Origin of the sequence: Microbacterium sp., assembly GCF_044508325.1 — a bacterium.
Taxonomy (GTDB): domain Bacteria; phylum Actinomycetota; class Actinomycetes; order Actinomycetales; family Microbacteriaceae; genus Microbacterium.
In genome coordinates this window covers 1-56,944 of record NZ_JBIQHX010000013.1, presented here as the reverse complement: position 1 = coordinate 56,944, position 56,944 = coordinate 1, and the positions used below count along the sequence as shown (strand labels likewise).

Below are 56,944 nucleotides of genomic sequence, written 5' to 3'. Positions count from 1 at the left end.
AGCCCTCGTCGAGGCGCTGCGCACCGTGCGGGCCCGGCGCGTGCTGGTCATCGCCGACCCGTCCGGCCCACGGATCATCCCGGTCGAGGGCTGACGCGAACGCGGGCACGACAACCTCGCATCAGAACCTTGTAGACTGTCGGAAGCTCTCCGCGAGGCGGCATCCAGGCCAACTCCCCCAGGACGGAAACGTAGCAAGGGTAACCGGGCTCTGCCGGGTTCGCGGAGAGTCTTTCTGTGCCGTCTGTGCGCTCCGGACCCGCCCTGTGCCGGTCCCGGCCCGCTCTATAGGCTGACTGCGTGGCGCAGAGCATCTACATCACCTCGGCGGAGGGCCACTCGGGCAAGTCCACGGTCGCTCTCGGGGTGCTCGACGCGCTGAGCCACGCGACGCCGAAGGTGGGCGTCTTCCGCGCCATCGCGCGCTCCACCGACGAGCCCGACTACATCCTCGAGATGCTGCTCGCCCATGACGGCGTCGACCTCGACTATGACGAGTGCATCGGCGTGAGCTACGACGACGTCCGCCACGACCCCGAGGCGGCCCTTTCCACCATCGTCGAGCGGTACAAGGCCGTCGAGGCGCAGTGCGACGCGGTCGTCATCATCGGCAGTGACTTCACCGACGTGGCCAGCCCCGCCGAGCTGGGCTACAACGCCCGGATCGCCGCCAACCTCGGCGCCCCGGTCCTCCTCGTGCTCGGCGGCCGCTCGCAGCAGGGCGGCGGTGAGCAGCTCGGCGCGACCACAGCCCGAACGCCCGAGGAGATGGGCCAGATCGCCGCACTCTCCCTTCTCGAGCTCGCGCACGCCCGCACCACCGTCTTCGCGATCATCGCGAACCGCGCCGACCCCGACGCCCTCGACGAGACCGTGGCGGCGATCCGAGCCGTGGTCGACGCCGCCCCGGCATCCATCCGCCCCGTCGGCCGGCGCATCCCGGTGTGGGCGCTGCCCGAGGACCGCTTCCTCGTGGCCCCATCCGTGCGCGACGTGCTGCGCGCGGTCGACGGCACGCTCATCGACGGCGACCCGCAGCTGCTCACCCGCGAGGTGCTGCGGGTGGTCATGTCGGGGATGTCGATGGTCAACGTGCTGCCCCGCCTGCATGAGAGCGCGATCCTCGTCGTCGCCGCCGACCGCACCGAGGTGCTGCTGGCTGCGCTGCTGGCGAACTCCTCGGGCACCTTCCCGTCGCTGTCGGGCATCATCCTCAACGGACCGTTCCCGCTGCCCGAGCCGATCAGGCGGCTCATGGACGGCCTGGGCTCGACGCTGCCGATCATCGCCACCGATCTCGGCACCTACGACACCGCGGTGCGGATCATGAACACGCGGGGCAGGTTGGCGGCCGACTCGCAGCACCGCTACGACACCGCGCTCGCGATCTTCGAGCAGCACGTGGACGTCGACGAGCTGACCGTGGCCGTGGGCGTCGCCCGCGCGAACGTCGTCACCCCGCTCATGTTCGAATACAGCCTCATCGAGCGGGCGCGCGCCGACCGCAGGCACATCGTGCTGCCCGAAGGCGGCGACGATCGCATCCTGCGGGCGGCCGCCACCGTGCTCGCCCGCGGGATCGCCGACCTCACGATCCTGGGCGAGGAGATCGAGGTGCGCAGCCGTGCGCTGGAGCTGGGCATCGACATCGCCGCAGCCTCGGTGCTCTCGCCGTTCGACGCCGTGCACGTGGACAGGTTCGCCCGCGAGTACGAGCGGCTGCGCGCGCACAAGGGGGTCACCTTCGCGCAGGCGGCCGACACGGTGACGGATGTCTCGTACTTCGGCACCCTGATGGTGCATATGGGCTATGCGGACGGCATGGTCTCGGGCGCGGCGCACACGACGGCGCACACGATCCGGCCCGCGTTCGAGATCATCAAGACCAGGCCCGGGGTCTCGGTGGTCTCGTCGGTGTTCCTCATGGCGCTCGCCGACCGGGTGCTCGTGTACGGCGACTGCGCCGTGATCCCCGACCCGACCGCTGAGCAGCTCGCCGACATCGCGATCTCGTCGGCGGGGACCGCGCGCCAGTTCGGCATCGACCCGCGCGTGGCCATGCTGTCGTACTCCACGGGGGAGTCGGGGACCGGGGCGGACGTCGAGAAGGTGCGGCGGGCGACCGCCCTCGTGCGCGAGCGCGCGCCGGAGCTGCCCGTCGAAGGGCCCATCCAGTACGACGCGGCCGCGGATGCCGCGGTCGCCGCGACCAAGATGCCGGACTCCGCGGTCGCGGGGCGGGCGACCGTGTTCGTCTTCCCCGACCTGAACACCGGCAACAACACGTACAAGGCCGTGCAGCGATCGGCCGGCGCCGTGGCCATCGGGCCGGTGCTGCAGGGCCTGAACAAGCCGATCAACGACCTCTCGCGCGGCGCGCTCGTCGACGACATCGTCAACACGATCGCGATCACCGCGATCCAGGCGCAGGAGCGGGCGACGGCATGACGGCCGTCCTGGTGATCAACAGCGGCTCGTCGTCGTTCAAGTACCAGCTCGTCGACGTGGAGTCGCAGGTGGCGCTGGCCAGTGGCCTCGTCGAGCGCATCGGGCAGCCCGTCGGCGCCGCGTCGCACACCGTGCTCCTCGGCGCCCGCGCAGGGATCGGCACATCGGGCGAGCCGCCGGCATCCGTCACGGCCCTGGACGCGACCTACCGCGAAGAGCTGCCCATCCCGGATCACACCGTCGGCTTCCAGGTCATGCTGGACGCGTTCGCCGCGCACGGACCGTCGCTCGACGACGACGCGCCGGTCGCCGTCGGACACCGCGTCGTGCACGGCGGCGCGCGCTTCTTCGAGCCGACGCTGATCACGCCCCCGGTCGAGGAGGCCATCGACGAGCTGTCGCAGCTGGCGCCCCTGCACAACCCCGGGGCGCTGCAGGGGATCAAAGCGGCCCGCACGGCCTTCCCCGAGCTGCCCCATGTCGCCGTCTTCGACACCGCCTTCCACCAGACCCTGCCGCCCGCGGCATACACGTACGCGATCGATCGCTCGCTCGCGGCACAGCAGCGGGTGCGCCGCTACGGCTTCCACGGCACCTCGCACAAGTTCGTCAGCGAAGCGGCCGCCGCCTTCCTCGGCCGGCCTCTGGCAGATCTCCGGCAGATCGTCTTCCATCTCGGCAACGGCGCCTCGGCGACGGCGATCGACGGCGGTCGCTCGGTCGAGACCTCGATGGGCATGACGCCGCTGGAGGGCCTGGTGATGGGCACGCGGTCCGGCGACATGGACCCGGCGGTGATCTTCCACCTGCACCGGCACGCCGGCATGTCGGCGCCTGAGATCGACGACATGCTCAATCGGCGCAGCGGGCTGCTCGGGCTGGCCGGGGTCTCCGACATGCGCGACGTGCTGGCCGGGGTCGCCGCCGGCGACCCCGCCGCCACGCTCGCGTTCGACGTCTACATCCACCGGCTGCGCATGTATGCGGGGGCGTACCTCGCGCAGCTGGGCGGCGCCGACGTCATCTCGTTCACGGCAGGCGTCGGCGAGAACTCGCCCCCTGTGCGCGCCGCCGCCCTCGCGACGCTCGGCTTCGCGGGGATCGAGGTCGACCCGGTGCGCAACGAGGCCCGCGAGCGGGGCATCCGGGTGATCTCGACGGATGCCTCGCGCATCACCGTCCTGGTGGTGCCCACCAACGAGGAGCTCGAGATCGCGGAGCAGACGCTGCACGCCGCCCAGGCGCTCTGAGCGGGCCTGTGCTCCCGCACCGGGCGGGCTACGCTTTCCTGGTGGCCGAATCACCCGACCTCACCACGTACGCCGGCGTCCTGTTCGACCTGGACGGGGTGCTCACCCCGACTGCAGACGTCCACATGCACGCCTGGCAGGCGATGTTCGACGAGCTGTTCGCGCAATGGAGCATCGAGCCCCCGTACACCGACCGCGACTACTTCGACCACGTGGACGGGAAGAAGCGCTACGACGGCGTCGCGAGCGTGCTGCACAGCCGCAGCGTCGAGGTGCCGTGGGGAGACCCGTCCGATCCGCCGTCGGCCGACACCGTCTGCGGGATCGGCAACCGCAAGAACCTCGTGTTCGCCCGACTGCTGCGGGAGGAGGGCGTCGAGCCCTATCCCGGCAGCCTGCGTCTGCTGGACGTGCTCCGCGACGCCGGAACCCCGGTCGCGGTGGTGTCGAGCTCCAAGAACGCCCGTGAGGTGCTGACGGCTGCCGGCATCCTCGACCGCTTCCCGGTGATCGTCGACGGCCTGGTCGCCGAGCGCGACCACCTCGCCTCCAAGCCCGCGCCCGACGTCTTCGCCGAGGCGATCGGGATGCTGGGGGTCCCCGCAGAGCGCACGGCCGCCGTCGAGGACGCGATCAGCGGCGTCGCGTCGGCCGCCGCCGCCGGCTGCGGGCTCGTGATCGGGGTCGACCGCGGAGTGGGCGCGGAGGACCTCGCCGCCGCCGGCGCCGACTTCGTCGTGAACGACCTCGAGGAGCTCGTGCCATGATCGACCGCGACCGCTACCCCGTCGATCCCTGGCGGCTCATCGAGACGCGCATCGACCTCGAGGACTCGGGCGTGACCGAGACCCTCTTCGCGATCGGCAACGGATACCTGGGCATGCGCGGCAACCACCCCGAGGGTCGGCACGCCGAGGAGCACGGCACCTTCGTCAACGGGTTCCACGAGACGTTCCCCATCCGCCACGCCGAGCAGGCGTACGGCTTCGCCGAGGTCGGTCAGACGATCATCAACGCCCCCGACGCCAAGGTGATGCGCGTTTACGTCGACGACGAGCCGCTGTCGCTGGACATCGCCGACATCCGCTCCTACGAGCGGGTGCTCGACCTGCGCACCGGCGTCCTCACCCGCCGGATCCTCTGGGTCACCCCGTCGGGCAAGGAGGTGGAGATCGACTTCCGCCGGATGGCCTCCTTCGAGGAGAAGCACCTCGCCGTGATGGTGCTGGATGTGACCGTGCGCAACGCCGACGCCCCGGTGACGATCGACTGCCAGCTGATCAACCGCCAGGACGGCGAGGACGTCTACGGCGGAACGCCCAAGGTCTCCAAGAACGCGGGCTTCGACCCCCGCAAGGCCGAGCCGATCCAGGAGCGGGTGCTGCAGCCCCAGGAGTACTGGCAGGACGGCCTGCGCTCGGCGCTGAGCTACCGGGCGACCTCGTCCGGGATGACGATCGCGGTCGTGGCCGACCACATCATCGAGACGCGCAACGAGTACTCGGCGCGCCGCCTCGTCGAGCCCGACATCGCCAAGAACGTCTTCCGCGTGCAGGCGAAGGCGGGCGTGCCCACGCGCGTGGTCAAGCTCGCCAGCTACCACACCTCACGCGGCGTGCCCGCCCGCGAGCTGGTCGACCGCTGCCGGCGCACCCTCGACCGCGCCGGCGCCGAGGGCGTGGACGAGCTGTTCGCGGTGCAGCGCCGCTGGCTGGACGGGTTCTGGGAGCGGTCCGACGTGCGCATCGCCGGCCACGACGACCTGCAGCAGGCCACCCGCTGGTGCCTGTTCCAGCTCGCGCAGGCCGCGGCCCGCGCCGACGGCCGGGGCGTGCCCGCCAAGGGCGTGACCGGATCCGGCTACAGCGGCCACTACTTCTGGGACACCGAGATCTACGTCATCCCGTTCCTGACCTACACGACTCCGCTGTGGGCGCGCAACGCGCTGCGCATGCGCGCCCTCATGCTGCCGGCCGCGCGCCACCGCGCCAACCAGCTCAACGAGGCCGGGGCGCTGTTCCCGTGGCGGACGATCAGCGGCGAGGAGGCGTCTGCGTACTACGCCGCCGGCACCGCGCAGTACCACATCAACGCCGACGTCTGCTACGCGCTGGGCACCTATGTCCGCGCCACCGGCGACCACGGGTTCCTCTACCACGAGGGCGTCGACATCGCCGTGGAGACGGCGCGGCTGTGGGCCACGCTGGGCTTCTGGCGCGAGGCCGACGGCGAGGAGGTGTTCCACATCCACGGCGTCACCGGCCCCGACGAGTACACCACCGTGGTCAACGACAACCTCTTCACGAACGTGATGGCGCGGTTCAACCTGAGGTTCGCCGCGCGCACCGTGCGCGAGATGGAGGAGATCGGCGGAGAGGTCTACCGGCGGATGATCGAGCGTCTGCAGCTCGAGCCGGACGAGCCGGATGCCTGGGAGCGCGCCGCCGACGCGATGCACATCCCCTACAGCGACGCCCTCGGCATCCACCCGCAGGACGCGATGTTCCTGGAGCGCGAGCTGTGGGACCTGGAGCACACGCCGCCCGAGCAGCGCCCGCTGCTGCTGCACTTCCACCCGCTGGTGATCTACCGCTTCCAGGTGCTCAAGCAGGCGGACGTGGTGCTGGCGCTTTTCCTGCAGGGCAACCACTTCACCGACGAGGAGAAGCTCGCCGACTTCGAGTACTACGACCCGCTGACCACCGGCGACTCGACCCTGTCGGCGGTGGTGCAGGCGATCCTCGCCGCCGAGGTCGGGTACCAGGAGCTGGCGCTGGAGTACTTCCGGGAGTCGCTGTTCGTCGACCTCGCAAACCTGCACCACAACACCGCGGACGGCGTGCACGTCGCCTCGGCGGGCGGTGTGTGGACGGCGCTCGTGTCGGGCTTCGGCGGCATGCGCGACCACTTCGGCGAACTGACCTTCGACCCCCGCCTGCCGGCCGGCTGGCCGTCGCTGGAGTACGTGCTGCACTGGCACGGCACCCGGCTGGAGGTGACCCTGACCCGCGACCGGCTGCGCGTGCGCGCGGGGGAGGGCGATCCGGTGGCCTTCGCTGTGCGCGGGTCGCGGTTCACCGTCGCCGGCGGCGAGGTGGTCGTGGTGCCGCTCGAGGGGCAGGGCCCGATCATCGCCGGCCGGCCGTCGCTGCGGCAGTTCGCCGATGCCCGTCGCGAGGACGGCACGCTGCTGTCGGCGTCGGTGCCGGCGCTGACCACGACGATCCCGGTGCTGGGCAGCGAGGCGGACGGGATCGAGGAGCCTTCCGGCATCGATGCATAGGCGGGTCCGCAGAGGCGGCGTGGATGTCCGGGCCACACCGTAGGCTGGACGGGTGACGACCGCCCTGTACCGCCGCTACCGCCCGGAGACGTTCGCGGAGATGATCGGGCAGGCCCAGGTCACCGAGCCCCTCATGACCGCTCTGCGCGGCGATCGGGTCGGCCACGCGTACCTGTTCTCCGGCCCGCGCGGCTGCGGGAAGACGACGTCGGCGCGGATCCTGGCGCGGTGCCTGAACTGTGCGCAGGGCCCCACCGACACCCCGTGCGGGACGTGCGACAGCTGCATCGAGCTCGGCCGCGGCGGCGGCGGATCGCTCGATGTCGTCGAGATCGACGCCGCCTCGCACAACGGCGTCGACGACGCCCGCGATCTGCGCGAGCGGGCGATCTTCGCGCCGGCGCGCGACCGCTACAAGATCTTCATCCTCGACGAGGCGCACATGGTCACCCAGCAGGGCTTCAACGCCCTGCTCAAGCTCGTCGAAGAGCCGCCGGACCATGTGAAGTTCATCTTCGCGACGACCGAGCCCGAGAAGGTGCTCGGCACCATCCGGTCGCGCACGCACCACTATCCGTTCCGCCTCGTGCCCCCGGCGGCGATGCTCGAGTACGTCGAGCGGCTGTGCGGGCAGGAGGGCGTGCAGGTCGAGACCGGGGTGCTTCCGCTCGTGGTGCGCGCCGGCGGCGGCTCACCGCGCGACACCCTCTCTCTTCTCGACCAGCTCATCGCAGGCTCCGATGCCTCCGCGGGCCCCGATCAGGCGCAGGTGAAGTACGAGATGGCGGTCGCGCTGCTCGGCTACACCCACGCGGCGCTGCTCGACGAGGTGGTCGACGCGCTGGCTGCGGCCGACGCCGCCTCCGCGTTCTCGGCCGTCGATCGGGTGGTGCAGAGCGGGCAGGACCCGCGGCGCTTCGTCGACGACCTGCTCGAGCGCCTGCGCGACCTCATCATCGTCGAGGCGACGGGTTCCGGCGCCGCGGCGGTGCTGCGGGGCGTCTCGGCGGAGGAGCTGGAGCGGATGTCGGCGCAGGCCGCCGCGTTCGGGCCCGGCCGGCTGTCGCGCACAGCCGATCTGGTGGTCGCCGCCCTCGACGAGATGACGGGAGCGACCTCGCCCCGCCTGCAGCTCGAGCTCATGGTGGCGCGGGTGCTCACCCACGCCGCCCCGGCCGCAGCCCCGCCTGCGGCCGGGCGAGCCCCCGAGCGGTCCGATCCTGCCGCCCCGGCGGCACCGGTGGGCGAACGAGGCGCCGAGAGCGCCGGGCCGGCTCGCGCCGAACCGGCACACGCCGAACCGGCACGCGCCGAGCCGAGCCCGCCGCCCGCTCCGGTGACCCTGGACTCCCTGCGCACCGCCTGGCCGAGCGTGATCGACCGGCTCGAGACCATCCGGCGCGCCTCCTGGATGGTCGCGCTGCAGACGCGTCCGCTCCAGCTCGAGAAGTCCGACGACGGGCACGTGCTCACCCTCGGGTTCCCGAGCGAGAAGGAGATCGAGAAGTTCAAGCCCAAGGCACTCGGGGGCACCGACGCGCATGTCGACGTGCGCCAGGCGATCAAGGACGTCGTCGGCATCACCGTGCGCTTCCTGCCCCGCGTGGACGCGTCCGCCACCGGTGGCGGCGAGGCATCGGGCGCAGCAGACGCGCCCCGCGGAGGGGGCGGGAGCGCCGAGGCGGCGTCCCCGCCGGACGAGGAGCCTTCCTCGCCGGTGCGCGCCGCGCCGCACGCCGCCGCGCCCGTCACCGACTGGGCCGTGGCACCGATCCCCGACGCGGGATCCGACCCCGTCGCACCGGTCGCACAGCTGGCCGTCGACGATGAGCCCGAAGACGCAGCGGCCGCCGGCATCCGCGTCGCCACCCTCGCCCCCGCCCGCGAAGGCGAGGTCGTCCCCGATGCCGACGACCTCCCCGACGACCCCGACGATGCCGACGTCGACGTGCTCGGACCTGCCGCAGCCGCGCCGCCGCCGCCGGCGACGACGCTGCGCGGCAGCCCCGGCGTCCAGCGCTACGGGGAAGCCGTGATCCGGCAGGTGCTGGGCGCCCGCTTCGTCCGTGAGGAGCCGTACGAGCCGCCCACGAGGTTCGTGTAGCCATGTACGACGGAATCGTCCAGGAGCTGATCGACGAGTTCGGGCGCCTTCCCGGCATCGGCCCGAAATCGGCGCAGCGCATCGCCTTCCACATCCTGCAGACCCCCGGCTTCGACGTCTCGCGGCTGGCGGAGCTGCTCGTCGAGGTGCGCGAGAAGGTGCGGTTCTGCGAGGTCTGCGGCAACGTGTCCGAGCAGGATCGCTGCGGGATCTGCCGCGACCCCCGCCGCGACCTGTCGCTCATCTGCGTCGTCGAGGACGCCAAGGACGTCGCGGCGATCGAACGCACCCGCGAGTTCCGCGGGCTGTACCACGTGCTCGGAGGAGCGATCAATCCGATCGCCGGCGTGGGCCCCGACGACCTGCGCATCACCCAGCTGGTGCAGCGGCTCGCCGACGGCTCGGTGCAGGAGGTCATCCTCGCCACCAACCCGAACCTCGAGGGCGAGGCGACGGCGACCTATCTGAGCCGCTTGCTGACCACCCTCGACGTCCGGGTCACCCGGCTCGCGTCGGGGCTTCCCGTGGGCGGCGACCTGGAGTACGCCGACGAGGTCACCCTCGGCCGCGCGTTCGAGGGCAGGAGGACGCTCTGAGCGCGACGGTGACCGCGAAGGGCTGGTGGCTGTTCGCGGCGATGGCCCTGCTGTGGGGCGTTCCCTACCTCTTCATCAAAGAGGCGGTCGACTCGTACTCGCCCGCCGCCATCGTGGCGGGGCGCACGCTGCTGGGCGCGCTGGTGCTGCTGCCCATCGCGCTGCATCGCAGGGCGCTGGGCCCAGCCCTGCGGGTCTGGCCCTGGGTGCTCGCCTTCGGCGCGGTGGAGATGGCGGGGCCCTTCTTCCTGCTCAGCCACGCCGAGCAGACCCTTCCCTCCGGCCTGACCGGGCTGCTGGTCGCCACGGTGCCCCTGTTCGCCGCGATCATCGGCGTCATCGGCGGCGACCGCGCCGTGCTCAAGCCGCTGCGGATCGCCGGGCTCGTGATCGGGTTCGCCGGGGTGACCGTGATCGTCGCGGGCCCGGGCCTTGCCGACGGCGACGGACTCGGGGCGCTGGTGGCCGTGGGGGAGGTGCTGCTCGTCGCGCTGCTGTACGCCACCGCGCCGTTCATCATCGCCACGAAGCTGCGCGACGTGCCTTCGCTCGGCACGATCACCCTGTCGCTGACCGCCGTGGGTCTGTTCTACCTCCCGATCGGACTGCTCACCCAGCACGAGGTCCCCACCCTGCGCAGCACCGTCTCCCTCGGCCTGCTGGGCATCGTGTGCACGGCCGTCGCGTTCATCGCGTTCTTCGCGCTGATCCGCGAGGTCGGTCCGGTGCGGGCGCCGCTTTTCACCTACGTCAACCCGGTGGTGGCGATCGCGCTCGGAATCCTCATCCTCGGTGAGCAGCTGACCGTCGGTCTGCTGATCGGCTTCCCGCTCGTCCTGCTTGGATGCTGGCTGGCGGCCACCGGCGGCCGGCTCACCGCACGGCCGGTCGATCTGCCGTCGGCGCCGCGCTGAGCCGCCCGGTCAGCGCAGGATCTCGACGAGGGCGATCCACGCCATCATCACGCCCACGATGACCGACAGGATCGCGCCGGCAGCGACCCAGGCCACTCCGGCGCCGCCGACGAGCACCAGCAGAACGCCGCCGACGGTGAAGACCGCCGGCGGAAGGGCGAGGTAGACGACGCGGGGAAGTGCCGGCATGCCCGGGCGAGCGTCGGCGCGCGCATCGCGGACCGCGAAGCCCCACAGCACCCAGACCACCGCCGCACCAGCGAGCACCTCCAGCCCGAGCGCCCACAGGGGCTGATGGGGGATGAGGATCAGGCAGCTGCTCGCCACCGCCAGCACCAGCGCGCCGATCGCACTGAGGCTGCGCGCCGCGACGGACGGCGCCTTCAGGATCCGGTCGATGTTCACCGACATCGCCACGATGATGAGGCCGGCGAGGGCGGCGGCGGCGCCGGCCATGGCGACGGCGAACTCCGACCAGCCCGGTTCGGCGCCATCCATGCGCGCCACTCTAGCCCGTCGTCACACGCACAGGAGTGTGCGCCGCGCTCTCTAAGATTGATCGATGGGCGCGGCATCCGCCCCATCGATGGAGGTTCCACCCGTGGCGCTGATCGTGCAGAAGTACGGCGGTTCGTCGGTCGCCGACGCCGAGGGGATCAAGCGTGTCGCCAAGCGCATCGTCGACACCCGCCGCGCCGGGCACGACGTCGTCGTCGCCGTCAGCGCGATGGGCGACACCACCGACGAGCTGCTCGACCTCGCCGCGCAGATCGCGCCGATCCCCGCGCCGCGCGAGCTCGACATCCTCCTGTCGGCGGGCGAGCGCATCTCCATGGCGCTGCTGGCCCTCGCGATCCACTCCATGGGCTACGAGGCGCGGTCCTACACGGGCCTGCAGGCCGGAATGGTCACCGACGATCGCCACGGCGCCGCGCGCATCGTCGGCGTGACGCCGGTGCGGGTGCGCGACGCGCTCGACGAGGGCGCGATCGTGATCGTCGCGGGATTCCAAGGGTTCAACCCCGACACGCAGGATGTGACGACCCTCGGTCGCGGCGGGTCCGACACGACGGCGGTGGCCCTGGCATCCGCCCTCGACGCCGACGTGTGCGAGATCTACAGCGACGTGGACGGCATCTTCACGGCCGACCCGCGCGTGGTCCCGCATGCGCGCAAGCTCGACGCCATCGGCAGCGAGGAGATGCTCGAGCTGGCGGCCAACGGCGCCAAGGTGCTGTACATCCGCGCCGTGGAGTTCGCGCGCCGCCACGGCGTGCTCATCCACGCGCGCTCCACGTTCTCGTCCGGACCCGGCACCTATGTGCTGAGCCCGGGCATGACCCTGCCCGACACAGAGGGGGAAGCCATGGAAGAGCCCATCGTCGCCGGAGTCGCGACCGATCTCGGCCAGGCGAAGATCACGATCATCGGCGTGCCCGACGTACCGGGCAAGGCCGCGGAGATCTTCAAGATCGTGGCGAAGTCGGGCGCGAACGTCGACATGATCGTGCAGAACGTGTCGGCGGCGGCCACCGGCCGCACCGACATCTCGTTCACCCTCCCCAAGGCGGACGCGACGGCCGCCCTGCGGGCGCTCGCAGCCGAGCAGGCCGAGGTCGGGTTCGAGAGCCTCGTCCACGACGACCAGATCGGCAAGCTGTCGGTGGTCGGCGCCGGCATGCGCACCCATTCCGGGGTGTCGGCGACGCTGTTCGAGGCGTTGTCGATCGCCGGCATCAACATCGAGATGATCTCGACCTCCGAGATCCGCATCTCCGTCGTGCTGCGCGGCGACGATCTGGCCACCGCGGCGCGGGTCGTGCATTCGGCCTACGGCCTCGACGGCGAGATCGAGGCCGTCGTGCACGCCGGCACCGGTCGCTGACCCGACGCCTGCCGGCGGGCGCCGCGCCGAAAACACGGCGGTTTACCGAGAGCAGGGGGATGAGGGCGAAATCGGCGGGTTCTGGGTCACATGTCCTGTCGTCGGGACGCGCGGTGGACGGCGCCGAGCCGGTGAGGGGCACGGCGGTCCGGGCGCGATCCATGCTCGGGCGCTCGCGGCATCCGGCCGCCGGTAGAATCGGAGATTCACCGACGCAAGGATCCGCATGACCCGCATCTCCGATTCAGGCCTCAACGTCGCCATCGTCGGCGCCACCGGACAGGTGGGCACCGTGATGCTGGAGATCCTCGCGCAGCGGTCGTTCCCGATCCGCGAGCTGCGGCTGCTCGCCACGGCGCGCTCGGCGGGCACCGCGGTGGAGTTCGGCGGCCGCACGATCGTCGTCGAAGACGTCGCCGCCGCCGACCCCGCCGGCATCGACATCGCCCTCTTCTCAGCCGGGGCGACCGGCAGCCGTGCGCACGCCCCGCGCTTCGCCGAAGCGGGCGCCGTGGTCATCGACAACTCCAGCGCGTGGCGCATGGACCCCGAGGTGCCCCTCGTGGTCAGCGAGGTCAATCCGCACGCCACCGTGAACCCGCCCAAGGGGATCATCGCCAACCCGAACTGCACAACGATGGCGGCGATGCCGGTCCTGAAGGCGCTCGACGCCGAAGCGGGCCTGGAGCGTCTCATCGTCAGCACGTACCAGGCCGTCAGCGGCTCGGGCCTTGCCGGCGCGCAGGAGCTGCTCGGCCAGGTCGAGGCGGTCGTCGCGCAGGAGGGCGCCATCGATCTCGTGCGCGACGGGGGAGCGGTGCAGTTCCCGCAGCCCGAGAAGTACATCGCCCCCATCGCGTTCGACGTCATCCCGTTCGCCGGGAACCTCGTCGACGACGGCGACAACGAGACCGACGAAGAGAAGAAGCTCCGCAACGAGAGTCGAAAGATCCTCGAACTGCCCGACCTGCGGGTCGCCGGGACGTGCGTGCGGGTGCCGGTGTTCACCGGCCACTCGCTGAGCATCAACGCGGAGTTCGCGCGCGACATCACGCCCGCCCGCGCACGCGAGGTCCTCGCCGAGGCTCCCGGCGTCGTGCTCGACGAGGTGCCCACCCCGCTGCAGGCCGCCGGCAAAGACCCGAGCTTCGTCGGCCGCATCCGCGCCGACCAGTCCGCGCCCGAGAACCGCGGGCTCGTGCTGTTCATCTCGAACGACAACCTGCGCAAGGGCGCGGCGCTCAACGCCGTGCAGATCGCCGAGCTCGTCGCCGCACGCCTGGGCGCCCAGGTCTAGGCGCGGCTCCGCAGCAGATCCAGGACACGTCCAGGAGGAGCAATGACCGGCAAGACCGAACTGCAGAATCCGGCCGCGAAGCTCGTGCTCGGCGTCGTGGGCATCATCCAGGTCGCGTTCGCGTTCCTCGCCTTCTGGGACCTCGCCCACCGCGACTCCGCGGAGGTCAAGGGTCCGAAGCCTGCGTGGATCCCCGTCATCCTCGTGAACTGGATCGGCCCGGCGACGTACTTCCTGTTCGGCATCCGTCGCTGACGGCAGGGCCTGCCCGGCCCGGGCACAGGGCACCCTCGCGCGCGGCCTAGAATCGAGGGGTGACTGCAACCGTCGACGTCGTGCTGATCGGCGGCGGCATCATGAGCGCGACCCTGGGAACCCTCCTCAAAGAGCTGCAGCCCGACTGGTCGATCGTCGCCTTCGAGCGCCTCAGCGATGTCGCCCAGGAGAGCTCCAACGCGTGGAACAATGCGGGCACGGGGCATGCCGCCCTGTGCGAGCTGAACTACATGCCGCGGGGCGAGGACGGCTCGCTCGATCCCGCCAAGGCCGTGCAGATCAACGAGCAGTTCCAGCTCAGCCGCCAGTTCTGGTCGACGCTCGTCGAGCGCGGCGTTCTGGACGCGCCCGAGACGTTCATCAACCCGACCCCGCACATGACGTTCGTGCGCGGCGAAGAGGATGTCGCGTACCTCAAGGACCGGTACGAGGTGCTCAAGCAGCAGCCGCTGTTCTCCGGCATCGAGTACAGCGAGGACTCCCGGGTCATCAACCGGTGGGCGCCGCTGCTCATGCAGAAGCGACGCAAGGGCGAGCCGTTCGCCGCGACGCGCGTGCCGGCGGGCACCGACGTCGACTTCGGCGCGCTGACCCGGCAGCTCTTCGACGCCCTGCAGGATCGCGGGGTCGACGTGGTCACCGACACCGAGGTGCGCAGCCTCAAGCGCCAGGGCGACGGGACGTGGCTCGTGAACTACCGCCGGACCGTGGGCCGCACGCCCGGTCGCGTCAGGGCGCGCTTCGTGTTCGTCGGCGCCGGGGGCTGGGCGCTCAAGCTCCTGCAGTCCTCCGGCATCCCCGAGATCAAGGGATACGGCGTCTTCCCGATCGGGGGCCAGTTCCTCAAGACCACCGATCCCGCGATCGTGGCGCAGCACCAGGCGAAGGTGTACTCCAAGGCATCCGTCGGCGCACCGCCGATGTCCGTCCCGCACCTGGACACACGCGTCGTCGACGGCGAGTCGGCCCTCCTGTTCGGCCCCTTCGCGACCTTCAGCCCCAAGTTCCTCAAGCAGGGCCGCATCACCGACATCGTCGCGCAGGTGCGCCCGGGCAACATCGGGCCGATGCTGAAAGTCGCCCTCACGAACTTCGACCTCATCAAATACCTCGTCGGCGAACTCACCAAGACGCATCGGCGCAAGGTCGACAGCCTCCGCGTGTTCATGCCCACCGCGAAGGACGAGGACTGGACCCTCATCCAGGCCGGGCAGCGCGCCCAGGTGATGAAGAAGGACCCCGAGAAGGGCGGCGTGCTGCAGTTCGGCACCGAGGTGGTCGCCTCCGCCGACGGCACCATCGCCGGGCTGCTGGGCGCGTCACCGGGCGCCTCCACGGCTGTGGCGATCATGCTGAACCTGCTCGAGCGGTGCTTCCCTGACCGCTTCGCGCAGTGGAAGCCCGCACTGAAGGAACTCGTGCCCAGCTTCGGAGAGTCGCTCAACAGCGATCCCGCCGCCGCGCAGGAGACCCTCACCGAGACGGCAGAGGCGCTCGCCCTCAACGCATAGCGGTCCCGCCTCGTCCGGCGGGTGCCGTCCCCCTATCCTGGGGAGCATGAGTTGGATGCCGCGGCTCGCCGCAGCCCTCACGGCCGCCGCGGCACTCGTCCTGTCCGCGCCCGCGGCGGCGCCTGCAGCGGCGGCTCCGGTGCCGCAGGCCGCGCTCGCGGCATCCGTCGTCGCCGACGTCGACGATTTCTCGTTCGACTCTTTCGACGCCGACTACTACCTTGTGCGCGGCGCCGCCGGACGCCCCCTCCTGTACACGACCGAGACGCTCGTGGCGGCCTTCCCGGACTTCGATCAGAACAAGGGGATCGTGCGGCGGCTGCCGCGCACCGGCTCGGGCATCGACCTCGACCCGTGGGTCATCTCCGTCACGGGGGCGGACGGCGCCTTCATCCCCTGGTGGATCGAAGAGGACGACGAGTGGGTCTACGTGCTCACCGGGACCGACGACTACGTGCACGGGCGGCAGACGTACGTCATCTCGTACGTGATGAGCGACGTCGTGCTGCGCTATCCCGACGCCGGCGCCGACGAGTTCTACTGGGACACGGTGGGCACCGACCACGCGCAGCCGTTCGCGCGGGTCACCGCGCGCGTGCACGTCGCGCCCGATGCCACCGAGCGGCTGCTGCCGGGGCGCGCGTTCTGCTACGTCGGCGAAGCAGGCTCGACCGACCGCTGCACCATCGACGAGCAGCGCACCGCTGCGGCGTTGCCGCCGGAAGTCCGGGACTGGGCCGCCGCCGCCGGTGCCGACTGGGCCGCCGACGCGTCGGCCGAGGTCTCCACCGTGGTGTTCACGGCGACGGAGACCGACCTCGGGCCGGACGAGAACATCACGGTCGCCGTGGGCTTCGAGCAGGGCACGTTCGCCGCGCTCAGCGCGCCGCCGCCCCCGCCGTACCCGTGGTGGGAGTGGATCGTCCCCGTCATCGCGCTGGCCTTCGGCATCATCGGTCTGCCGATCGTGCTGGTGCTGCGCGCGTTCCTGAAGCGCAACCCCGACCGGTCGCCGGTCATCGTTCAGTACAGCCCGCCCGAGGATGAGTCGCCCACCCTGTCGGCCGGCGTGCTCGGCGTGCCGTCGCGCGCCCTGGCCGCGCACGTGGTCGACCTCGCGGTCCGCGACATCATCGAGCTGCGCGCGTCGGGTGCGCGCGAGGTCGCCGACGACTTCGATGTGGTGCTCGTCACGCGTGCCGGCCTCGACCCCGACGACCGCCGCGTGGTCGACACGCTCTTCGGACGCAAGGCCGAGCCCGGGGCCACCATGCGTCTGGGCGCGTTCGCCCGCAAGCCGCCGGGCCGCGCGGTGACCTACGTGCGGCGCATCGACGAGGCCACGGTGCAGCGCGGCTACCGCGTCAAGCGGCCGTCGTGGATCGGCGGCGTCAAGTCGATGCTGCAGTTCGGAGGCCTCCTCGTCGCGATCCTCCTGCTGTTCACGGGGCAGCCCGAGGTGCTCGCAGACCTCGGCACCGCCGGCGATGTCCTCTATGTGCTCGCGGCCGTCGCCGGATTCGGCACCTTCATCGTGCTTCCGTTCGTGCGTCTGCCCGAGACCACTCTCACGCTCGCCGGCGGAATGCATCGCACGTACCTGGAGGGGATCCGGGACTATCTCGCCCTCGCCGAGGAGGACCGGCTGCGCGCCGCGCAGTCGCCGCGGACGGCCGACCTGGTCAGCGCCGGGCGCCGGCCGTTCGGCGATGCGCCCAACGAGCCCGGGGCAGCGGTCGTCAACCTCTACGAGCGGCTCCTGCCGTACGCGGTGCTGTTCGGCATGGAGGATGAGTGGGTGCGCGTGATCAGGCAGGCGCAGCCGGCGGTCGCCGTGACGAGTCACGTCCTCCTGTTCCAGGCGCTGGAGAGCTCGAGCCTCATGGATGCCTCGTCCGCGGCCGGCCGCCTCGCGGCGACCCCGGTCTCCAGCGGCTCGTCGGGCAGCTCGTCGGGCAGTTCGTTCTCCAGCTCCTGGTCGTCGTCCGGCGGCTCCAGCGGCGGCGGGTTCTCCGGCGGGGGCGGAGGAGGCGGCGGCATCGGCGGCCGCTGAGCCCCGACCATCGCCGCCCTCTAGAATCAGCGGGTGGCCAAGCTCTACTTCCGCTACGGCGCGATGAACTCCGGCAAGTCCACCGCGCTGCTGCAGGCCGCGCACAACTACGAGGAGCGCGGTCAGCAGGTGCTGCTGGCCAAGCCCCGCATCGACACCAAGGGCGCCGACCAGATCGAGAGCAGGCTCGGGGTGACCCGCACCGTCGACTTCCTCATCGGAGGCGACGACGACCTGCGCGGGCTGTTCGCCGAGCACCGCTCCGCCGTGCAGCACCGGCACGACGAGCTGACCGGCCTGCACCGTCCGCCGGCCGACGTCGCCTGCCTCCTCATCGACGAGGCGCAGTTCCTCACCCGCGCGCAGGTCGACGATCTGCTGCGCATCGCGGTGCTGGACGGCGTGCCGGTGCTGGCCTACGGCATCCGCACCGACTTCCGCACGCAGGCCTTCCCCGGCTCGCGCCGGCTCCTCGACCTCGCCCACAGCCTGGAGGAGCTCAAGACCATCTGCCGCTGCGGGCGCAAGGCGCTGTTCAACGCGCGCCAGGCCGACGGCCGCTTCGTGTTCGAGGGCGACCAGGTCGCCATCGACGCCACCACGATGCTCAGCGAGGGCGGGGCGACCGAGGTCACGTACGAGTCGCTGTGCGCCGAGTGCTATCTGCGGGAGTCCGGCGGGCGCCTGGGCTGATCAGATCGTCGCCTCGGCACGCCGCCGCCGGCGCGGCAGTGGGACGATCATCGACGTCGTGCGCTGGTACTCGGCGTACGCGGGGTACTTGGACGCCGTGATGGATTCGGTGAAGATCGTCGAGCCGATGAACAGGGCGGTGAGCAGGACCGGTCCGGCGATCGACGCGTTCAGCGCCCCGCCCCACAGTCCTTCGCCCGCCGCCAGGGCGGCGACCGCCCCGATCACGTAGAAGACCCACCACTGCGCCTGCTCGAAGAAGAAGTTCGGATGCCGGCTGTACCGGAACATGCCGGTGGTCGCGAACCCCGGCGGCAGGTCGCCTCCGGCACGCCGCTTCGCCTGGTGGAAGTCCCACTGCTGCTGATCGGCGACGAACTCTCCGCCCAGCAGTGCGACGAACAGCACGGCGAGCACCGCGTCCCAGACGCCCACGGGGGCGGGATGCAGCCATGCGACATATGCCGGAAGCGTGATGAGCACCAGCAGGGCGTTCTGGAACAGCACGATGAACAGCACGTTGAACACCTGGAACTGCCACGGCTTCATGCGCGCGCGCAGGATCGCCCAGCGGTAGTCCTCCATGCCCGTGTAGCCGCCCTTGCGGGCGAAGTTGAACGTCAGCCTGGCCCCCCAGGCGGTGACGAGCCCCGCCATGAGCAGCAGGCGTGCGTCGGGCCGGCCGGCGATGACCGCTGCGAGGGCGAAGACCCACACGTAGACGACGGGCACGACCGACCATGCGCGGTCGACCCACGACGTGTCCTTCGTGAGGAGCGAGGCGATCCAGCACAAGGCGCACGTCACGCCCGCGACGATGAGGACGAGGGAGAGCGGATCCATGTGCATCAGATTAGTCTCGGGTAGGTGATGGTCCAGCGACGGCTGCCCGTGCCCTCCGAAGTCTTCCAGCTCCTGAAGTTCAGAAGGCCCGAGCTCAACGGCCGGAAGCGCCGCCTCTCCGGCGCTCTCACCATCGCCGATCTGCGGCGGATCGCGAAGCGACGCACACCGAGGGCGGCCTTCGACTACACGGACGGCGCCGCCGACGGCGAGGTGTCGCTGGCGCGGGCGCGGCAGGCCTTCGAGGACATCGAGTTCCACCCCGACATCCTCAAGCCCGCGACCGAGGTCGACACCTCCTGCCGGATCCTGGGCGCGCCCTCGGCGCTGCCGTTCGGCATCGCGCCGACCGGGTTCACGCGCCTCATGCACAGCGAGGGGGAGCGGGCCGGGGCGGCGGCGGCGGGGGCCGCAGGCATCCCGTTCACCCTCTCCACCCTCGGAACCACCTCGATCGAGGACGTCCGCAGCGCCGATCCGGACGGGCGGCTGTGGTTCCAGCTGTACGTCATGCGCGACCGCGAGATCTCCTACGACCTGGCGCGGCGGGCCGCCGCAGCGGGGTTCGACACGATCCTCTTCACCGTCGACACCCCGGTCGCAGGAGCGCGGCTGCGGGATCGGCGCAACGGCTTCTCGATCCCGCCGCAGCTGACCCTGCGGACCGTGCTGGACGCGATCCCGCGCCCGTGGTGGTGGTTCGACTTCCTCACCACGGCGCCGCTGGAGTTCGCGTCGCTGACCTCGACGGGCGGCACCGTGGGCGAACTGCTGGACGCGGCGATGGATCCGACGATCTCGTACGACGATCTCGATGTCATCCGCGAGCTGTGGCCGGGCAGGATCGTGGTCAAGGGAGTGCAGACCGTCGCCGACGCGCGACGTCTGGTCGACCGCGGCGTCGACGGCATCGTCCTGTCCAACCACGGCGGCCGACAGCTCGACCGCGCGCCCGTCCCGTTCCATCTCCTCCCCGACGTGGTCCGCGAGGTGGGGCCCGATGCCACGGTGATGATCGACACCGGCATCATGAACGGCGCCGACATCGTCGCGTCGATCGCGCTGGGCGCGAGCTTCACGCTGATCGGCCGCGCCTACCTCTACGGGCTCATGGCCGGCGGCCGCGCCGGGGTCGACCGCGCGATCCAGATCCTGCGCGGCGAGATCGAGCGCACGATGAAGCTGCTCGGCGTCTCGTCACTGGAGGAGCTCGAACCCCGCCACGTCACCCAGCTGCGGCGGCTGGTGCCCGCCTCGGCGGTCAGCGCCGCGGAAGCGTCGGGATGAGCTCGTCGAGGAAGGCGACGGTGTCCTCCCACCCGGTCACGGCGTGGCAGCGCACCCCGAGCGCGAGCACCGGATAGTCGTTTCCGTCGGGGTCGAGCCGATCGCCGACGAAGAGCATGTCCTCCAGCGGGATCCCCGTCTCGGCGGCGAGCTGCCGCATCCCGTACGCCTTGTCGATGCCCCGGTGCGTGATGTCCACGGAGGTGGAGCCGCCCGAGCGGACCTCGAGGTCGGGCAGACGCTCCGCCACTGCCGCGCGCAGCGTGTTCTTCTTGTGCCCCGTCGGGTCCCACGCGATCTTCGCGTCCAGCGGTGCTCGCTGGCCCAGCGCCGAGAAGGTGATCTGCGAGCCGCGGTCCTCGACGATGTCGCCCCAGGTCTGCGCCTCCCAGAACCCGAGCCGGCGCGCCTCGTCCTCGACCGCGGCCATGGCGCGGGCGCGCTCGTCGGCGCTGAGCTCGTGCGCGTACCGGGCGGTGAAGTCGGTGCCGTCGTAGCGGTAGTACTGGGTGCCGCAGGTGGGCATGAGGTGGATGCGCTCGAGGGCGGAATCGGATGCCGGCGGCAGCCGGTCGACGACCTGCGACCGGAACTGGGCGATCTGCCCGCCGGAGATGACGGCCACCTCGACGCGCTCTGCGAGCTCGATCAGCCGCTGGCCGATGCGGGCGGGGATCGGCGACTTCGAGGGCGCAAGCGTGTCGTCGAGGTCGAAGGCGACGAGGCGGGGGATGGCTGTGTCAGTCATGGTCCTGGCGCGAATCATCGCGTGGTCGGGGTGACAGGATTTGAACCTGCGGCCTCTTCGTCCCGAACGAAGCGCGCTACCAAGCTGCGCCACACCCCGTGGCAACCCCCCGAGTCTACCTGACTCTGCGGGCGGTCACGGACGCGGGCCGCGACCGGAACGGTCCGCGCGGCCGACCGTCCGCGGCCTCAGGCGGGCGTGAGGGTCAGGAGCGAGACCTCGGGCCGGCAGGCGAAGCGCACCGGCGCGTAGATCGAGTGGCCGAGGCCGGCGCTCACGTTCAGCGGCGCCGTGCGGCCCGAGCGCGTCCACGAGCTCAGTCCGCGCGCCTGCCGCAGCGGGATGTCGCAGTTGGCCACCAGGGCGCCGTAGCCGGGCACCCGCACCTGGCCGCCGTGGGTGTGGCCGGCGAAGATGAGGTCGGCGCCGTGCGTGGTGAAGACGTCGAGGACCCGCCGGTACGGCGCGTGCGTGACCCCGATGGTCAGCGGCTCCGGATCGGTGTGGCTGGAGCCGTCCGCTTCGCGGAGCTCGTCGACCATGCCGGGCACGAGGTCGAGACGGTCCAGCTCGCGGTGGGCGTCGCCCACCCCGAACGCGTCGATGCGGTGACCGCGCACCTCGAGCGAGACGGCCGCATTGTCGACGCTGTGCCAGCCGAGGCCGTCGAGGTAGGCGTCGAGCGCCTGCGTGTCGAGCTGCTGCACCGCGATGTGACGTCGGGACGGTCCGGAGAAGTATGTGAACGGGCTGCGCGGGGCCGGGGCGACCAGGTCGTTGGACCCGTGCACGTAGAGACCCGGGATGCCGCGCAGCGGCTCGAATGCGGCGCGCACGCCTTCCAGCCCGTCCCTGTGGCCGAGGTTGTCGCCGGTGCTGACGATCAGGTGCGGACGCAGTGCGGCCAGCGAAGCGATCCAGCGCTGCCTGCCGCGCTGCCAGGGCGCCATGTGCACGTCGGAGATGTGCAGGATCCGCAGCGTCTGGGTGCCCGGTTCGAGGATCGGCAGCGTGTGTCGACGCACCGTGTACAGGTGCCGTTCGATGCCGATGCCCCACACCGCCGCCGCCGAGCCGGCCGCCCCCACCGCTGCGAGAGCGGTGAGGGCGGTGCGGTGAGAGCGGCTGCCGGTCACGGGCGCTGGCCGCCGCCGCGGCAGCGCTCGTCGGTGAACACGAGCGTCACCCGCGTGTTGCGGTTCGTGACGGTGCCCTCGCCGGGGCTCACCGACACCACCAGGCCGGACCCGTCCTCCGCCTCCTGGCATTGGATGTCGACATTGCCGAAGCCGGCGCCCATCAGGGTGTTGCGGGCCTCCTGATACGGTGCGCCGATGAGCCCGCCGGGGATCGAGACGCCCTGCCCGTTGCTCGGGTGGATCGTGACGGTCGTGCCGCCGGCGACCCGGCCGGCGCCCGGACTCTGGTCGGCGACGATGCCCTTGCCCTCGGGGGAGTCGACGGCCGAGCCGACCTTGACCTCGAAGCCCGCGTTGTGCAGGGTCCGGGTGGCGTCGTCGACCGACATGCCGATCACGTTGGGCAGATCGCGGTAGATCGTGCGCGTCAGGTTCTTGTCGGGGCTCGGGAAGCTGTCGCCGCCGTACAGCGAGTTCGCCTTCCGCTGGATGTCGCGGGTCAGGTAGAACCGCATGTACGCGACGTTCGTGCCCTTCGCGGAGTTCGAGAAGACGTCGCCGTCGCCCTTCGCGTTGCCGACCCACACCGCGGTGGTCACCTTGGTGCTCGACTCGATGAGCCACGTCTGGGTCTTGTTGTGCGTACCGGTCTTGCCGATCACGGGCGTGTCGCCGCCGGGGTTCCCGGCGGTGCCGGTGCCGCCGGTCATGACCGTGCGAAGCGCGTAGGCGGTGGTCGCGGCGACCGCCGGGTCGAGCTTCTGCTCGCAGGAGCTCTTGGGCAGCTGCAGCTCGTTGCCTTCGGAGTCGGTGATGCGGTCGATGGCGCGCGGGGTGCACAGCACGCCCTTGTTGGCCACGGCCGAGTAGGCGCCGGCCATCGCGATGGGAGCGACGTTGTTCGAGCCGAGGATCGAGAACTGGGTGGTCATGTCGACCGGGCCGGTGCCGTCGGCCTTCTCGACGCCGAGCTTGGTGGCCACCTTCTTGATGTCGCAGAGGTCGAGCTCCTGCGCCATCGCGAAGAAGCCGGAGTTCATCGACGTGGTGGTGAACCGCAGCGGGGTGCCGACGAAGCCGGGGGCGTTCCCGGAGTTGGGCACCATCTTGTCCTTGGCCTGACGTACCCAGTCGCCCTCGCACGAGTTCGTGAAGCGATCGAAGTTGCGAGCGCGCCCGTTGAGCACCTCGTTGAGCGAGTGGTCCTTCTCCAGCCAGTCGACGAGCGTGAACAGCTTGAACGTCGAGCCCGAGGGGAACCCGATCGAGCCGCCGGTGTTCTTGTCGCCGGCGTAGACGAGCGAGGTGTACGACTTGTCCTTCTTGGCAAGTTCGGCGCTCTCGCTGAACTTCGTGTTCTGCGCGATGGCGAGGATGCGGCCGGTGTCGGCCTCGATGCTGGTGGCCGCGGAGCCGAAGTCACCGCCGGACTCCCCGCCGCGCAGCCGGAGCTTGGCCGGCGTGTACTTCTCCATCGTCTTGGCCGCGGTCTGCTGCAGCTCGAGGTCGAGAGTCGTGTAGATCTGCAGCCCGCCCTGCTTGAGCGTCTTCTGGCGGTCCTCCCACGTGTCGCCGAACGTCGGGTCGTTCGAGATGATCGACTTCACGTACTGGCAGAAGTACGGCGCCACGCTCACCGCACAGCCGGTCTTCGGCTCGGTGATGTTCGGGGTCAGCGGCTCGGCCTTGGCCTCGTCGTACTGCTCCTTGGTGATCTTGCCGTCGGCGAGCATGCGGTCGAGCACGTAGTTGCGGCGGACCGTCGTGTCGGCGTAGCCGTCCTCGGCGCTGTTCGTGTAGGTGTCGCTCGACGCGTGGTAGAACGAGCCCTCGGGCCGGTCGATGCGGAAGTTGTTCGGGTTCTGCACCATTCCGGCGAGCGTGGCCGCCTGGGAGAGGCTGAGGTTCGCGGCGGACACGCCGAAGTAGTACTTCGCGGCCGCGTCGATGCCGTAGTTGGTGCCGCCGAAGTTGGCGATGTTGAGGTAGCCGAGCAGGATGTCGTTCTTCGAGTAGCGCTGCTCCAGCGCGATCGCGTACCGCATCTCCTGCAGCTTGCGCTGGTAGCCCTCGGTGCCCACAGCCGTGGTCGCCTGGAGCCAGCAGCTCTGCTTCTCGTCCTCGGTGGTCGCGTTCCACTCGCACTTCTGCACGAGCACGTTCTTGACGTACTGCTGGCTGATCGACGATCCGCCCTGGGTCTCGCCGCCGCCCCGGAAGTTCTGCAGCAGGGCGCGGGCGGTGCCGATCATGTCGATGCCGCCGTGCTCGTAGAAGCGCGGGTCCTCGGAGGAGAGGATCGCATCGAACATCACCGGGGCCACCTCGTCGTATGTCACCGGCGATCGGTTCTGGTCGTAGAACTGCGTGTCGACGACGTACTCCTCGGTCTTCGGATCCATGTAGTACAGGGTCGTCGGAACCATCAGCGCGTCGATGTCGAGGTAGCTGGGCAGTCTGTTGAACAGGTTGATGGCGTTGTCGGCCGCGTTGCTCGTGAGGGCGATCGCCGGGGTGACCGTAGCGGTCACCAGAACACCGGCCACGGCGGCGAGACCGATCAGGCCTGCGAAGCCGCCGAGCACCCCCCTGGCTGTCCGTTTCGTTTCGGGCATAGGGTTGATCGTAGGGGAGTTAGCTGTGGGAAGCCTTGAGAACACAGGCATCCACAGCACTTTTCCGACATGGATCAGGCAGTTCTTGCACGGGAGAAACATGACCACCTGGGAGTACCTCACCACGCCGCTGATCGTCCACAACACCGCGGCGATCCTCAACAACTGGGGCAAGCAGGGGTGGGAGCTGGTGCAGGTGGTGCAGGGCCCGGAAGGCGGTCTGGTCGCGTACCTGAAGCGGCCGGTGGGCGAGTCCGGCGGGACGGCGAACACAGGATTGGATGCCGCGGCCGACGCGGCACGCAGGTTCGAGGACTGATTGGGGATCGACGTGGCAGTATCCGAGCGGCTGGCTGAGCTGGGCATCGAGCTTCCGGAGGTGGCGACACCCGCGGGCGCCTATGTTCCGGCGAAGGTCCATTCCGATCTTGTGTACACGTCGGGGCAGCTGCCACTGGTGGCCGGAGCGCTCTCGGCCACCGGGAAGGTGGGCGAGGGTGCCGGGCTCGTCTCCCCGGCGGACGCGAAGGACTGCGCCCGTCTGTGCGCGCTGAACGCCATCGCGGCCGCGGCTGCCGCGGTGGGCGGGGTGGACCGCCTCGACGGCGTGCTCAAGGTCACCGGGTTCGTGGCCTCGGTCCCCGAGTTCACCGGGCAGCCCGGCGTCATCAACGGCGCCAGCGAGCTGCTCGGCGACGTCTTCGGCGAGGCCGGCAGGCACGCGCGCTCGGCGGTGGCCGCGCCGGCGCTGCCGCTGGACACCCCGGTCGAGGTCGAGGTCGTCTTCACCTACTTCTGACCGGCCGGGCCCTGCCCGTCACTTCAGCTGGGCCGAGATCACGCTCATGACGGCGGTGTCGGCGAGGGTCGTCGTGTCGCCGACCTCGCGGCCCTCGGCGACGTCGCGCAGCAGACGCCGCATGATCTTCCCGGAGCGCGTCTTGGGCAGCTCGCTGACGATGTAGACGTCGCGGGGCCGGGCGATGGGCCCGATCTGCTGCCCCACCCACTGCCGGAGCGTGTCGGCGAGCCCCGCGGGCGAGTGCTCGGCGAGGAACGACTCCTTGATGATGACGAACGACACGACCGCCTGGCCGGTCGTCTCGTCCGATGCGCCCACCACGGCCGCCTCGGCGACGGCGTCGTTGCCGACCAGGGCCGATTCGATCTCGGCCGTCGAGAGCCGGTGGCCGGAGACGTTCATGACGTCGTCGACGCGTCCCATGAGCCAGATGTCGCCGTCCTCGTCCAGACGCGCGCCGTCGCCGGCGAAGTAGTAGCCCCGGTCCTCGAACTTCTCCCAGTAGGTCTCCCGGAACCGCTCCGGGTCGCCCCAGATGCCGCGCAGCATGCTGGGCCAGGGCCTGGTGACCACCAGCAGCCCGCCGTTGCCGCTGCCGACGTGCTGACCGGAGTCATCCACGACATCCACCGAGATCCCCGGCAGCGGAACCTGCGCCGCCCCGGGCTTGGTCTCGGTGATCCCCGGCAGCGCCGAGATCATGATCGCCCCGGTCTCGGTCTGCCACCAGGTGTCGACCACCGGGGCGGTCTTGCCGCCGATGATCTTGCGGTACCACATCCACGCCTCGGGGTTGATGGGCTCGCCCACCGAGCCGAGCAGGCGGATGGACGAGAGATCGAACTTCCGGGGCACCTTGCGGCCGATCTTCATGAACGACCGGATGGCGGTGGGCGCCGTGTAGAAGATGGTGACCCCGTACTTCTGGATCACCTCCCACCACCGGCCCGGGTGCGGGGTGTCGGGCGTGCCCTCGTACAGCACCTGGGTCGCCCCGTTGGCCAACGGCCCGTACACGACGTACGAGTGGCCGGTCACCCATCCGATGTCGGCGGTGCACCAGAACACGTCCGTCTCGGGGTGCAGGTCGTGCACGACCCGGTTGGTGAACGTGCACTGGACGAGGTAGCCGCCGGATGTGTGCAGGATCCCCTTGGGCTTGCCGGTGGTGCCCGACGTGTAGAGGATGTACAGCGGGTTCTCGGCGGGGAAGGGCTGCGCCTCGTGCTGGTCCGAGGCATTCGGCACGGCCTCGTGGTACCAGATGTCGCGACCGGGGGTCCAGTCGATGTCGTTCCCGCCGCGGCGGACCACGATCACGTGCTCCACCGTCTCCTGCGGACCCGACCCGCCGCGCTCGCCGAGGGCCAGGTCGACCGCGGGCTTGAGCGGCGACACCTTGCCCTTGCGATACCCGCCGTCGGCGGTGATGACCACCTTCGCGGCGGCATCGTCGATCCGCGAGCGCAGGCTGTCGGCCGAGAAGCCGCCGAACACGACCGAATGGATGGCACCTATCCGCGCGCAGGCGAGCATCGCCGCCACCGCCTCGGGGATCATCGGCAGATAGATCGCGACCCGGTCGCCGTGGCCGACGCCCAGCTCCTGCAGCACGTTCGCCAGGCGCTTGACCTCATCGGTGAGCTCGGCATAGGTGACGCGGCGCTCGTCGCCGTTCTCGCCCTCCCACAGCAGCGCCACCCGGTCGCCGATGCCCGCCTCCACGTGCCGATCGAGGCAGTTGTACGCGACGTTGAGCTCGCCGTCGGCGAACCACTTCGCGAACGGCGGATTGTTCCAGTCCAGCACCTCGGTGAACGGCGTGTGCCAGTGCACGAGCTCCCGCGCCCGCTCCGCCCAGAAGCCTTCGAGATCCTCAGCCGCCTGTTCGTAGAGCTCCGCGGTGGCCACCGCCTGGGCGGCGAACTCCGCGGGCGGCGCGAAGCGCCGCGTCTCGTTCAGGAGGTGATCGATCTGGCTGCTCGCTGTGCTCATCTGATGTGCGCTCCTTCGCGGACGGGACGGGCTGCCGACGCGTCGCCGGCCACTCGCCGACAATACCGCCGCAGGACCGACTCGTGCGGCTCGTCCGATATATCGGTTCCTGTGTTGGGTGCGGGCGGGCGAGTGCGTATGCTCGACAGCGGCCGAACATCGGTTCTGGCATTGCAGCCGCCCGAACGCCCCCCAACGGGCTGCTGCGTGTGGCGGCATCCAATTCCCCCCTGTTGGATGCCGCCCTTTCTGTTGCAGGCGTCCGTTCGCTCGTGCGGCCAGCGCCCCTCCCCAGGCCCATCCGCCCGCCTGTTGTCCACGGCCGCGGCGGCAGACGCCGCGTGCAGGTGCCTGCATCCGTACGGTCGCTGCATGCCCGAGCCGTTCGTCGTCCGCCCGCTGGCGAGCGCGGCGCCCGGCGCATCCGCCACCAGCGAGTCCGCGCCGGCCGCCGTCCGTGCCCCGGTGCTCCCGCCGCACCCCCTGCTGGACCGGCTCGCGCCGCACCTGGACGACCCGCGGATCACGGACGCCTTCCTCAACGGCGCCGACCGGCTGTACCTCGACCGCGGCGAGGGTGCGACGCGCGTCGAGGACTGGGAGGCGTCGGACGAGGAGGTGCGCGCGCTCGCCGTGGCGCTGATCGCCGCCGGCGGCAGGCACATCGACGACGCGACCCCCTGCGTGGACGTGCGGCTGGAATCCGGCGCGCGCGTGCACGCCGTGCTGCCGCCGGTGTCGACCGGCGGCACGCTCGTGTCGCTGCGGATCCCGCGTATGGACGCCCCGAGCCTGGACGATCTCGCCGCGCACGGGATGCTGTCCCCGCCGGTGCTGTCCTGGCTGGGCGAGATCGTCGCCGGGCGCGAGAACCTGCTGATCACGGGCGCGGCCGGCTCGGGCAAGACCACCCTCCTCTCGGCGCTGCTCGCGGCGGCGGCGCCCGCCGACCGCATCGTCACCATCGAGGACGTCGCCGAGCTGCGGCCGCGCCACCCGCACCACGTCGCGCTGGAGGCGCGGCAGCCGAACCTCGAGGGCGCGGGCGGCGTCGGCCTGGCGCGCCTGGTGCGCGAGGCGCTGCGGATGCGTCCGGACCGGATCGTGGTCGGCGAGTGCCGCGGCGACGAGGTGCGCGAGCTGCTGTCGGCGCTGAACACAGGCCACGACGGCGGCGCGGGCACCCTGCACGCGAACGGGCTGAGCGATGTGCCGGCGCGACTGGAGGCACTCGGCGCGCTCGCGGGCCTCGACGACCGCGCCCTCGCCCGGCAGGCGGTGAGCGCGATCGCGTGGGTGCTGCACCTGGCCCGGGACGCGTCCGGGGCGCGGCGGCTCGCCGGGGCCGGGCGCCTGATCCTCGACGGAGACCGGCTCGGCATCGCGGAGAGCACGCCGTGGGCCTGACCGGGCGAAGGCGGGATGCCGGTGCGCAGGCAGGGGCGCAGGCGCGGGATGCCGCGGCCACGGCGCTGCGCCTGGCAGTGTTGCTGCAGGCGGGGGTCGCCCCCGCGGCGGCGTGGGGCCACCTCGGCGCGGCAGGAGGGGACGACGGCACGTCCGTCGTCGACGCGCTGCGTGCACGCGGCGGACCGTGGGCGCAGGTGGCCGCGGCCTGGCAGGTCGCGACCACGGTCGGGGCGCCGCTCGCCGACAGCCTGCGCGCAGTCGCCGAAGCCCTGCGCGACGCCCACGAGGCCGCCGACGACGTGCGCATCGCGCTCGCGGAGCCTGCCGGCACCGCGCGGCTGATGCTGTGGCTGCCGCCGCTGGGCGCCGTCCTCGGCGTCGCCCTCGGGTTCGACACGGTCGGCGTGCTGTTCGGCTCGGTGGGAGGGGCGGCGTGCCTGCTCGGCGGGCTCGGATTGATCGTCGCCGCCCGCCGCTGGACCGCAGCGCTCGTGCGGCGGGCGCAGCCGCCGGAGGCGGTGCCCGGGCTGCACGCCGAACTCGTCGCCGTCGCCCTGAGCGGGGGCGTCTCGATCGACCGCGCCCGCGCGCTGGTCGCCGAGACCGGCATCCCGCCGGCGGACGGCATCGGCGACGTGCTCGAGCTGTCCCGCACCGCGGGCGTCCCGGCGGTGGAGCTGCTGCGTGCCGCTGCCGCACAGGAACGGCAGGCCGCCCGCACCGACGGAAGGCTGCGCGCGGCCGCCCTCGGCTCGCGGCTGCTCCTGCCGCTGGGCGTGTGCACACTGCCCGCCTTCCTGCTGCTCGGCGTGGCGCCGCTGATGATCAGCGTGCTCTCGAGCACGTCCCTGCCCCTCTGAGCCAGACCCCGTGCCCGCTTCTCCGAGCCCGTGCCCACCGACAGAAAGCGAGAGTCCCATGACCGTCCCACGCCTCACCCGTCGCCGCTCGGCGCGGCTGTTCACCGACGAGTCCGGAGCCGCCACCGCCGAGTACGCCATCGCCACGATGGCGGCGGTCGCCTTCGCCGGGCTGCTGGTGGTGATCATGCGCTCCGACGAGGTGCGCGGCATCCTCACCGATCTCGTCCGCCGCGCACTCACCGTGTCGTGAGCCGCCGGGCCGGAGACGATCGCGGCTCGGTCACAGCCGAGTTCGCGATCGTCCTGCCCGTGCTGGTGCTGCTGATCGCGTTCGGCGTCGGTGCCCTCGCGGCCACCTCGGCACGTGTGCGCCTGGAGGATGCGGCCGCCGACGCGGCCCGGCTGGTCGCGCGCGGCGACGACCGCGGCGCCGCGGCCGAGGCCGTGACGCGCGCCGTCGACGGCGCCCGGCTCGGGATCGATCGGCGCGACGGACTCGTGTGCGCCACGGCCTCCGCCTCGGCCCGCGTGCTGGGTGATGTCACGGTGCCGCTGTCGGCCACCTCGTGCGCCCTCGACGGGGGCCGGTGACCGATGCCCGGAGCCGCCGCCGCGACCGGACTCGCCGTCTGCGCCGCCACCCTCACGATCGGGCTCGCCGTGGTCGGCGGGGCTTCTGCCGCCGCCCAGCACGCCGCCGGCGGCGCCGATGCCGCGGCCCTCGCGGCTGCGGACGCGGCCTCGGGCGCCGTTCCGGGCGACCCCTGCGCGGTCGCCGCCGCGGTGGCGCGCGCCAACGGCGCGACGCTCACCGCGTGCCGCGTCGACGGGCTCGTGGCCACCGTGGGCGTCGCCGTCCCCTACGCGACGCTGCAGGCCCAGGCATCCGCCCGCGCCGGACCTGCACCCTGACCGGTGCGTGCAGGCGGGCCCCACTCCTTGGGAATCTTCACAGCATCCGCCCCGTTCTGCGGTGTGTATGGTGTGCAACGGAGAAAGGACGTCACGAACGTGCCAAAGGCTGCGCCACGAGGGAAGAAACTCGTCATCGTCGAGTCCCCGACGAAGATGAAGTCGATCCAGGGCTACCTCGGCGACGGCTACGAAGTGCTGAGCTCCGTCGGGCACATCCGCGACCTCGCCGACAAGAAGGACATCCCCGCCGACAAGAAGCAGGCGTACGGGAAGTACTCGATCGACATCGACAACGGCTTCACTCCCTACTACGTCGAGAGCGAGCGCGGTCGCAAGACCGTCAGCGAACTCAAGCGCGCCTTGAAGGACGCCGACGAGCTGCTGCTGGCCACGGATGAGGACCGCGAGGGTGAGGCGATCGCCTGGCACCTGCTGGAGACGCTCAAGCCGAAGGTGCCGGTGCGCCGCATGGTGTTCCACGAGATCACCGAGGACGCCATCCGCGCCGCCGTGGAGAACACCCGCGAGCTCGATCTCGCCCTCGTCGACGCGCAGGAGACGCGTCGCGTGCTCGACCGCCTCTACGGGTGGGACGTCTCGCCGGTGCTGTGGATGAAGGTGCAGCAGGGCACCTCCGCCGGCCGTGTGCAGTCCGCCGCGACCCGGCTGGTCGTCGACCGCGAGCGCGAGCGCATGGCCTTCGTGTCCGCCTCCTACTGGGATCTCGAGGCGCTCGCCGTCGCGAACGCGGGGGAGTCGTTCACCGCGCGACTCGCGCGCGTCGACGGCGCGCCGCTGGCCCGCGGCACCGACTTCGACGACCGCGGCGAGCTGAAGAAGGCCGTCATCGTCCTCGACGAGCAGGAGGCCGCCGACCTGGCGGCCGCGATCGAGGCGACCGGTCAGGCATCCGTCTCCGCCCTGGATGCCAAGCCCGGCACCCGGAGTCCCAAGCCGCCCTTCACGACCTCCACCATGCAGCAGGAGGCGGGCCGCAAGCTCTCGATGAGCGCCAAGCACGCGATGAGCGTCGCCCAGCGTCTCTACGAGAAGGGCTACATCACCTACATGCGCACCGACTCGCAGGCGCTGTCGACGCAGGCCGTGCAGGCGGCCCGCGCCCAGGCGGTCGCGCTGTACGGCGACAAGGCCGTGCCGCCGAACCCGCGCGTGTACAAGAGCAAGAGCCGCAACGCGCAGGAGGCGCACGAGGCGATCCGCCCGTCGGGCGAGTCCTTCCGCACCCCGGCGCAGGTCTCCGGTCAGCTCGACCGCGACGAGCTGCGGCTCTACGACCTCATCTGGAAGCGCACGATCGCCAGCCAGATGTCGGACGCGAAGTACGAGACGACGACGGTGACCCTGCTCGCCGACGCCGGCGGCCGCCGGGCGGAGCTGACCGCATCGGGCACCGTCTACACCTTCAAGGGCTTCATCGAGGCCTACCAGGAAGGCCGGGACGAGAAGCGCGGCGACGCCGACAAGGCCGACGACCAGTCGCTGCCGCCGATGGCCGTCGGCGACGTGCTGCGCCTGAAGGACATCGAGGCCAAGGGCCACTCCACGAGCCCCAAGCCGCGCTACACCGAGGCGAGCCTCGTGAAGGCGCTGGAGGAGAAGGGCATCGGGCGCCCGTCGACCTTCGCGAGCATCATCGACGTGATCCTCAACCGCGGGTACGTCACCAAGCGCGGCCAGGCTCTCGTGCCCAGCTGGCTGGCCTTCAGCGTCGTGCGGCTGCTCGAGCAGCACTTCCCGGACCTCGTCGACTACGACTTCACCGCCGCCCTGGAAGACGACCTCGACGCGATCGCCCGCGGCGAGCAGCAGCGCGCCGAATGGCTGAAGGGGTTCTACTTCGGATCCGATCAGCACGTCGGCCTGCGCAACATCGTCGACAATCTCGGCGAGATCGACGCACGTGAGATCAACGCCACACCCATCGCGGAGGGCGTCTCGCTGCGGCTGGGCAAGTACGGTCCGTACCTCGAGGTGACCGATCCCGCCCAGCCGGACGCGAAGCCGCGCATCGTGAACATCCCCGAGGGACTCGCTCCCGACGAGCTCACCGCGCAGAAGGCCCGCGAGCTCATCGAGGCGCCCGTCGCCGGCGACCGCGTGCTGGGGCAGAATCCGGCCAACGGCAAGACCATCGTCGTCAAGGACGGCCGGTTCGGCCCGTACGTGCAGGAGCTCGAGCCCGTCTCCGAGGAGACGGCGGACGCCGGCTCGGCGGACGCCGAGGCGGGCGAGGCGCCCACCACCGCGGCGAAGAAGACCACCGCGAAGAAGACTGCGAAGAAGGATGCCGCGCCCAAGCCGCGCACCGCGTCGCTGTTCAAGACGATGAGCGTCGACACGATCGACCTGGAGACGGCGCTGCGTCTGCTCGACCTGCCCCGCGTGGTGGGGGTCGACCCCGAGTCGGGGGAGACCATCACCGCGCAGAACGGGCGCTACGGCCCGTATCTGAAGAAGGGCACCGACTCGCGCACCCTGCAGAGCGAGCAGCAGCTGTTCGACATCACCCTGGAGGAGGCGCTCGCCGTCTACGCGCAGCCGAAGTACGGGGCCCGCGGCGCGTCCAGCGCGCTCAAGGAGTTCGACGCCGACCCGGTCAGCGGCAAGCCGATCAAGCTCAAGGACGGCCGATTCGGCCCCTACGTCACCGACGGCGAGACCAACGCGACGATTCCGCGCGGCGAGAGCGTCGACGACATCACGTTCGAGCGCGCGGTGCAGCTGATCGCCGAGAAGCGCGCGAAGGGCCCGGCGCCCAAGCGCACCCGCCGCGCCCCGGCGCGCAAGCCGGCGGCGAAGAAGAAGTGACCCCTCGGCGGGCTCGCGAGGGATCGGGCCTCTGGGTCACGTTCGAGGGCGGCGACGGCTCGGGGAAGACGACGCAGGCGGGCCTGCTGCAGCAGTGGCTGCAGGCATCCGGCCGCTCCGTCGTGCGCACGCGCGAGCCGGGCGGGACCGACGTCGGCCGGCTCGTGCGCGACATCGTGCTGCACCACCGCGGCGACATCGCGCCGCGCGCCGAGGCGCTGCTGTACGCCGCGGACCGCGCCCACCACATCGCCACCGTCGTGCGTCCGGCGCTGGAGCGCGGCGACGTGGTGATCCAGGACCGCTATCTCGACTCCTCGGTGGCCTACCAGGGTGCGGGGCGGGTCCTCGACCCGGCCGAGATCCGCGAGCTGTCGCTGTGGGCGACCGCCGGGGCACTGCCCGACCTCACGGTGCTTCTCGACCTCGACCCGCACAGCGCCCGCGCACGGCTGGATGCCGACGACAAGCCGTTCGACCGGCTCGAGGCCGAGCGCGGAGAGTTCCACGAGCGCGTCCGCGCGGCGTTCCTCGAGCTGGCCGCCGCCGAGCCGGACCGCTTCCTCGTGCTGGAGGCCGCGCGCCCCGTCGACGAGCTCGCCGCCGCGGTGCGCGCCCGCGTCGAGTCGCTGCTGGACGCGCAGGGGGCTGTCGGCCCGAACGCCTAGGCTGGACGGCATGCAGGCGACCGACACCGCGACGCCGCCCGGCACCGAGGCACCCCTTCCGTGGGGTTCCGTGTGGGGGCAGGATGCGGCGGTCGACGTGCTGCGGGACGCGGCATCCGATCCCTCCGCCATGACGCACGCCTGGCTCATCACCGGGCCGCCCGGCTCGGGCCGCTCGACCCTCGCGTACGCGTTCGCCGCAGCGCTGATCGCCGATCCGGCCGACGAGGCCGCCGAGCAGGTCATGCGGCAGGTGCTCGCGGGCACCCACCCCGACCTGACCGCACTGCGCACCGAGGGCGTCATCATCTCGATCAAGGACGCGCGCGCGCTCGTGGAGCGGTCGTACTTCGCCCCCTCGCTCGGGCGGTACCGCGTGATCGTCGTGGAAGACGCCGACCGCATGGTCGAGCGCACCTCCAACGTGCTGCTGAAGGCCCTCGAAGAGCCGCCGGAGCGCACCGTGTGGGTGCTCTGCGCACCCAGCGAGGCCGACCTGCTGCCCACGATCCGCTCACGGGTGCGCGCGCTGCGCCTGCGCGAGCCGGACGTCGACGACGTGGCCGCCCTCATCGCCCGGCGCACGGGCGTCGACCATGCCGTCGCCGAGCAGTCGGCGCGGCACGCCCAGCGGCACATCGGCATGGCGCAGCGGCTGGCGACGGATGCCGAGGCACGCCGTCGCCGCGATCAGACCCTGCGCGCCGTGCTCGGCGTGCGGGGCATCGGCGACGTGGTCGAGGTGGCCGGCGAGATCGTGCAGGCGGCCACCGAGGACGCCAAGGCCCTCACGGCCGAGCGCGACCAGGCCGAGCGCGCGAGTCTGCTGCGCACGGTCGGCGTCGCCGAGGGGGCCGCGGTGCCGCCCGCGGTGCGCGCGCAGCTGAACGCCCTGGAGGACGAGCAGAAGCGCCGCGCCACCCGGAGCCTGCGCGACGGCATCGACCGGGTGCTCACCGACCTGCAGTCGCTGTTCCGCGATGTCGTCCTGCTGCAGCACGGGCGCGCCGACGGGCTCATCAACCGCGAGCTCGAGCCGGATCTGCGCGCGCTCGCGGCGGCGTGGTCGCCGGCGCGCACCCTTTCTGTGCTCGACCGCATCGCCGAGACGCGGCGCAACCTCGAGCAGAACGTCGCCCCGGCCCTCGCGCTGGAGAGCATGCTCATCACCGTCTCCAGCGGAAGGACCCCGTGAAACGCACCGCCCGCCGCCTCATCGCCGCCGTCGGCGGCGTCGCCGCGGCATCCCTCGTCCTCTCGGGCTGCCTGGCTGCGCTGATCCCCGACGAGAAGCCCGCCGTCACGGCCGCACCCGACACCTCGGGGGTGCCCTCCGCGCTGATGCCGTACTACTCGCAGGTGCCGGAGTGGACCCGGTGCGAGGCCGACTTCGAGTGCACGACCGTGACCGTGCCCCTCGACTACGCGAACCCCGGCGCCGGCGACATCGAGCTCGCCGTGGTGCGGCATCGCGCGACCGGCGGCGCCCCGGTCGGATCGCTGCTGACCAACCCCGGCGGGCCCGGCGCCGGCGGCGTCGACTTCGTCATCGAGAGCCTGCAGTACGCGGTCGGCGCCCCGGTCCAGGAGAGCTTCGACGTCATCGGCTTCGATCCGCGCGGAGTGGGGGACTCCACCGCGGTCGCGTGCTACGACGCCGCCGAGATGGACGCCTACCTGTTCGACATCCCCGCCGAACCGCGCGGCTCGGCGGGCTGGGTCCGTGAGCTGGACGAGGCGAGCCGCGCATTCGCCGAGGCCTGCGACGCGAACAGCGGCGGCATCCTGCCCTTCATCACCACCGAGAACTCCGCGCGCGACATGGACGTGCTGCGCGCGGTGCTCGGCGACACGACGCTGAACTATCTCGGATTCTCCTATGGAACGTTCCTCGGGGCCACCTACGCCAAGCTCTTCCCCGAGCGGGTCGGCCGGCTCGTGCTCGACGGCGCCATCGACCCGTCGGTGTCGGGCCTCGAGGTCAGCACGACGCAGGGCCTGGGCTTCGAGTCCGCGCTGCGTGCGTACATGGCGTTCTGTCTCGACAATCGGGACTGCCCGTTCGCGGGGACCGTCGACGACGCCATGGCCGACCTCGCCACGCTGCTGGCAAGCGTGGACCGCCGCCCGCTCCAGGCGTCGGACGGTCGGATGCTCGGAGCCGACTCCCTGGTGACCGCCATCATCACGCCGCTGTACTCCGAGGCCAACTGGCCGGTGCTGACGACGATGCTCGCGGACGTGCTGGCCGGCAGCGCCGAGTACGCGTTCCTCATCGCGGACTTCTACTACAACCGCGAGGATGGGGTGTATCTGGACAATCAGTCCGAGGCCTTCCGCGCCTACAACTGCATGGACTATCCGGTCGACGACGACCCGGCCGACCTGGACGCGGCCTACGCGCTGCTGGACGAGAAGGCCCCCACCATCGCGCCGTACTGGAAGGGACCCGACCCGTGCGCGCAGTGGGTGTACCCGCCGACCGGCGTGCGCGAGCCGATCCTCGCCGAGGGTGCGGCGCCGATCGTCGTGGTGGGGACGACGAACGACCCGGCCACGCCGTACGAGTGGTCGGTGGCGCTTGCCGACCAGCTCGCGTCGGGAGTGCTCGTGTCGCGCTTCGGCGAGGGTCACACCGGCTACAACAAGGGCAGCGCGTGCGTCGACGACGCCGTCGAGTCGTACCTCGTCGACGGCGTCGTGCCCGCCGACGGACTGGAGTGCCGCTGACCCCGCCCGCGTTCGCAGCCGCTGTCGCGACCCTGTAAGATCGTTGATCGTGCATCGCGCAAGCGAGGCGCGCCGCCTTAGCTCAGTCGGCAGAGCGATTCACTCGTAATGAATAGGTCTGGGGTTCGATTCCCCAAGGCGGCTCCATGCAGAATCTCCCCTCGGTGCTCGGGTCTCTCGCCGACGTCTTCACCTGGGTGGGACTCCTCGGCGCGGGGGCCTTCGGCATCCTCGCCCTGATCCTCTGGGTCGCCGACGGCACCTGGCTGCCGGTGCGCGCCGTCGTCGAGCCGGCCGAGCGCGACGGGCAGGTCGTGCGCTGGATCGACGCGGACGGCGGCGTCAACGAGGCGCCCCTGTCGGACGCCGATCATGCGAGGCTCGGCGGCCGCGACATGGCCGACATCCACTACCGGCGCGGGTGGCGCAACCGGATGCGGGTGACCCGCGGGTCGCGCACGGTGCGCGTGTTCGCCTGGCTCGCCGTGGGCTTCGGCGCCCTCGGCGTGCTCGCCCTCATCGGGTCGTGGGTGCTCCTGGCGGCTGCCGGCTGACCCGCCTCACGCGAGGGCGAACATGGCGCCGGCCGCGAGGGCGAGTGCGAGCCCGACCCACTGCACGGCGGCGATGCGCTCGCGCAGCACGATGGCGGCGAGGATGATCGTCCCGGCCGGGTACATCGCCGTCAGCACCGACACGACGGACAGATCGCCCAGCCGCAGGGCGATCAGCATCACGGTGTTGGCCGCGGCATCCACCACTCCGCACGAGACGGCGAGCAGGATGCCGGTGCGCACGGCATCCGCTGACAGCACCCGCGGTGCGCGGTCGACCGCCTGCTCGAGGTCGGCGTGCCCGGTGGGGGTCGCGCCCACCCGCAGCTCGATCGCGGGGGCGATGCGCCGGCGCCGCGCGATCAGGATCGCGAGCACCGCGACGACCGTCCAGGCGATCGTGCCGTTGACGGCGCGGTTGACGATCAGCGGCACGAGGCCGCTCTCGTCGCCGGTCTGGTCGATCGACACCATGAATCCGCCGATCGCCAGGCCCGATCCGATCGCCATGACGATGCCGCGCAGGCTCGGCCGCACGACGGCGTCGCCGGGGATGAAGCCCACGAGCACCACCGCAGCCAGCGCCACGAGCAGCCCCGCGTATCCGAAGCCCGACAGCTGCTCGCCCTTGACCAGCAGCCCCCAGAGCATCGGAGCGATGGCGCTCACCACGGCCGTCAGCGGCGACAGGATGCTCATGGGTCCGATCGCCAGGCACGCGTACAGCAGCACGATCGCGATCACCCCGAAGACACCTGAGAGCGCGCCCCACGCGACATCGGCGGCCGTCCACGCGCCGCCCAGGAACGGATACGCGATGACGAGGCCGGCAAGACCCGCCGCCGCGGCGATCGCGGTGACGGTGATGGAGCGCAGACGCTTGGCCGCGAGGCCCCCGAGGAAGTCCGCGGCACCGAACACGACGGCGCCCACGACGCCCAGGACCGCGGAGATCACCCCGGGATTCTAGTCCCGCGGCGCGAGGAGCCCCTCGCGGCAGGACGCACCGCGTCGCATAGCCTTGTGAGGGTGACGGACCCCACCCGCCGATCCCTGCGCGAACAGCGCCGACGCCCGTCCGGGTGGCTGCGGATCGGCATCCCGGTCGTGCTGATCCTGGCCTGGCTGGCAGGTGCCGCCATCGGCGGCCCGTACTTCGGCAAGGTCGACGAGGTCTCCAGCAACGAGCAGTCCGCCTATCTGCCCGACAGCGCCGACGCCACGCGCGTGCAGGACCGGCTCGCCGACTTCACCGGGGGCGACACCATCCCCGCGGTCGTGGTCGTCACCGGCGATGGAGAGCTCACCGACGACCGGCTCGCCGAGCTGCAGGACCTCGCCGACGGGCTCGCGGGCGTCGACGGGGTCACCGAGGACGTGTCGCCGCCGGTGGCCTCAGACGACGGCGAGGCGGCGCAGATCTTCGTGCCCATCGACGCCGACGCGTCCATCGGCGATGCCGTCGATGCGCTGCGCGCCGAGATCGACGACACCCTGCCGACCGGCTTGCAGGCGTGGGTGACCGGGCCGGCCGGGTTCACCGCCGACCTGGTCGAAGGTTTCCTGGGCATCGACGGGCTGCTGCTGGCGGTCGCGCTGATCGCGGTGTTCATCATCCTCGTGATCGTGTACCGCTCGCCCCTGCTGCCGCTGCTCGTGCTGCTGACCTCCACGTTCGCACTGTGCGTGGCGCTTCTGACGGTGTGGTGGCTCGCCAAAGCCGAGATCTTCGTGCTCAACGGCCAGGTGCAGGGGATCCTGTTCATCCTGGTGATCGGCGCGGCCACCGACTACGCGCTGCTGTTCGTCGCGCGCTTCCGGGAGGCGGTCGCGGCGGGGGCGCGCCGGTGGGATGCCGTCACCGCCGCGTGGCGCGGGTCGTTCGAGGCGATCCTGGCCTCCGGCGGCACGGTGATCGCCGGCCTGCTCTGCCTGCTGCTGTCCGACCTCGCCACCAACCGGGCCCTGGGGCCCATCGCCTCCATCGGCATCGCCTTCGCGATGCTCTCCGCGCTCACATTCCTGCCCGCGCTGCTGGCCCTGGTGGGACCGGCTGCCTTCTGGCCGTTCCCGCCGAAGGCCGGGTCGGTCGCGATCCCGGACTCGTACGACGAGCCCGTGAAGGGCATCTGGCCGCGACAGGCGCGGTTCGTCGCGCGCCACGCCCGCGCGGTGTGGATCGTCGCCACGGTCGTGCTGCTTGCCGCATCCGTCGGCATCACGCAGCTGAAGGCGGACGGCGTGCCCTCCAGCGACCTCGTGCTCGGCGCCTCCGAGGCCCGCGACGGGCAGGAGGTGCTGGCCGAACACTTCGCGGGCGGCTCGGGCAGCCCCGTCTACGTCATCGCGCCCGAGGCCGACCTCGCCGAGGCGGCTGCCGTGCTGGACGCCGACGACGGGGTGGAGTCGGTGGCGGTGGCCTCCGCCGACTCGCCCACCGGGCAGGCCGCGGTCGAGCTCGACGGCGACCAGGTGGTGCGCACCGCACCCGGCCCGCCCGGCGCCGAGGCTCCGGCGGCGACCGTGTCCGATGGCGACGTGCTGCTGATCGCGACCCTCGCCGACACCGCCGACTCGCTGCCGGCCGAAGACACCGTGCGGGGCCTGCGCGCGGCGCTCGACGACGACCTCGGGGAGGGCGTGGCCGTGGTCGGCGGCGTCACCGCCACCGACATCGACACGAACGACACGTCGATCCACGACCGGGCCCTGATCATCCCGATCGTCCTGGTGGTGATCTTCGTCATCCTCACGCTGCTGCTGCGCGCGCTGCTGGCGCCCCTGCTGCTCGTGCTCACGGTCGTCCTGTCGTTCGGCGCGGCGATGGGGGTCTCGGCGCTCGTGTTCAACCACGTGCTCGACTTCCCCGGAGCCGACCCGGCGGTGCCGCTGTACGGGTTCGTGTTCCTCGTGGCGCTCGGGGTCGACTACAACATCTTCCTGATGACCCGCGTGCGCGAGGAGTCCACCCGGTTCGGCACTCGTCCCGGCATCCTGCGGGGCCTGGTGGCCACCGGCGGGGTCATCACGTCGGCGGGGCTCGTGCTCGCGGCCACGTTCGCGGCGCTGGGGGTCATCCCGATCCTGTTCCTCGCCCAGATCGCGTTCATCGTCGCGTTCGGCGTGCTGCTGGACACGTTCGTCGTCCGCTCGCTGCTGGTGCCGGCCCTGTCGTACGACATCGGCCGGGCGATCTGGTGGCCGTCCCGGCTCTGGCGGGCACAGGGCGACCCGGACCCTCGTGTCGAGCACCGGCGTACCCTCGATACATGAGCAAGGCACTGTTCATCGTCGATGTGCAGAACGACTTCACCGAGGGCGGAGCGCTCGGCGTCATCGGCGGAGACGAGGTGGCGTCGCGCATCTCGGCGCACCTGGCCGAGCACGCGGGGGAGTACACGATCATCGTCGCCTCCCGCGACTGGCACGACGCCGAGAACGACAACGGCGGCCACTTCGCCGCCGACGAGCCGGACTACGAGAGCACCTGGCCGGTGCACTGCGTCGCCGGCACCCCCGGCGCGGAGTACCACCCGGCCCTCGATCTGTCCGCGGTGACCCACCATGTCCGCAAGGGGCAGGGCGAGCCCGCCTATTCGCTCTTCGAGGGCGTCACCGACGAGGGGGCGACGGTGGCCGAGGTGCTCACCGAGCACGGCATCGTCGATGTCGACATCGCGGGTCTTGCGACCGACTACTGCGTGCGCGCGACGGGGCTGGACGCCATCGCGCACGGACGTCACGTGCGGGTGCTGACCGATCTGGTCGCCGGCGTCGCACAGGAGTCCAGTGACGCGGCGCTCGCCGAACTCGCCCACGCGGGCGCGGAGCTCGTGTCGTCGTGACGGGCGTGCCGGTGCGGCGCATCCGCGAGGACGAGTGGGATGCCGCGCGCACGCTGCGGCTGGAGGCGCTGCGCGACCCCGCGGCGCCGCTCGCGTTCCTGGACACCTACGCCGAGGCGGCCCTGCGGCCGGACGACCATTGGCGCACCCGGGCGGCGTCGGGCGCGCGGTCGGACGGCGTCGCCCAGTTCGTCGCCGTCGCCGAGGGCTCGTTCGTGGGGACGGCGACGGTGAAGATCCAGGATGCCTTCAGCGCCGACTACTTCGGACGCACCCGCGCGACCGACCGCGCGGTGATCGTGGCGGTGTACGTGTCACCCGCGGTGCGCGGATCCGGTGCCGTCGACCGGCTGCTTCAGGCGTGCGTGCAGTGGGCGGGCGAGCGCGGCGTCACGGAGGTGACCCTCGACGTGCACGGCGAGAACCCGCGCGCCGAAGCCGCCTACGCGCGATGCGGGTTCGTGCGGACGGGCGAGTTCGCCGACGGACCGCACGGACGCGAGTTCGAGCTGCGGTGGGCCCCGTGGGACTCGAACCCACGACCCGCGGATTAAAAGTCCGATGCTCTACCGACTGAGCTAGAGGCCCGCCCGTCCAGCCTACTTTCTCCGTGGCCCGCCCCCACGCAGTCGCGGTGACCTGCCGCCTGGGTAACGTGGGCTCGTGGCATCCGCTCCCCAGTCCCCGGAGTCGCTCGCGCACCTGCGCCGCGCGCGCGACCACATGGACCGCTTCTACGCGGAGCCGCTGGACGTGCCCACGATGGCGGCCCAGGCGTTCATGTCGCCCGCGCACTTCTCGCGCGAGTTCCGCCAGGCGTACGGCGAGACGCCGTACTCGTATCTCATGACCCGGCGCATCGAACGGGCGATGACCCTGCTGCGCGGCGGCATGAGCGTGACCGACGCCTGTGCCGCCGTCGGGGCCACGTCGCTCGGGTCGTTCTCGTCGACCTTCACGCGGCTGGTCGGCGAGACCCCGAGCGCCTACAGGGCCCGCCCGCACGACGCCGCCGAGGCGATGCCCCTGTGCATCGCGAAGATCCTCACCCGCCCTGCCCGGTTCGTCTGAACCGCCGGGATCCGAGCAGGATCGGAGAAGCGGAGCGGGATGCCGCGCCGTAGCGTGGCGTGCATGGCAACCATCTCACTGCAATATGCGCCCGTGACCGTCGACGACGTGGATGCGGCGGTGCCGTTCTACCGCGATGCGCTGGGTCTTCCGATCCTGCAGGACGTGAACTACGGCGAGCACCGCTGGGTGACCTTCGGCTTCGCCGACCAGCCCGGCGTGGCGATCGTGCTGTCCGACCCCGGCGCGGGGCGCTCGCCCGACGACGGGGACGCGCTGCACCGTCTCGTGGCCAAGGGCGTGGCGCCCGGTCCCCTGGTGTTCTCCACCGACGACCTCGATGCCGCCTTCGAGCAGATCCGCGAATGGGGCGCCGAGGTGCTTCAGGAGCCCATCCAGCAGGACTGGGGCCCGCGTGACTGCGCGTTCCGCGATCCGGCGGGAAACCACATCCGGCTCAACCAGGCCGGCTGAGCCGGACGCGGCCGGGAGCCGCCGAAGGCGACCCGGGTAGCCTGGAACGGTGAGCGACGAGTCCCGAGACTTCCACCGGCCGGTGCGGCGTCCCGCCGAGCTGTTCGACCGGCGGTTCGCGGCGAACGACCCGGCAGAGGTCTCCCGCGTCGCCCACAGCACCGCCGCGGCGCTCCTGAACCGGGTGCGGGCCGATCCCAACTCCGCGATCGTCGACCGGCTCATCGCGTTCACCGACGAGCACGGGATCGATGACATCGCCGAGCTGTGGTCGCGCTCGCCGTCGCGCACGCTGCCGGGGGCGCTGTGGCGCCTGTACCTCGTGCAGCGCATGATCCACGACGACCCGCACACGGCGGCGCTGCTGTACGAGCGGGGGCGCGTCGAGATCTCGTCGGCCGATCCCGTCGTGGCGGGTGCACCGAGTCCGGCAGGTCCGGCAGAGCTCGTCGCGCTCGTCGACGAGATCCTGCGGGGGCTGTTCCAGGGCGATTTCGCCATCGCGCTCGAGCGGGCGGCGGCGTTCTGCCGGGTGCAGGCGTCCGGCGCGACGCACCTCGCCGACGACTACGAGGTCACCGAGCCCGAACGCGCCTCGGCGCTGACGAAGCGGGCGCTGCGGCTGTCGACCTACGCGAGCGACCTCGCCGCGTGCGCGCGCCTGTGGCGCATGGAATCCCTGTCCTGAACCCTGCCCGACTCGGTCTGCCGGGGAGGCGCCCGGGGACGGCATCTGCCGGCGCAAGGGACGCAAGTGCCGGGCCGCAGAACGCCTCTCGGCGCGAGGCCGCTCGAAGCGGCAGAAGTTGGAGCCCGGGGTTACTGCGGCCCGGCCGATCAAGTGTAACCGAGGCGCCGCGCGCGGCATTCCCGAGCGCTTAGGCTCGGTGCATGACCTGGCGCTTCTGCCTGATGCTCGAGCCCGCGGCATCCGATTCCCCGCTCACCGACTTCTCTGCGACCTTCACCGTCGTCGACCCCGCTGCCCCGGCGCTCAGCGTCGGCGAGCTCAGCACGCAGCGCGGCGACGGGATCTTCGAGTCGATCGGCGTGGTCGACGGGCACGCGCAGGAGGTCGCGGCGCACGTCGAGCGCCTCGCGCACTCGGCGCGGCTGTGCGACCTGCCCGCACCGCACCTCGGACAGTGGCACCAGGCTGTGCAGCGCGCCGCGGCGGAGTGCGGCCCGGGGGAGGCGGTGATCAAGCTGATCCTCAGCCGCGGCGTCGAGCACGGGCCGGCGCCGACCGCATGGGTGACGGCGGCGACCGCTCCGGACAACTCGCGGGCCCGCACCGAGGGCGTGCGTGTCGTCACGCTGGACCGCGGCTTCGACAGCGGGGCGCCGGCGCGCGCGCCGTGGCTGCTGCTGGGCGCGAAGACCCTCTCGTACGCGGTGAATATGGCCGCGATCCGCGAGGCCAGGCGCCGCGGGGCCGATGACGCGATCTTCGTGTCGTCGGACGGCATCGCGCTGGAGGGGCCCACCTCGTCGGTGATCCTGCGGCACGGCGATCGCTTCACGACGCCCGCCCCCGGGGCGGGGATCCTGCACGGCACCACCCAGCTGAGCGTCTTCGCCCACCTCGAGGCCCAGGGCTTGGAGACGGCGTACGAGCAGCTCCCGGTCGACGCGCTGCGGACGGCGGATGCCGCCTGGCTCGTCTCGAGCGTGCGCCTGGCCGCTCCGGTGACCGCCGTGGACGGCCTCGAGCTCGCGGTGGACCGGGAGCTGACGGCATCCCTCAACCGCTACCTGCTCTCTCCCCGCAACTGAGCCCCGGGGCGTGCCGCTGTATCCGATCGCGCCGGCTGCGGCCCTGCACAACCGCGGGCACGACTGCGGGCACAATCCGTGACACGCCGTCGGCGCGCGATGTTCGGCGGCGTGTCGTCGGTCTTGCCCGCGCTTGTGCCCGCAGCTGCCGGCAGTTGTGCCCGCGGCTGTGCCCGCAGTTGTGCCCGCGACTGTGCCGCAGTCAAGCGGCACGGCCTGGGATCGGATGCCTACGGCGTCGGCGGGAGGCGAAGGTGTCGCTTCGCGGCGACCTGGACCCGGATCGCCTCCTCGACCGAATCCCAATCGTGCACGACCTGGGCATAGTCGAATCGGAGCGTCACGTAGTCCCAGGCGGCCGCCGCGGCGTCACGGACGAGGTCCCTGTGGCGTTCACCCTCGCCGTCGTGGTTCTCACGACCGTCGACCTCGACGATCAGGCGGTCCCCGATCAGGAAGTCGACGCGGCCGACGCCGACGATCGTCACCTGGGTGCGGATCCGGAGCCCGAGCCCGCGCAGCCGCCATCGGAAGAGCGACTCCAGCCCGCTGTCGGCGTCGCTGCGCGCGTAGGCGATCGCTTCGCGCGCAGCATCGTTGGAGTGGGTCCGCAGCCACGCCAGGCCGGCCTTCGAGATCAGTCCCTTGCGCAGCGCCGACTCGAGGGCGACGAAGAAGTCGACGATGCCGCGGCAGGTGAGTATCTGCCGCAGGATGCGGGGTACGCCAGGCTGTTCGAACGCGCCGCGAGGCGCGCCGTCGTCCCAGTGCTCGACGCATCCGCAGCCGTCCTCGTGATACGCGTGACCGTGTCCGCCGAGCCAGACGTGCACGTCGGCATCGGCATCCAGCACCCACAGGCCGAGGTGACGGGCGGCGCTGACGCACGCCAGGACGCCGCCGTGCGTCGCCGCCGCGCGGACCGGATCGCAGGCGTCTGCGCCGGCGTACACGCCCCTCCGCAGGGAGACGAGTTCACCGGATCGCGTCGCGCGCTCGATGCGCCCCCTGCTCTGGCCCGCGTCGCGCAGCTGCCGGTAGGTCCAGACGGGAGGATTCGTGGTGCACATGGATCGATCGTGGACCGCGCACCCGCGGCATCCCGGCCCTCATGGCGTCTGTGCGCACGTGGGTGCGTTTCCGGCTCTGTGGAGGGGCATCGGCGGCGGAAACCCGTGTGCACAGAGGCGGGCATGGCAGCGGGCGTGGTCGGCGACACGCGGATCAGGGATGCCGCAACCGGCGTGTCGCGGATTGTGCCCGCGGTCGTGCCCGGGGCCGCGCAGCTTCCCGGAGCCTGAGGCCGTCGGCCCCAGCGGCCGCCGGCCCGCGCGGCCGCCGCCCGCGGGCCCTACCCGAAGCGTCCCGAGACGTAGTCCTCGGTGGCCTGCACGCTGGGCGTGGTGAAGATGGTCGCGGTGTCGTCGTACTCGATGAGGCGTCCCGGCTTGCCGGTGCCGGCGATGTTGAAGAACGCGGTCTTCTCGCTCACCCGCGACGCCTGCTGCATGTTGTGGGTGACGATGACGATCGTGTACTCCTTCTTCAGCTCGCCGATCAGCTCCTCGATGGCATAGGTGGAGATCGGGTCGAGGGCCGAGCAGGGCTCGTCCATCAGCAGCACCTGCGGCGACACCGCGATCGCCCGGGCGATGCACAGGCGCTGCTGCTGACCGCCGGACAGGCCCGACGCCGGCCGGTCGAGGCGGTCCTTGACCTCGTCCCACAGGTTGGCACCGCGCAGCGACCGCTCGGCGAGGTCGTCGGCGTCGGCCTTCGAGATGCGCCTGTTGTTGAGCCTCACCCCGGCCAGCACGTTCTCGCGGATCGACATGGTCGGGAACGGGTTCGGCCGCTGGAACACCATGCCGACCTGACGCCGCACGTTCACGGGGTCGACGCCCGGCCCGTACAGATCGTCGCCGTCCAGCAGCACCTGACCTTTCACCGAGGCGCCGGGGATCACCTCGTGCATGCGGTTGAGGGTGCGGATGAACGTCGACTTGCCGCAGCCGGAGGGACCGATGAGCGCGGTGACGGTGCGCGGCTCGATCTCCAGCGTCACGCCCTCCACGGCGAGGAAGTCGCCGTAGTAGACGTTGAGATCGTTGACTTCGATGCGCTTGGACACGTTCTTCCTTCGGGTTTCGGGCGGTCAGCGACCGGACTTCGGCGCCAGGCGGCGGCCGATCGCCCGGGCGAGCAGATTGAGCAGCATGACGACGAGGATGAGGACGAGGGCGGCCGTCCAGGCGCGGTCGAGGTACGCGTGCTGGGGGATGCCCTGCTGCGTGTACTGCGTGTACACGAACAGCGGCAGTGAGTTCATCGGCCCCTCGAACAGGTTGTAGTTCATGCTGGCGGTGAAGCCGGCTGCCACCAGCAGCGGTGCGGTCTCGCCGATGACGCGCGCGATCGCCAGCGTCACACCGGTCATGATGCCCGCGATCGAGGTGGGCAGCACGACCTTCACGATGGTGAGCCATTTGGGCACGCCGAGCGCGTACGACGCCTCGCGCAGCTCGTTGGGCACCAGGCGCAGCATCTCCTCGCTGGAGCGGACCACGACCGGGATCATCAGCACCGACAGTGCGACGGCGCCGGCGATGCCGGTGCGGGTGCCGGCGCCCCAGAAGATGGCGAACAGGGCGTAGGCGAACAGGCCGGCGACGATCGAGGGGATGCCGGTCATCACGTCGACGAGGAACGTGATGCCGCGCGCCAGCGCGCCGCGGCCGTACTCCACGAGGTAGATCGCGGTCATGAGCCCGATCGGGATGGAGATCACGGCGGCGGCGAGGGTGATCAGCAGCGTCCCCACGATCGCGTGCAGCGCGCCGCCGCCCTCGCCGGTGACGTTGCGCATCGACTCGGTGAAGAACTGCACATCGAGCCGCGCCAGACCGCCGACGACGACCGTCACACCGACCGAGATCAGCGGGATCATGGCGATCACGAACGCCCCGGTCACGAGGGCCGTGACGAGCCGGTCGGTCGCGCGGCGCGCGCCCTCCACGATGCGCGAGAGCAGCCAGATCGCGAACACGGAGAGCAGGGCGCCGACCACGAGCCACCCGCCCCAGTCGAATCCGCCGGATGCGAGGGCGAGGATGCCGAACAGCGCCGCCGAGACGACCAGACTGCCGCCCAGCACGATCCAGGGGGCACCCTTGGGGAGGTGTCCGGCGGTGAGCGGCACGGATGTCGGCCGGGACACCTGCGGTGCGATCTGCGTGGTCATCAGTTCGCCCCCGAGAATTCCCTGCGCCGCGACACGATCCAGCGCGCGAACGCGTTGACCGCGAACGTCACGACGAACAGGATCAGGCCGGTCGCGATCAGCACGTTGATGTTGACGCCGTACGCCTCCGGGAACGACAGCGCGATGTTGGCGGCGATCGTCTGCGGGTTGGCGGACTGCAGCAGGGCGAACGAGACCAGGCCCGGTGTGGCCGAGAGGACCATCGCGACGGCCATCGTCTCGCCGAGCGCGCGGCCGAGCCCGAGCACCCCGGCGGAGATGATCCCGGAGCGGCCGAACGGGAGGACGGCGGTGCGGATCATCTCCCACCGGGTGGCGCCCAGCGCGAGCGCCGCCTCCTCGTGGAGCACCGGCGTCTGCAGGAAGACCTCGCGGCAGATCGCGGTCATGATGGGCAGGATCATGACCGCGAGCACGATCGCGGCGGTGAGGATCGTGCGTCCCGTGGCCGAGACCGGGCCGGCGAACAGCGGGAACCATCCCGCGTTCTCGACGAGCCAGGAGTAGATCGGCTGTACGGCGGGCGCGAGGACGAGGATGCCCCACAGCCCGAACACGACGGAGGGCACGGCGGCCAGCAGGTCGACGATGTACCCCAGCGTCGACGCGAGCCGTCGGGGCGCGTAGTGGGAGATGAACAGCGCGATCCCGATCGACAGCGGCGTGGCGATGACCAGTGCCAGCGCGGCCGCCCAGACCGTGCCGAACACCAGCGGCCACACATAGCCCCAGAAGTTCTCGCCGGCCGGGAGGATCGACGCGTCCTCGCTCGTCGCGCCGAAGGCGGGGATCGAGCGCAGGATGAGGAAGATCGCGACCGCCGCCAAGGTCACGAGGATCATCAGCCCGGCGGCGACCGCGGTGCGCGAGAACACCCTGTCGCCCAGCCGGAGGGTCGCCTTCGGCTGGGATCTGGCGGGTGCGGTCGTGGTCATGCAGCTCCCTCTCGTGCTCGTCGGCAGGTACGGATCAGGTCCCGGTTCCGCCACAAGTGTGGCGGAACCGGGAACGGGAGGCATCAGGAGATCAGCGCGATCGCGGCGTCGACCTTGCTGCGCAGCTCATCCGAGATCGGAGCGGAGCCGGCGCCGGCGGCCGCCGCGTCCTGGCCGGCCGGGCTCGAGATGTACTCGAGGTACGGCGTGACCAGCGCGGCGGCTGCCGCATCCGCGTACGTCTCGCAGGCGATCGTGTAGCTGATCAGGACGATCGGGTACACCCCCTGCGCCTCCGACGTGCGGTCCAGCTCCACCGCGATGTCGTACGACTCACGGCCCGACTCCAGCGGCGACGCATCGACGATCGCGGCGGCCGCCTCGGGGGTGAAGGGCACGTACTCGGACCCGACCTTCAGCGCCACGGTGCCCAGGTCGCCCGCGCGCGAGGCGTCGGCGTAGCCGATGGTGCCGTTGCCGCCGCTCACGGCGGCGACCACGCCCGAGGTCTGGGCGGCCGCCTCACCGGGCACCGGGGTGGCCGGCCAGTTGCCGTCCGGCTCCCAGGTCCACACGCTCGGCGCGGCCTGGAACAGATAGTCGGTGAAGTTCTCGGTCGTGCCCGAGTCGTCCGAGCGGTGCACGGCCGTGATGCCCAGGTCGGGCAGCTCCACATCCGGGTTCTGCTCGGCGATCCTCGGGTCGCTCCAGTTCGTGATCGTGCCGGCGAAGATCGCGGCGATCGTGTCGGCGTCGAGGTTGAGCGAGTCGATCCCCTCGAGGTTGAAGATGACGGCGATCGGCGAGATGTACAGCGGCAGCTGCAGGATGCCGCTGTCGGCGGCGCACCCGTCGAAGGGACCGGCGGCGATCTCATCCAGGGTGAACGCGCGGTCGGAGCCGGCGAAGTCGGCCGCGCCCGCCTGGAAGCCCTCCCGGCCCGCGCCGGAGCCCTCCGCAGCGTAGTTGACGGTGACATCGGGGTTGTCGGTCTGGAAGGCGGCGATCCAGGCCTCCTGGGCGGCCCCCATGCTCGACGCGCCGATGCCGGAGAGCGTGCCCGAGAGGGCGGGGCCGGTGTCAGGTGCGGAGGTCTGGCCTGCGGTGGACTCGTTGGCGGCGCATCCGGCGAGAGCCAGAGCCGCGACGGCGGTGACGGCGCCCAGCTGGGCGATGCGGGTGAGCTTCACTGTGTGAATCCTTCACGTGTCGGGAAACGCCCGGTGCAGGGCGCATCACGAAGATAGGCAGGCGGTGTGAATGGAATCCGCAGTGCGAGTGAACGGCCGGTGAACGACGCAGACCGCAGAGTGAACGTCAGGCCTTCGGGATGTGCGTCTCGATGGCCACGATGCCCGATCCGGGGTTCGTGGCCGAGAGGTGGACGACCGAGAACGCGCCGAACTCGAGGTTGGAGGCGCTGCCGAGGTAGGACCCCCGCAGGGTGCCGGTCGCCAGGGCCAGCTCGTGCAGGATGTCGGGCAGCACGGGTCCGTGACTGCACAGCACGGCCGGCTTGCGGGCGCGCACGCGCTGACCGATGACGGTGCGGGCATCCGCCTTCCCGTCGTCCCACGCGTCCTGGCTGATCCGCCGCGTGGTGTCGATCGGACGATCGATCGCCTTGGCCAGCGGCGCCACCGTCTTCACGCAGCGCACCGCGGGGCTGGAGATGATCTTGCGCACGCCGAACGCGCGCAGCGGACCCACGATCGCCCGCGCCTGGCGGCGGCCACGCGAGGTGAGCGGCCGATCGGCATCCTCTCCGTCCCAGTCCTCCCTCACGACCGCCTTCGCGTGGCGGAGCACGACGATCGGGAAGGTGCGCAGCACGCCTTCGTCGACCAGGCGCACGAAGCTGTCCAGGATCTCGACGTCGACCGGGTAGCTCAGGCGCGACCGCGCCTTCTTCACGCCGACCCACTCCAGCGCGGCGATCTCGCCATTGGGCACGAACGCCGACGCGGCGATGGCGGTGTCGGTGGCCTCGGCCGCCCAGTAGTGGACGATCTTGGTGCGCTTGCTGGGCAGGCGGTAGCGGGAGACGCCGACGGCGACCCCGAGGCAGACGCGGATGCCGGTCTCCTCGTGGATCTCGCGCACGGCGGTCTCGGCGAGCATCTCGCCGGGGTCGACCTTGCCCTTGGGCAGCGTGACGTCGCGGTAGCGCGTGCGGTGGATGAGCAGCACCTTCAGCTTGTCGCCCGCCAGGCGCCACACGACGCCGCCGGCCGCGTAGACGGCCGTCTCGCTCATCGCACCGCCCGCGCCCGGCGACGGCGCTGCACATTCGCCATGGTGCGATCCTGCAGGTCGACCAGGCGCCGCCCGTCGGCGTCGACGGCGTGCCGGATCCACTCGCCGTCCGGGCCCAGGTGCCACGTGCTGGTGCCGTCGCTCATCGCGAGGTCGAACAGACTCTCCAGCTCCGTGATGTGCGCGGGCGCGGTGACCCGCACGAGGGCCTCCACCCGGCGGTCGAGGTTGCGGTGCATCATGTCGGCGCTGCCGATGTAGACCTGCGGGTCGCCGGCGTTCAGGAACGAGAAGATGCGCGAGTGCTCGAGGTAGCGGCCGAGCACCGAGCGCACCGTGATGTTCTCGCTCATGCCCTCGACGCCCGGCTTGAGGCTGCAGATGCCGCGCACCCAGATCTCCACGGGCACGCCGGCCTGGCTCGCACGGTAGAGCGCGTCGATGATCTGCTCGTCGACCATCGAGTTCACCTTGATGCGGATCCGCGCGGGCTTGCCGGCCGCCGCATTGCGGCGCTCCTTGTCGATGAGCCGCAGCAGGCCCTTGCGCAGATGCAGGGGAGCCACCAGCAGCCGCTTGAACTTCTTCTCGATCGCGTAGCCGCTGAGCTCGTTGAACAGGCGCGTCAGGTCGCGGCCGACCTGATCGTCGACGGTGAACAGCCCCAGGTCCTCGTAGATGCGGCTCGTCTTGGGGTTGTAGTTGCCCGTGCCGATGTGCGAGTAGGAGCGCAGCACGCCGTCCTCCTCCCGGATGACGTTGACGAGCTTGCAGTGGGTCTTCAGGCCCACGAGTCCGTACACGACGTGCACGCCGGCCTTCTCGAGCTTGCGGGCCCACACGATGTTGTTCGCCTCGTCGAAGCGCGCCTTCACCTCGACCAGTGCGAGCACCTGCTTGCCCGCCTCGGCGGCGTCGATGAGCGCCTGCACGATCGGACTGTCGCCGGAGGTGCGGTACAGGGTCTGCTTGATGGCCAGCACGTGCGGGTCGCGCGCCGCCTGCTCGAGGAACGCCTGCACGCTGGTCGTGAACGACTCGTAGGGATGGTGCACCAGCACGTCGGCCTTGCGGATCGCGGCGAAGATGTCGGCGCGCTCGTTGTTGTCGCCCGGCTGGAACGCGATCGCCGTGGTCGGCACGTGCGGCGGATAGCGCAGGTCGGGGCGGTCGATGCGCGAGAGCTCGAACAGACCGCGCAGGTCGAGCGGACCGGGCAGCCGGTAGACCTGCTGCTCGGTGATGTCGAGCTCCTTCAGGAGCAGGTCGAGGGTCACGTCGTCCATGTCGTCGGTGATCTCGAGCCGGATCGGCGGCCCGAACCGGCGGCGCAGCAGCTCGGCCTCCAGCGCCTGGATGAGGTTCTCGGTCTCGTCCTCCTCGATCTCCACATCCTCATTGCGCGTCAGGCGGAAGGCGTGATGGTCGAGCACCTCCATCCCCGGGAAGAGATCGCCCAGGTGGTTGGCGATGAGCTCCTCCAGCGGCAGGTACCGGAGCCGCTCGCCGTCGCCGGGGAGCTCGACCAGGCGCGGCAGCATGGCGGGCACCTTGAGCCGGGCGAACTCCTGCCGGCCGGTGCGGGCGTTGCGGATGCGGATCGCGAGGTTCAGCGACAGCCCCGAGATGTACGGGAAGGGATGCGCAGGGTCGACGGCCAGGGGCATCAGCACCGGGAAGACCTGCTTCTGGAAGTAGTCGTAGAGGAACGCCTGCTCGCCCTCGTCCAGGTCGCCCCACGTGAGCACGTCGATGCCCGCCTCGGTGAGCGCCGGACGCACCTGCGAGGTCCAGGCCTCGGCGTGGCGCAGCTGCAGGCGGTGCGCCTCGTCCGAGATGTCGGCGAGCACGTCGGCCGGCGCCCGGCCGACGTTGGTGGGCACCGCGAGCCCGGTGACGATGCGTCGCCGCAGGCCCGCGACGCGCACCATGAAGAACTCGTCGAGGTTGCTCGCGAAGATGGCGAGGAAGTTCGACCGCTCCAGCAGCGGGAGGTCGGGGTCCTCGGCGAGCTCGAGCACGCGCTGGTTGAACGCGAGCCAGCTCAGCTCGCGGTCGAGGTAGCGGTTCTCCGGCAGCTGCTCGTCGAAGACCTCGACGGCTCCGTCGAAGTCGTCGTCGTCCGCGTCACCGAGTCCGGCATCCAGGATCGGAGTCTCCAGCATCCCTTCATCATTGCAGGGCGGGGTGCCGCGCGGGTGGACTCAGTGCGCGGTGGGCGCCGGCTGCGGCTCGTCCTCCGGGACCTCGAAGCGGTACCCGACATTGCGCACCGTCCCGATGAGCTGCTCCAGGTCGCCGAGCTTGGCCCGCAGGCGCCGCACGTGCACGTCGACCGTGCGGGTGCCGCCGAAGTAGTCGTAACCCCACACCTCGCTGAGCAGCTGCTCGCGCGTGAAGACCCGCGACGGATGCGTGGCGAAGAAGTGCAGCAGCAGGAATTCCTTGTAGGTCAGGTCGAGGGGCCGGCCGTTGGCCTTCGCGGAGTAGGAGGCCTCGTCGATCGTGATCCCGGAGGTCTGGATGCGGGTGGATGCCGGCTGCTCGGCGCTGCGGCGGCCGATCGCCAGCCGCAGCCGGGCGTCGATCTCGGCCGGCCCTGCGCCGGTGAGCACCACCTCGTCGAAACCCCAGTCCGCCGAGACGGCGGCCATCCCGCCCTCGGTCACCACGAGCACCAGCGGCGCCTCCAGTCCCGTGGCCGTCAGCACCTTGCACAGCGACTTCGCGGCGGCGAGATCCTGGCGCCCGTCGACGATGACGGCGTCCGCGGTCGGCGCGCTCACCAGCGCCGCCGGCTCGGCGGGGATCACGATCACCCGGTGGCTGAGCAGTTCGAGCGCGGGCAGGGCGGAGGCGTCCGCCGCAGCGGAGCTCAAGACGAGGATCTGTGCCAAAGGCCGTCCTTCCGGGGTCGGGCCGGGCCCGCGCCCTTCCATGATAAAGGCGTGTTTCCGCGGCACGCGTGCGTCGCGGGGCGGGGTGCGCGATGATGGAGCCGATGGACGAGCAGCCGATGTCGGACCTCGCCCCCCGCAGCACCATCGGTGCCGTGGTGGGCGTGTGGATCGCGGCCGCTTTCATCGGCGTGGCGGTGGGTCTGCTGGCCCCGGCCGAATGGCGGATGGCCTGGATGACCGTCGGGCTCGGCGGCTGCATCGTCCTCACCTTCGCGGTGCAGCTGTGGCTCGGTCGCGCCAAGGGCTTCATCGACCGCGTCGCGCTCACCGCGGGCGGGGCGACGCTGGTGATGGGCGTGATCTCCGCCGTCTTCGGCGTCGTGGCGCTCATCCCCGGGTAGTCCCGCGCCGCGAGCCCCGGGTGGCCTAAGCTGGGAACATGGATCTCGTCGCCCTCGAACTCTTCTTCGTCGGGTTGCTCGGTCTCGCGTCGCTGGCGATCGTGTTCGTCTCGGGTGCGGTGATCGTCAACCTGTATCGCGGCCAGCGCTGACGTCGTGTTCGAGCTGCCGACCGACCTGCCCGCCGATCTCGCCCCGCTGTCCTGGCTGATCGGCGTGTGGGAGGGCACGGGCGTGATCGACTACGAGGCCGGCGGCACCCGCTTCACGGGGGAGTTCGCGCACCGGGTCAGCTTCAGCCATGACGGCGAGCCGTACCTCAACTACGCCGCGAACGCGTGGCTGGCCGGCGCGGACGGCGCGCAGGGCACGCCGCTGGTCGCCGAGACCGGCTTCTGGCGCCTGGCGCGCCCGGCCACCGACGGCGACGCGGGTCCCGGCCTGCTCCCGCCGCGGGAGGCGGCGCCGGCCCGGACGGTCGACGACGTCGAGCGGCTGCGCACGGCGGAGGGCGGCTTCGACATCGAGGTCGCACTTGTCCACTCCGACGGCGTCAGCGAGGTGTACCTCGGTCAGGTGAACGGGCCCCGCATCGACATCGCCACCGACATGGTGGTGCGCACCGCCGGTTCCAAGGAGTACTCCGCGGCCACGCGCATGTACGGGCTCGTGGACGGCCACCTGCTGTGGGCGTGGGACATCGCGGCGCTCGGGCGCGACATCGCCTCGCACGCCTCCGCCCGGCTGGCGAGGGCGGACTGACATGTCCGCAGCGACACCCCTTTTCACCGCGGTGCCCGGAGCGGTCGCCGATTCCGCCGGCATCCTGCACTTCGGCAATCCGCTCGCCGAGCAGCGTGCGCTCGCGGCCGGGCGCGCCATCGTTCCGCTCGACGACCGCCGGGTGCTCGCGGCGACCGGTGCCGAGCGGCTGAGCTGGCTCGACTCGATCACCTCGCAGGCGCTGACCGCCCTCGCGCCGGGCGAGAGCACCGAGCTGCTGGTGCTCGACCCGCAGGGCCGCGTCGAGCACGTCGCGGCGGTCGTCGACGACGGTGCCACGGCCTGGCTGATCGTGGACGCGGACGATGCCGAGCCGCTGCTGACCTGGCTCATGCGCATGCGATTCCGGGCCGCCGTCGAGCTGCGCATGGCCGACGAGTACGCCGTGCTCGGCGCCGTCGCGCCCGAGGGCCTCGGGCCGGTGCCGGGGCACGTCGTGGCCACACCCGGCGGCATGGCGCTGGTCTGGCGCGACCGCTGGCCGGAGGTCGCACCGGGCGGCTGGGGCTACGCCACCGCCGACCCGCACCCAGGGGCGCAGCGGCACTGGATCGAGGTCATCGTGCCCGTCGGCGCGCTCGACGAGGTCGCCGCCGAAGCGACCGCGGGAACGATCGAGGCGGCCGGGCTGCTCGCCGCCGAGGCTCTGCGCGTCGCCGCGTGGCGCCCGCGCCTGGCGACCGAGGTGGACGAGCGCTCGATCCCGCACGAGACGGACTGGCTGCGCACGGCGGTGCACCTGAGCAAGGGCTGCTACCGAGGACAGGAGACTGTCGCCAAGGTGCACAACCTCGGGCACCCGCCGCGGCGGCTCGTGCTGCTGCACCTGGACGGGTCGGACAGCGTCCTGCCCGAGCACGGGGCTGCCGTGCGCCTGGGCGACAAGGTCGTCGGGGCGGTCACATCAGCGGCGATGCACTACGAGGAGGGGCCGATCGCGCTCGCTGTCGTGAAGCGCTCGACACCCGCCGACGCCGACCTCGTCGTCGAGGCCGGGGAGGTCGAGATCGCCGCCGCCCAGGAGGTCATCGTCCCGGCAGACGCCGGCGCGACGGCATCCATTCCCCGCATCCCGCGGCTGGGACGGCGGCCCGCGGCGGGCTGATCCGGCCCCGGGCCGCTCGGATCAGGCGAGCGGGGCGACCGCCGACCAGGGCACCGTGAGCTCGCCCAGCCGCCAGCGGGATCGCCCGCGCAGGGGCCAGCCGGCATCCGCCATCGCCTGCAGCGCCGCGCGCCAGCGCTGGACCGCGCCGAAGGGGGTCATGCCGGCCGCGCGCTCCCACTCGCGGTCCAGGGCCGCCAGCAGCGCGTGCACGGGCTCTCCGGGCACGTTGCGGTGGATGAGCGCCTTGGGCAGGCGCTCGGCGGCGATGGAGGGATGCCACGGCTCGCCGTCCGTGGCGACCCCCGAGCCCGTCGCCCCCGAGCTTGTCGCCCCCGAGCTTGTCGCCCCCGAGCTTGTCGCCCCCGAGCTTGTCGCCCCCGAGCTTGTCGAGGGGCGCACCGAGATCGTCAGCGACGCGGGCACGG

Annotated in this window: 52 protein-coding genes, 3 tRNA genes, 1 other RNA gene and 1 pseudogene (1 of these 57 cut by a window edge); 39 read left to right on the top strand and 18 right to left on the bottom strand. The window is 71.4% G+C overall.

The window, feature by feature from the left end; genetic code table 11:
* From ACIWQI_RS11390 to ACIWQI_RS11350, 9 genes are all read left to right on the top strand, one after another.
* Window positions 1-94, top strand: the 3' end of a protein-coding gene (locus ACIWQI_RS11390; protein WP_396657516.1) for a DUF5671 domain-containing protein. It extends 1,544 nt beyond the left edge of the window; the window shows 94 of its 1,638 coding nt (coding positions 1,545-1,638); the start codon falls outside the window, past its left edge; it ends in the stop codon at window positions 92-94.
* A gap of 47 nt (window positions 95-141) precedes the next feature.
* Window positions 142-238, top strand: an RNA gene (gene ffs, locus ACIWQI_RS11385) — signal recognition particle sRNA small type.
* 62 nt (window positions 239-300) lie between these two features.
* The gene (gene pta / locus ACIWQI_RS11380; protein WP_396657514.1) at window positions 301-2,448 is read left to right on the top strand and encodes a phosphate acetyltransferase; all 2,148 of its coding nucleotides are present in this window, start codon (window positions 301-303) and stop codon (window positions 2,446-2,448) included.
* Window positions 2,445-3,698 carry an acetate/propionate family kinase gene (locus ACIWQI_RS11375; protein WP_396657513.1) on the top strand — a complete coding sequence of 418 codons (1,254 nt, stop codon included), beginning with the start codon at window positions 2,445-2,447 and terminating at the stop codon, window positions 3,696-3,698. The genes pta and ACIWQI_RS11375 overlap by 4 nt, the downstream gene beginning before the upstream one ends.
* 41 nt (window positions 3,699-3,739) lie before the next feature.
* Window positions 3,740-4,465, top strand: coding sequence for an HAD family hydrolase (locus tag ACIWQI_RS11370; RefSeq protein ID WP_396657511.1), 726 nt, complete (start codon window positions 3,740-3,742; stop codon window positions 4,463-4,465).
* Window positions 4,462-6,981: a glycoside hydrolase family 65 protein gene (locus tag ACIWQI_RS11365; RefSeq protein ID WP_396657510.1), complete on the top strand. Its 2,520-nt coding sequence runs from the start codon at window positions 4,462-4,464 to the stop codon at window positions 6,979-6,981. Before ACIWQI_RS11370 ends, ACIWQI_RS11365 begins: the two co-directional genes overlap by 4 nt.
* A gap of 52 nt (window positions 6,982-7,033) precedes the next feature.
* On the top strand, window positions 7,034-9,085 hold the full coding sequence (locus ACIWQI_RS11360) for a DNA polymerase III subunit gamma and tau (protein WP_396657508.1): 2,052 nt from the start codon (window positions 7,034-7,036) through the stop codon (window positions 9,083-9,085).
* Between the two features lie 2 nt (window positions 9,086-9,087).
* Complete coding sequence (gene recR / locus ACIWQI_RS11355; RefSeq protein WP_396657507.1) at window positions 9,088-9,681, top strand: recombination mediator RecR; 594 nt, start codon at window positions 9,088-9,090, stop codon at window positions 9,679-9,681.
* A gap of 8 nt (window positions 9,682-9,689) precedes the next feature.
* A complete protein-coding gene (locus ACIWQI_RS11350; RefSeq protein WP_396657506.1) occupies window positions 9,690-10,595 on the top strand; it encodes a DMT family transporter in 906 nt (301 codons plus the stop codon).
* A gap of 9 nt (window positions 10,596-10,604) precedes the next feature.
* On the opposite strand, the gene ACIWQI_RS11345 is transcribed toward ACIWQI_RS11350, so the two are convergent.
* On the bottom strand, window positions 10,605-11,093 hold the full coding sequence (locus ACIWQI_RS11345; protein ID WP_396657504.1) for a hypothetical protein: 489 nt from the start codon (window positions 11,091-11,093) through the stop codon (window positions 10,605-10,607).
* A 103-nt stretch (window positions 11,094-11,196) separates the two neighbouring features.
* Here ACIWQI_RS11345 and ACIWQI_RS11340 point away from each other — a divergent pair, with 103 nt between their 5' ends.
* From ACIWQI_RS11340 to ACIWQI_RS11315, 6 genes are all read left to right on the top strand, one after another.
* On the top strand, window positions 11,197-12,480 hold the full coding sequence (locus ACIWQI_RS11340) for an aspartate kinase (protein WP_396657564.1): 1,284 nt from the start codon (window positions 11,197-11,199) through the stop codon (window positions 12,478-12,480).
* A 226-nt stretch (window positions 12,481-12,706) separates the two neighbouring features.
* Complete coding sequence (locus ACIWQI_RS11335) at window positions 12,707-13,777, top strand: aspartate-semialdehyde dehydrogenase (RefSeq protein WP_396657502.1); 1,071 nt, start codon at window positions 12,707-12,709, stop codon at window positions 13,775-13,777.
* Window positions 13,778-13,819: 42 nt separating this feature from the next.
* A complete protein-coding gene (locus ACIWQI_RS11330; RefSeq protein ID WP_396657501.1) occupies window positions 13,820-14,032 on the top strand; it encodes a PLDc N-terminal domain-containing protein in 213 nt (70 codons plus the stop codon).
* 59 nt (window positions 14,033-14,091) lie between these two features.
* On the top strand, window positions 14,092-15,564 hold the full coding sequence (locus ACIWQI_RS11325; RefSeq protein WP_396657500.1) for a malate:quinone oxidoreductase: 1,473 nt from the start codon (window positions 14,092-14,094) through the stop codon (window positions 15,562-15,564).
* A gap of 46 nt (window positions 15,565-15,610) precedes the next feature.
* Window positions 15,611-17,617, top strand: coding sequence for a DUF2207 domain-containing protein (locus ACIWQI_RS11320; RefSeq protein ID WP_396657498.1), 2,007 nt, complete (start codon window positions 15,611-15,613; stop codon window positions 17,615-17,617).
* A gap of 33 nt (window positions 17,618-17,650) precedes the next feature.
* Entirely contained in the window at window positions 17,651-18,310 is a 660-nt protein-coding gene (locus ACIWQI_RS11315; protein ID WP_396657496.1) for a thymidine kinase, read from the top strand.
* On the opposite strand, the gene ACIWQI_RS11310 is transcribed toward ACIWQI_RS11315, so the two are convergent.
* Window positions 18,311-19,153, bottom strand: a complete 843-nt coding sequence (locus ACIWQI_RS11310; protein WP_396657495.1) for a DUF1295 domain-containing protein — start codon at window positions 19,151-19,153, stop codon at window positions 18,311-18,313.
* Window positions 19,154-19,180: 27 nt separating this feature from the next.
* Between ACIWQI_RS11310 and ACIWQI_RS11305 the strand changes: the two genes are divergently transcribed.
* Window positions 19,181-20,440, top strand: coding sequence for an alpha-hydroxy-acid oxidizing protein (locus tag ACIWQI_RS11305; protein ID WP_396657562.1), 1,260 nt, complete (start codon window positions 19,181-19,183; stop codon window positions 20,438-20,440).
* Here ACIWQI_RS11305 and ACIWQI_RS11300 read toward each other — a convergent pair.
* From ACIWQI_RS11300 to ACIWQI_RS11285, 4 genes are all read right to left on the bottom strand, one after another.
* Window positions 20,415-21,188, bottom strand: a complete 774-nt coding sequence (locus ACIWQI_RS11300; protein ID WP_396657493.1) for an HAD-IIB family hydrolase — start codon at window positions 21,186-21,188, stop codon at window positions 20,415-20,417. The genes ACIWQI_RS11305 and ACIWQI_RS11300 overlap by 26 nt on opposite strands.
* A gap of 22 nt (window positions 21,189-21,210) precedes the next feature.
* A tRNA-Pro gene (locus ACIWQI_RS11295) sits at window positions 21,211-21,287 on the bottom strand.
* An 89-nt stretch (window positions 21,288-21,376) separates the two neighbouring features.
* On the bottom strand, window positions 21,377-22,324 hold the full coding sequence (locus ACIWQI_RS11290; protein ID WP_396657491.1) for a metallophosphoesterase: 948 nt from the start codon (window positions 22,322-22,324) through the stop codon (window positions 21,377-21,379).
* A complete protein-coding gene (locus ACIWQI_RS11285) occupies window positions 22,321-24,942 on the bottom strand; it encodes a transglycosylase domain-containing protein (protein ID WP_396657490.1) in 2,622 nt (873 codons plus the stop codon). The genes ACIWQI_RS11290 and ACIWQI_RS11285 overlap by 4 nt, the downstream gene beginning before the upstream one ends.
* Before the next feature lie 100 nt (window positions 24,943-25,042).
* On the opposite strand from ACIWQI_RS11285, the gene ACIWQI_RS11280 reads away from it, so the two are divergent.
* Entirely contained in the window at window positions 25,043-25,261 is a 219-nt protein-coding gene (locus tag ACIWQI_RS11280) for a hypothetical protein (RefSeq protein ID WP_396657488.1), read from the top strand.
* 12 nt (window positions 25,262-25,273) lie between these two features.
* A complete protein-coding gene (locus tag ACIWQI_RS11275; protein WP_396657487.1) occupies window positions 25,274-25,741 on the top strand; it encodes a RidA family protein in 468 nt (155 codons plus the stop codon).
* Between the two features lie 18 nt (window positions 25,742-25,759).
* Here the strand turns inward: ACIWQI_RS11275 and acs are convergent, their stop codons facing one another.
* Window positions 25,760-27,739 carry an acetate--CoA ligase gene (acs, locus tag ACIWQI_RS11270; protein ID WP_396657485.1) on the bottom strand — a complete coding sequence of 660 codons (1,980 nt, stop codon included), beginning with the start codon at window positions 27,737-27,739 and terminating at the stop codon, window positions 25,760-25,762.
* 372 nt (window positions 27,740-28,111) lie between these two features.
* Between acs and ACIWQI_RS11265 the strand changes: the two genes are divergently transcribed.
* The 11 genes from ACIWQI_RS11265 (at window position 28,112) to ACIWQI_RS11215 (ending at window position 37,708) form a co-directional block, all read left to right on the top strand.
* Window positions 28,112-29,146, top strand: a complete 1,035-nt coding sequence (locus ACIWQI_RS11265; RefSeq protein WP_396657484.1) for a TadA family conjugal transfer-associated ATPase — start codon at window positions 28,112-28,114, stop codon at window positions 29,144-29,146.
* Entirely contained in the window at window positions 29,143-30,009 is an 867-nt protein-coding gene (locus ACIWQI_RS11260; protein ID WP_396657560.1) for a type II secretion system F family protein, read from the top strand. The genes ACIWQI_RS11265 and ACIWQI_RS11260 overlap by 4 nt, the downstream gene beginning before the upstream one ends.
* A 58-nt stretch (window positions 30,010-30,067) precedes the next feature.
* Window positions 30,068-30,262, top strand: a complete 195-nt coding sequence (locus ACIWQI_RS11255; protein ID WP_396657482.1) for a DUF4244 domain-containing protein — start codon at window positions 30,068-30,070, stop codon at window positions 30,260-30,262.
* Window positions 30,259-30,603: a TadE family type IV pilus minor pilin gene (locus ACIWQI_RS11250; protein WP_396657480.1), complete on the top strand. Its 345-nt coding sequence runs from the start codon at window positions 30,259-30,261 to the stop codon at window positions 30,601-30,603. Before ACIWQI_RS11255 ends, ACIWQI_RS11250 begins: the two co-directional genes overlap by 4 nt.
* A gap of 3 nt (window positions 30,604-30,606) precedes the next feature.
* The gene (locus ACIWQI_RS11245) at window positions 30,607-30,924 is read left to right on the top strand and encodes an Rv3654c family TadE-like protein (protein WP_396657478.1); all 318 of its coding nucleotides are present in this window, start codon (window positions 30,607-30,609) and stop codon (window positions 30,922-30,924) included.
* Between the two features lie 156 nt (window positions 30,925-31,080).
* Complete coding sequence (gene topA / locus ACIWQI_RS11240; protein ID WP_396657477.1) at window positions 31,081-33,756, top strand: type I DNA topoisomerase; 2,676 nt, start codon at window positions 31,081-31,083, stop codon at window positions 33,754-33,756.
* Window positions 33,753-34,424, top strand: a complete 672-nt coding sequence (tmk, locus tag ACIWQI_RS11235; RefSeq protein WP_396657475.1) for a dTMP kinase — start codon at window positions 33,753-33,755, stop codon at window positions 34,422-34,424. The genes topA and tmk overlap by 4 nt, the downstream gene beginning before the upstream one ends.
* A 10-nt stretch (window positions 34,425-34,434) precedes the next feature.
* On the top strand, window positions 34,435-35,619 hold the full coding sequence (locus ACIWQI_RS11230; protein ID WP_396657473.1) for a DNA polymerase III subunit delta': 1,185 nt from the start codon (window positions 34,435-34,437) through the stop codon (window positions 35,617-35,619).
* The gene (locus tag ACIWQI_RS11225) at window positions 35,616-37,154 is read left to right on the top strand and encodes an alpha/beta hydrolase (RefSeq protein WP_396657471.1); all 1,539 of its coding nucleotides are present in this window, start codon (window positions 35,616-35,618) and stop codon (window positions 37,152-37,154) included. The genes ACIWQI_RS11230 and ACIWQI_RS11225 overlap by 4 nt, the downstream gene beginning before the upstream one ends.
* A 71-nt stretch (window positions 37,155-37,225) precedes the next feature.
* Window positions 37,226-37,301 (top strand) — tRNA-Thr (locus tag ACIWQI_RS11220).
* Window positions 37,301-37,708: a hypothetical protein gene (locus tag ACIWQI_RS11215; RefSeq protein WP_396657469.1), complete on the top strand. Its 408-nt coding sequence runs from the start codon at window positions 37,301-37,303 to the stop codon at window positions 37,706-37,708. Before ACIWQI_RS11220 ends, ACIWQI_RS11215 begins: the two co-directional genes overlap by 1 nt.
* Window positions 37,709-37,714: 6 nt before the next feature.
* On the opposite strand, the gene ACIWQI_RS11210 is transcribed toward ACIWQI_RS11215, so the two are convergent.
* Complete coding sequence (locus tag ACIWQI_RS11210; protein ID WP_396657468.1) at window positions 37,715-38,665, bottom strand: EamA family transporter; 951 nt, start codon at window positions 38,663-38,665, stop codon at window positions 37,715-37,717.
* A 72-nt stretch (window positions 38,666-38,737) separates the two neighbouring features.
* Here ACIWQI_RS11210 and ACIWQI_RS11205 point away from each other — a divergent pair, with 72 nt between their 5' ends.
* From ACIWQI_RS11205 to ACIWQI_RS11195, 3 genes are read left to right on the top strand one after another with little or no spacing between them, the layout of a single operon-like run.
* Window positions 38,738-40,981 (top strand): MMPL family transporter, encoded by a 2,244-nt coding sequence (locus ACIWQI_RS11205; RefSeq protein WP_396657467.1) that lies wholly within the window; start codon window positions 38,738-38,740, stop codon window positions 40,979-40,981.
* Window positions 40,978-41,553: an isochorismatase family protein gene (locus ACIWQI_RS11200; RefSeq protein ID WP_396657465.1), complete on the top strand. Its 576-nt coding sequence runs from the start codon at window positions 40,978-40,980 to the stop codon at window positions 41,551-41,553. Before ACIWQI_RS11205 ends, ACIWQI_RS11200 begins: the two co-directional genes overlap by 4 nt.
* Window positions 41,550-42,107, top strand: a complete 558-nt coding sequence (locus ACIWQI_RS11195; protein WP_396657558.1) for a GNAT family N-acetyltransferase — start codon at window positions 41,550-41,552, stop codon at window positions 42,105-42,107. Before ACIWQI_RS11200 ends, ACIWQI_RS11195 begins: the two co-directional genes overlap by 4 nt.
* Here the strand turns inward: ACIWQI_RS11195 and ACIWQI_RS11190 are convergent.
* Window positions 42,069-42,141 (bottom strand) — tRNA-Lys (locus ACIWQI_RS11190). The two genes, ACIWQI_RS11195 and ACIWQI_RS11190, sit on opposite strands and share 39 nt — an antisense overlap.
* Before the next feature lie 135 nt (window positions 42,142-42,276).
* Here ACIWQI_RS11190 and ACIWQI_RS11185 point away from each other — a divergent pair.
* The 4 genes from ACIWQI_RS11185 (at window position 42,277) to ACIWQI_RS11170 (ending at window position 44,874) form a co-directional block, all read left to right on the top strand.
* A complete protein-coding gene (locus ACIWQI_RS11185) occupies window positions 42,277-42,624 on the top strand; it encodes a helix-turn-helix transcriptional regulator (protein WP_396657557.1) in 348 nt (115 codons plus the stop codon).
* A 63-nt stretch (window positions 42,625-42,687) separates the two neighbouring features.
* Entirely contained in the window at window positions 42,688-43,098 is a 411-nt protein-coding gene (locus tag ACIWQI_RS11180; protein ID WP_396657463.1) for a VOC family protein, read from the top strand.
* Between the two features lie 49 nt (window positions 43,099-43,147).
* Window positions 43,148-43,786: a DNA-directed RNA polymerase subunit beta gene (locus ACIWQI_RS11175; protein WP_396657462.1), complete on the top strand. Its 639-nt coding sequence runs from the start codon at window positions 43,148-43,150 to the stop codon at window positions 43,784-43,786.
* Between the two features lie 203 nt (window positions 43,787-43,989).
* Window positions 43,990-44,874 (top strand): aminodeoxychorismate lyase, encoded by an 885-nt coding sequence (locus ACIWQI_RS11170; RefSeq protein ID WP_396657461.1) that lies wholly within the window; start codon window positions 43,990-43,992, stop codon window positions 44,872-44,874.
* Window positions 44,875-45,104: 230 nt separating this feature from the next.
* Here the strand turns inward: ACIWQI_RS11170 and ACIWQI_RS11165 are convergent, their stop codons facing one another.
* The 8 genes from ACIWQI_RS11165 to ACIWQI_RS11130 form a co-directional block, all read right to left on the bottom strand.
* A complete protein-coding gene (locus ACIWQI_RS11165) occupies window positions 45,105-45,944 on the bottom strand; it encodes a DUF559 domain-containing protein (protein WP_396657459.1) in 840 nt (279 codons plus the stop codon).
* Window positions 45,945-46,225: 281 nt separating this feature from the next.
* On the bottom strand, window positions 46,226-47,005 hold the full coding sequence (pstB, locus tag ACIWQI_RS11160) for a phosphate ABC transporter ATP-binding protein PstB (protein ID WP_396657458.1): 780 nt from the start codon (window positions 47,003-47,005) through the stop codon (window positions 46,226-46,228).
* Window positions 47,006-47,029: 24 nt separating this feature from the next.
* Entirely contained in the window at window positions 47,030-48,115 is a 1,086-nt protein-coding gene (pstA, locus tag ACIWQI_RS11155; protein ID WP_396657457.1) for a phosphate ABC transporter permease PstA, read from the bottom strand.
* Window positions 48,115-49,071, bottom strand: a complete 957-nt coding sequence (pstC, locus tag ACIWQI_RS11150) for a phosphate ABC transporter permease subunit PstC (RefSeq protein ID WP_396657455.1) — start codon at window positions 49,069-49,071, stop codon at window positions 48,115-48,117. Before pstC ends, pstA begins: the two co-directional genes overlap by 1 nt.
* An 83-nt stretch (window positions 49,072-49,154) precedes the next feature.
* Complete coding sequence (locus ACIWQI_RS11145) at window positions 49,155-50,261, bottom strand: phosphate ABC transporter substrate-binding protein PstS (protein WP_396657454.1); 1,107 nt, start codon at window positions 50,259-50,261, stop codon at window positions 49,155-49,157.
* Between the two features lie 127 nt (window positions 50,262-50,388).
* A complete protein-coding gene (locus ACIWQI_RS11140) occupies window positions 50,389-51,327 on the bottom strand; it encodes an NUDIX domain-containing protein (protein ID WP_396657453.1) in 939 nt (312 codons plus the stop codon).
* Window positions 51,324-53,492 carry an RNA degradosome polyphosphate kinase gene (locus ACIWQI_RS11135; RefSeq protein ID WP_396657452.1) on the bottom strand — a complete coding sequence of 723 codons (2,169 nt, stop codon included), beginning with the start codon at window positions 53,490-53,492 and terminating at the stop codon, window positions 51,324-51,326. Before ACIWQI_RS11135 ends, ACIWQI_RS11140 begins: the two co-directional genes overlap by 4 nt.
* 39 nt (window positions 53,493-53,531) lie before the next feature.
* Entirely contained in the window at window positions 53,532-54,224 is a 693-nt protein-coding gene (locus tag ACIWQI_RS11130; protein WP_396657450.1) for a winged-helix domain-containing protein, read from the bottom strand.
* 104 nt (window positions 54,225-54,328) lie between these two features.
* Between ACIWQI_RS11130 and ACIWQI_RS11125 the strand changes: the two genes are divergently transcribed.
* The 3 genes from ACIWQI_RS11125 (at window position 54,329) to ACIWQI_RS11115 (ending at window position 56,516) form a co-directional block, all read left to right on the top strand.
* Complete coding sequence (locus ACIWQI_RS11125) at window positions 54,329-54,628, top strand: hypothetical protein (RefSeq protein ID WP_396657449.1); 300 nt, start codon at window positions 54,329-54,331, stop codon at window positions 54,626-54,628.
* A gap of 156 nt (window positions 54,629-54,784) precedes the next feature.
* Window positions 54,785-55,390 (top strand): FABP family protein, encoded by a 606-nt coding sequence (locus tag ACIWQI_RS11120; protein ID WP_396657448.1) that lies wholly within the window; start codon window positions 54,785-54,787, stop codon window positions 55,388-55,390.
* A 1-nt stretch (window position 55,391) separates the two neighbouring features.
* The gene (locus ACIWQI_RS11115; RefSeq protein WP_396657446.1) at window positions 55,392-56,516 is read left to right on the top strand and encodes a YgfZ/GcvT domain-containing protein; all 1,125 of its coding nucleotides are present in this window, start codon (window positions 55,392-55,394) and stop codon (window positions 56,514-56,516) included.
* Between the two features lie 21 nt (window positions 56,517-56,537).
* On the opposite strand, the pseudogene ACIWQI_RS11110 reads toward ACIWQI_RS11115, so the two are convergent.
* Window positions 56,538-56,944 (bottom strand): annotated as a pseudogene (locus ACIWQI_RS11110) (hypothetical protein); the annotation flags it as partial.

Bases quoted from the DNA above. Each gene is read 5' to 3' on its own strand.
- ACIWQI_RS11200 (WP_396657465.1), top strand. From the start codon at position 40,978: ATGAGCAAGGCACTGTTCATCGTCGATGTGCAGAACGACTTCACCGAG.
- ACIWQI_RS11215 (WP_396657469.1), top strand. From the start codon at position 37,301: ATGCAGAATCTCCCCTCGGTGCTCGGGTCTCTCGCCGACGTCTTCACC.
- ACIWQI_RS11300 (WP_396657493.1), bottom strand. From the start codon at position 21,188: ATGACTGACACAGCCATCCCCCGCCTCGTCGCCTTCGACCTCGACGAC.
- ACIWQI_RS11375 (WP_396657513.1), top strand. From the start codon at position 2,445: ATGACGGCCGTCCTGGTGATCAACAGCGGCTCGTCGTCGTTCAAGTAC.
- ACIWQI_RS11335 (WP_396657502.1), top strand. From the start codon at position 12,707: ATGACCCGCATCTCCGATTCAGGCCTCAACGTCGCCATCGTCGGCGCC.
- ACIWQI_RS11365 (WP_396657510.1), top strand. From the start codon at position 4,462: ATGATCGACCGCGACCGCTACCCCGTCGATCCCTGGCGGCTCATCGAG.
- acs (WP_396657485.1), bottom strand. From the start codon at position 27,739: ATGAGCACAGCGAGCAGCCAGATCGATCACCTCCTGAACGAGACGCGG.
- ACIWQI_RS11165 (WP_396657459.1), bottom strand. From the start codon at position 45,944: ATGTGCACCACGAATCCTCCCGTCTGGACCTACCGGCAGCTGCGCGAC.
- ACIWQI_RS11255 (WP_396657482.1), top strand. From the start codon at position 30,068: ATGACCGTCCCACGCCTCACCCGTCGCCGCTCGGCGCGGCTGTTCACC.
- topA (WP_396657477.1), top strand. From the start codon at position 31,081: ATGAAGTCGATCCAGGGCTACCTCGGCGACGGCTACGAAGTGCTGAGC.
- recR (WP_396657507.1), top strand. From the start codon at position 9,088: ATGTACGACGGAATCGTCCAGGAGCTGATCGACGAGTTCGGGCGCCTT.
- pstC (WP_396657455.1), bottom strand. From the start codon at position 49,071: ATGACCACGACCGCACCCGCCAGATCCCAGCCGAAGGCGACCCTCCGG.
- ACIWQI_RS11115 (WP_396657446.1), top strand. From the start codon at position 55,392: ATGTCCGCAGCGACACCCCTTTTCACCGCGGTGCCCGGAGCGGTCGCC.
- ACIWQI_RS11170 (WP_396657461.1), top strand. From the start codon at position 43,990: ATGACCTGGCGCTTCTGCCTGATGCTCGAGCCCGCGGCATCCGATTCC.
- ACIWQI_RS11265 (WP_396657484.1), top strand. From the start codon at position 28,112: ATGCCCGAGCCGTTCGTCGTCCGCCCGCTGGCGAGCGCGGCGCCCGGC.
- ACIWQI_RS11125 (WP_396657449.1), top strand. From the start codon at position 54,329: ATGGACGAGCAGCCGATGTCGGACCTCGCCCCCCGCAGCACCATCGGT.
- ACIWQI_RS11310 (WP_396657495.1), bottom strand. From the start codon at position 19,153: ATGGATCCGCTCTCCCTCGTCCTCATCGTCGCGGGCGTGACGTGCGCC.
- ACIWQI_RS11180 (WP_396657463.1), top strand. From the start codon at position 42,688: ATGGCAACCATCTCACTGCAATATGCGCCCGTGACCGTCGACGACGTG.
- pstA (WP_396657457.1), bottom strand. From the start codon at position 48,115: ATGACCACGCAGATCGCACCGCAGGTGTCCCGGCCGACATCCGTGCCG.
- ACIWQI_RS11345 (WP_396657504.1), bottom strand. From the start codon at position 11,093: ATGGATGGCGCCGAACCGGGCTGGTCGGAGTTCGCCGTCGCCATGGCC.
- ACIWQI_RS11330 (WP_396657501.1), top strand. From the start codon at position 13,820: ATGACCGGCAAGACCGAACTGCAGAATCCGGCCGCGAAGCTCGTGCTC.
- ACIWQI_RS11245 (WP_396657478.1), top strand. From the start codon at position 30,607: ATGCCCGGAGCCGCCGCCGCGACCGGACTCGCCGTCTGCGCCGCCACC.
- ACIWQI_RS11230 (WP_396657473.1), top strand. From the start codon at position 34,435: ATGCAGGCGACCGACACCGCGACGCCGCCCGGCACCGAGGCACCCCTT.
- ACIWQI_RS11185 (WP_396657557.1), top strand. From the start codon at position 42,277: ATGGACCGCTTCTACGCGGAGCCGCTGGACGTGCCCACGATGGCGGCC.
- ACIWQI_RS11320 (WP_396657498.1), top strand. From the start codon at position 15,611: ATGAGTTGGATGCCGCGGCTCGCCGCAGCCCTCACGGCCGCCGCGGCA.
- ACIWQI_RS11305 (WP_396657562.1), top strand. From the start codon at position 19,181: ATGGTCCAGCGACGGCTGCCCGTGCCCTCCGAAGTCTTCCAGCTCCTG.
- ACIWQI_RS11140 (WP_396657453.1), bottom strand. From the start codon at position 51,327: ATGAGCGAGACGGCCGTCTACGCGGCCGGCGGCGTCGTGTGGCGCCTG.
- ACIWQI_RS11280 (WP_396657488.1), top strand. From the start codon at position 25,043: ATGACCACCTGGGAGTACCTCACCACGCCGCTGATCGTCCACAACACC.
- ACIWQI_RS11135 (WP_396657452.1), bottom strand. From the start codon at position 53,492: ATGCTGGAGACTCCGATCCTGGATGCCGGACTCGGTGACGCGGACGAC.
- ACIWQI_RS11285 (WP_396657490.1), bottom strand. From the start codon at position 24,942: ATGCCCGAAACGAAACGGACAGCCAGGGGGGTGCTCGGCGGCTTCGCA.